This is a genomic window from Marichromatium gracile (genome assembly GCF_004343155.1).
GTDB lineage: Bacteria > Pseudomonadota > Gammaproteobacteria > Chromatiales > Chromatiaceae > Marichromatium > Marichromatium gracile.
In genome coordinates, this window is sequence record NZ_SMDC01000005.1 from 169,592 (window position 1) to 227,262 (window position 57,671).

39 protein-coding genes (2 of these 39 running past the window's edge) are annotated in these 57,671 nt (G+C 67.6%); 20 read left to right on the forward strand and 19 right to left on the reverse strand.

What is annotated here, in order from left to right; genetic code table 11:
* The 4 genes from amrS to EDC29_RS09670 all read left to right on the forward strand — a co-directional run.
* Positions 1 to 938, forward strand: partial view of an AmmeMemoRadiSam system radical SAM enzyme gene (gene amrS, locus EDC29_RS09655; RefSeq protein ID WP_123140256.1) — the 3' portion only. 136 nt of this gene lie to the left of the window's left edge; the window shows 938 of its 1,074 coding nt (coding positions 137-1,074); the start codon falls outside the window, past its left edge; the stop codon is at positions 936 to 938.
* A 92-nt stretch (positions 939 to 1,030) separates the two neighbouring features.
* On the forward strand, positions 1,031 to 4,894 hold the full coding sequence (locus tag EDC29_RS09660; protein WP_165913481.1) for a PAS domain S-box protein: 3,864 nt from the start codon (positions 1,031 to 1,033) through the stop codon (positions 4,892 to 4,894).
* A 30-nt stretch (positions 4,895 to 4,924) separates the two neighbouring features.
* A complete protein-coding gene (locus tag EDC29_RS09665) occupies positions 4,925 to 5,839 on the forward strand; it encodes a response regulator (protein WP_123142432.1) in 915 nt (304 codons plus the stop codon).
* Positions 5,840 to 5,851: 12 nt separating this feature from the next.
* On the forward strand, positions 5,852 to 7,030 hold the full coding sequence (locus EDC29_RS09670; RefSeq protein ID WP_132229613.1) for a response regulator: 1,179 nt from the start codon (positions 5,852 to 5,854) through the stop codon (positions 7,028 to 7,030).
* Between the two features lie 10 nt (positions 7,031 to 7,040).
* Here EDC29_RS09670 and EDC29_RS09675 read toward each other — a convergent pair whose 3' ends face one another.
* The 4 genes from EDC29_RS09675 to recC are packed head-to-tail and all read right to left on the reverse strand — an operon-like array spanning position 7,041 to position 18,631.
* Positions 7,041 to 9,410 (reverse strand): Lon protease family protein, encoded by a 2,370-nt coding sequence (locus EDC29_RS09675; protein WP_132229615.1) that lies wholly within the window; start codon positions 9,408 to 9,410, stop codon positions 7,041 to 7,043.
* A complete protein-coding gene (recD, locus tag EDC29_RS09680; protein ID WP_132229616.1) occupies positions 9,407 to 11,437 on the reverse strand; it encodes an exodeoxyribonuclease V subunit alpha in 2,031 nt (676 codons plus the stop codon). The genes EDC29_RS09675 and recD overlap by 4 nt, the downstream gene beginning before the upstream one ends.
* On the reverse strand, positions 11,434 to 15,150 hold the full coding sequence (recB, locus tag EDC29_RS09685; protein WP_132229618.1) for an exodeoxyribonuclease V subunit beta: 3,717 nt from the start codon (positions 15,148 to 15,150) through the stop codon (positions 11,434 to 11,436). Before recB ends, recD begins: the two co-directional genes overlap by 4 nt.
* Positions 15,140 to 18,631, reverse strand: a complete 3,492-nt coding sequence (recC, locus tag EDC29_RS09690) for an exodeoxyribonuclease V subunit gamma (protein ID WP_132229620.1) — start codon at positions 18,629 to 18,631, stop codon at positions 15,140 to 15,142. Before recC ends, recB begins: the two co-directional genes overlap by 11 nt.
* A gap of 293 nt (positions 18,632 to 18,924) precedes the next feature.
* Here recC and EDC29_RS09695 point away from each other — a divergent pair, with 293 nt between their 5' ends.
* From EDC29_RS09695 to EDC29_RS09720, 6 genes are all read left to right on the forward strand, one after another.
* Positions 18,925 to 20,583, forward strand: a complete 1,659-nt coding sequence (locus EDC29_RS09695; RefSeq protein ID WP_132229623.1) for an acyl-CoA synthetase — start codon at positions 18,925 to 18,927, stop codon at positions 20,581 to 20,583.
* 97 nt (positions 20,584 to 20,680) lie between these two features.
* Entirely contained in the window at positions 20,681 to 21,433 is a 753-nt protein-coding gene (locus EDC29_RS09700) for an electron transfer flavoprotein subunit beta/FixA family protein (RefSeq protein WP_123140265.1), read from the forward strand.
* A 15-nt stretch (positions 21,434 to 21,448) separates the two neighbouring features.
* A complete protein-coding gene (locus EDC29_RS09705; protein ID WP_132229684.1) occupies positions 21,449 to 22,378 on the forward strand; it encodes an electron transfer flavoprotein subunit alpha/FixB family protein in 930 nt (309 codons plus the stop codon).
* Positions 22,379 to 22,394: 16 nt separating this feature from the next.
* Positions 22,395 to 24,170: an acyl-CoA dehydrogenase family protein gene (locus tag EDC29_RS09710; RefSeq protein WP_132229625.1), complete on the forward strand. Its 1,776-nt coding sequence runs from the start codon at positions 22,395 to 22,397 to the stop codon at positions 24,168 to 24,170.
* A gap of 10 nt (positions 24,171 to 24,180) precedes the next feature.
* Positions 24,181 to 25,827 carry an electron transfer flavoprotein-ubiquinone oxidoreductase gene (locus EDC29_RS09715; protein ID WP_132229627.1) on the forward strand — a complete coding sequence of 549 codons (1,647 nt, stop codon included), beginning with the start codon at positions 24,181 to 24,183 and terminating at the stop codon, positions 25,825 to 25,827.
* A 14-nt stretch (positions 25,828 to 25,841) separates the two neighbouring features.
* Entirely contained in the window at positions 25,842 to 26,255 is a 414-nt protein-coding gene (locus EDC29_RS09720; protein WP_132229629.1) for a MaoC family dehydratase, read from the forward strand.
* 39 nt (positions 26,256 to 26,294) lie between these two features.
* Here the strand turns inward: EDC29_RS09720 and EDC29_RS09725 are convergent, their stop codons facing one another.
* Positions 26,295 to 26,969 (reverse strand): TetR/AcrR family transcriptional regulator, encoded by a 675-nt coding sequence (locus tag EDC29_RS09725; protein ID WP_242465988.1) that lies wholly within the window; start codon positions 26,967 to 26,969, stop codon positions 26,295 to 26,297.
* A 613-nt stretch (positions 26,970 to 27,582) separates the two neighbouring features.
* Between EDC29_RS09725 and EDC29_RS09730 the strand changes: the two genes are divergently transcribed.
* Both EDC29_RS09730 and EDC29_RS09735 read left to right on the forward strand, forming a co-directional pair.
* Positions 27,583 to 28,983, forward strand: coding sequence for an ABC transporter ATP-binding protein (locus EDC29_RS09730; RefSeq protein WP_223806075.1), 1,401 nt, complete (start codon positions 27,583 to 27,585; stop codon positions 28,981 to 28,983).
* Between the two features lie 52 nt (positions 28,984 to 29,035).
* Complete coding sequence (locus EDC29_RS09735) at positions 29,036 to 29,848, forward strand: polysaccharide pyruvyl transferase family protein (protein ID WP_243695642.1); 813 nt, start codon at positions 29,036 to 29,038, stop codon at positions 29,846 to 29,848.
* 8 nt (positions 29,849 to 29,856) lie between these two features.
* Here the strand turns inward: EDC29_RS09735 and EDC29_RS09740 are convergent, their stop codons facing one another.
* Together EDC29_RS09740 and EDC29_RS09745 are read right to left on the reverse strand one after the other, a co-directional pair.
* Complete coding sequence (locus EDC29_RS09740) at positions 29,857 to 33,357, reverse strand: ATP-binding protein (RefSeq protein WP_132229635.1); 3,501 nt, start codon at positions 33,355 to 33,357, stop codon at positions 29,857 to 29,859.
* Positions 33,354 to 34,595, reverse strand: a complete 1,242-nt coding sequence (locus EDC29_RS09745) for a metallophosphoesterase family protein (protein WP_132229637.1) — start codon at positions 34,593 to 34,595, stop codon at positions 33,354 to 33,356. The genes EDC29_RS09740 and EDC29_RS09745 overlap by 4 nt, the downstream gene beginning before the upstream one ends.
* Before the next feature lie 390 nt (positions 34,596 to 34,985).
* On the opposite strand from EDC29_RS09745, the gene EDC29_RS09750 reads away from it, so the two are divergent.
* The 4 genes from EDC29_RS09750 to EDC29_RS09765 all read left to right on the forward strand — a co-directional run bounded on the left by EDC29_RS09750 (position 34,986) and on the right by EDC29_RS09765 (position 39,672).
* On the forward strand, positions 34,986 to 35,870 hold the full coding sequence (locus tag EDC29_RS09750) for a L,D-transpeptidase (protein WP_165913483.1): 885 nt from the start codon (positions 34,986 to 34,988) through the stop codon (positions 35,868 to 35,870).
* Positions 35,867 to 37,015, forward strand: a complete 1,149-nt coding sequence (locus tag EDC29_RS09755) for an aminotransferase class V-fold PLP-dependent enzyme (RefSeq protein ID WP_132229639.1) — start codon at positions 35,867 to 35,869, stop codon at positions 37,013 to 37,015. The genes EDC29_RS09750 and EDC29_RS09755 overlap by 4 nt, the downstream gene beginning before the upstream one ends.
* Positions 37,016 to 37,369: 354 nt before the next feature.
* Positions 37,370 to 39,019, forward strand: coding sequence for a tetrathionate reductase family octaheme c-type cytochrome (locus tag EDC29_RS09760; RefSeq protein ID WP_123140276.1), 1,650 nt, complete (start codon positions 37,370 to 37,372; stop codon positions 39,017 to 39,019).
* Entirely contained in the window at positions 39,019 to 39,672 is a 654-nt protein-coding gene (locus EDC29_RS09765) for a cytochrome b/b6 domain-containing protein (protein WP_062276155.1), read from the forward strand. Before EDC29_RS09760 ends, EDC29_RS09765 begins: the two co-directional genes overlap by 1 nt.
* Here EDC29_RS09765 and EDC29_RS09770 read toward each other — a convergent pair.
* From EDC29_RS09770 to hisC, 7 genes are all read right to left on the reverse strand, one after another.
* Positions 39,617 to 40,546 carry a DMT family transporter gene (locus EDC29_RS09770; protein WP_132229642.1) on the reverse strand — a complete coding sequence of 310 codons (930 nt, stop codon included), beginning with the start codon at positions 40,544 to 40,546 and terminating at the stop codon, positions 39,617 to 39,619. The two genes, EDC29_RS09765 and EDC29_RS09770, sit on opposite strands and share 56 nt — an antisense overlap.
* A 95-nt stretch (positions 40,547 to 40,641) precedes the next feature.
* Complete coding sequence (locus tag EDC29_RS09775) at positions 40,642 to 41,403, reverse strand: helix-turn-helix transcriptional regulator (RefSeq protein ID WP_132229644.1); 762 nt, start codon at positions 41,401 to 41,403, stop codon at positions 40,642 to 40,644.
* Between the two features lie 70 nt (positions 41,404 to 41,473).
* Positions 41,474 to 41,839: an integration host factor subunit beta gene (gene ihfB, locus EDC29_RS09780; RefSeq protein WP_005223924.1), complete on the reverse strand. Its 366-nt coding sequence runs from the start codon at positions 41,837 to 41,839 to the stop codon at positions 41,474 to 41,476.
* Positions 41,840 to 41,916: 77 nt separating this feature from the next.
* A complete protein-coding gene (gene rpsA / locus EDC29_RS09785; protein ID WP_062276163.1) occupies positions 41,917 to 43,599 on the reverse strand; it encodes a 30S ribosomal protein S1 in 1,683 nt (560 codons plus the stop codon).
* A gap of 135 nt (positions 43,600 to 43,734) precedes the next feature.
* Positions 43,735 to 44,403, reverse strand: coding sequence for a (d)CMP kinase (gene cmk, locus EDC29_RS09790; RefSeq protein WP_123140279.1), 669 nt, complete (start codon positions 44,401 to 44,403; stop codon positions 43,735 to 43,737).
* Entirely contained in the window at positions 44,400 to 45,737 is a 1,338-nt protein-coding gene (aroA, locus tag EDC29_RS09795) for a 3-phosphoshikimate 1-carboxyvinyltransferase (protein WP_132229646.1), read from the reverse strand. Before aroA ends, cmk begins: the two co-directional genes overlap by 4 nt.
* Before the next feature lie 115 nt (positions 45,738 to 45,852).
* Positions 45,853 to 46,911, reverse strand: coding sequence for a histidinol-phosphate transaminase (gene hisC / locus EDC29_RS09800; RefSeq protein WP_132229648.1), 1,059 nt, complete (start codon positions 46,909 to 46,911; stop codon positions 45,853 to 45,855).
* 133 nt (positions 46,912 to 47,044) lie between these two features.
* On the opposite strand from hisC, the gene EDC29_RS09805 reads away from it, so the two are divergent.
* Together EDC29_RS09805 and yhbY are read left to right on the forward strand one after the other, a co-directional pair.
* Positions 47,045 to 47,713: an SOUL family heme-binding protein gene (locus EDC29_RS09805; protein WP_132229650.1), complete on the forward strand. Its 669-nt coding sequence runs from the start codon at positions 47,045 to 47,047 to the stop codon at positions 47,711 to 47,713.
* A 107-nt stretch (positions 47,714 to 47,820) separates the two neighbouring features.
* Entirely contained in the window at positions 47,821 to 48,123 is a 303-nt protein-coding gene (yhbY, locus tag EDC29_RS09810; RefSeq protein ID WP_062276170.1) for a ribosome assembly RNA-binding protein YhbY, read from the forward strand.
* Here yhbY and EDC29_RS09815 read toward each other — a convergent pair whose 3' ends face one another.
* From EDC29_RS09815 to EDC29_RS09825, 3 genes are read right to left on the reverse strand one after another with little or no spacing between them, the layout of a single operon-like run.
* Positions 48,124 to 48,963, reverse strand: coding sequence for a hypothetical protein (locus EDC29_RS09815; RefSeq protein WP_132229652.1), 840 nt, complete (start codon positions 48,961 to 48,963; stop codon positions 48,124 to 48,126).
* A gap of 9 nt (positions 48,964 to 48,972) precedes the next feature.
* Complete coding sequence (locus EDC29_RS09820) at positions 48,973 to 51,051, reverse strand: molybdopterin-containing oxidoreductase family protein (RefSeq protein WP_132229654.1); 2,079 nt, start codon at positions 51,049 to 51,051, stop codon at positions 48,973 to 48,975.
* A gap of 58 nt (positions 51,052 to 51,109) precedes the next feature.
* Positions 51,110 to 52,051, reverse strand: a complete 942-nt coding sequence (locus EDC29_RS09825) for a site-specific integrase (RefSeq protein WP_132229656.1) — start codon at positions 52,049 to 52,051, stop codon at positions 51,110 to 51,112.
* 239 nt (positions 52,052 to 52,290) lie between these two features.
* Here EDC29_RS09825 and EDC29_RS09830 point away from each other — a divergent pair, with 239 nt between their 5' ends.
* On the forward strand, positions 52,291 to 53,406 hold the full coding sequence (locus EDC29_RS09830) for a DNA-binding protein (RefSeq protein ID WP_132229658.1): 1,116 nt from the start codon (positions 52,291 to 52,293) through the stop codon (positions 53,404 to 53,406).
* Between the two features lie 154 nt (positions 53,407 to 53,560).
* Here EDC29_RS09830 and EDC29_RS09835 read toward each other — a convergent pair whose 3' ends face one another.
* Entirely contained in the window at positions 53,561 to 54,877 is a 1,317-nt protein-coding gene (locus tag EDC29_RS09835) for a homoserine dehydrogenase (RefSeq protein WP_123140303.1), read from the reverse strand.
* Between the two features lie 102 nt (positions 54,878 to 54,979).
* On the reverse strand, positions 54,980 to 56,182 hold the full coding sequence (gene alaC / locus EDC29_RS09840) for an alanine transaminase (RefSeq protein ID WP_123140288.1): 1,203 nt from the start codon (positions 56,180 to 56,182) through the stop codon (positions 54,980 to 54,982).
* 177 nt (positions 56,183 to 56,359) lie between these two features.
* Here alaC and EDC29_RS09845 point away from each other — a divergent pair, with 177 nt between their 5' ends.
* Positions 56,360 to 57,671, forward strand: partial view of a putative bifunctional diguanylate cyclase/phosphodiesterase gene (locus EDC29_RS09845; protein WP_165913484.1) — the 5' portion only. Its footprint extends 476 nt past the window's final position; only the first 1,312 of its 1,788 coding nucleotides appear in the window; its start codon is at positions 56,360 to 56,362; its stop codon lies off the right edge, out of view.

Sequence of the window (57,671 nt, forward strand, 5' to 3'; positions counted from 1 at the left end):
CGCTGGTGCTCACCGAGGCGGCCCGCCCGCTCGGTTGCCATCCCGACCCGATCGAGAAGAAGCCGCTCTACCACTTCCTGCCGGGGTCGCTGACCTATTCCTTCGGCACCGCCGGTTGCAACCTCGCCTGTCGCTACTGCCAGAACTGGGAGATGAGCCGGGCGCGTGTCGCCGCCACGGGTGGCGGCGCGCCGACCGATCCGGCGCGGATCGTCGCCGCGGCGAGGACGAGCGGCTGTCGCTCGCTGGCCTTCACCTACAACGATCCGGTGGTGTTCCACGAGTACGCGCTCGATTGCGCCGCGGCGGCGCACGCCGCGGGGCTGTATACGGTGGCGGTGAGCGCCGGTTATGTGCAGCCTGCGCCGCGCGCCGAGTTCTATGCCGCGATCGATGCGGCCAACATCGACCTCAAGGCCTTCGACGACCGCTTCTATCGTCGGCTCTGTGGCGCCCGGCTGGCGCCGGTGCTCGAGACCCTGGAGTCTCTGGTGCACGAGACCGCCGTCTGGGTCGAGATCACCACCCTGGTGATCCCCGGCGAGAACGACGATCCGCGTCGATTGCACGCGCTGAGTGCCTGGATCGCCGGGCATCTCGGCTGCGAGGTCCCGCTGCACCTCAGCGCCTTCCATCCCGCCCACCGCATGCGTGACCACGCCGCCACCCCGATCGCGACCCTGATGCGTGCCCGCGAGATCGCTCGCGCCAACGGGCTGCGTCACGTCTATCTCGGCAACCTGGGAGCGGAAATCGGCGGGGAGACGCGGTGCGTGAGCTGCGGGGCACGGTTGATCGCGCGCGTCGGCTACCGGGTGGTGGCGCGCGCGCTGGACGAGACCGGACGCTGTCTGGTCTGTGGCGCCCGCTGTCACGGTGTGTTCACGACGACTGCCCGCGACACCGCCTTGGATCATCCCGCTCGCGGGCCTACCTAGTCAGTTGCGCCGGCGTTGTCCCCATGGTCGGTGTGTCGATATCCTTACCTCTTGGGAGACGCGGGCCCCGAGGCCCCACGGCGGATGAACCCATGGAGCAGCCCCGTTTGCACATCCTCCTGCTGGAGGATGCCTCCAGTGCGCCACTTGCGCTCGATGCCATGCTCGATGGCGCGGCACATGTGCTCGAGCGTCATCGTCTCGACCAACCCGGTCTGGCTGAGCTGATCGCCAGCCGTGTCGACGACTGGGATCTGGTTCTCTGCGATGGTCGCGCCGCGAGTGCCGACCTGGAGCGGGTGCTGACGGGGAGCGGCGCGTTGCCGGTGCTGCTGCTCTCGCCGCTCGACGATGGCGGCGCAGGTGCCTGTCGCGTCTGGGAGGCCCTGTCAGGCCCCCTCGTCGAGCATCTTGCCAGGCTGGCCGTGCCGCGTTCGGCGGGGGTGGGTGACGATGACTCGATCCGGCTGGAACGGATCGTCGCCAGTGTACCCGGCATGATCTACGCCTATCGGCTCGATGCCGAGGGCGCGCCGCAGCTCCAGTTCATCACCTCGACGGTCGAGCCGATCCTCGGGATCCGTGCGAAGGAGCTGTTCAGCGACAGTCATCGCTTCATCGCCAACATCCACCCCCAGGACCTGCCGCGCGTGCTCGCGCATCATCGTCAGTGCGAGCGCGAACTCTGCCATCGTCACGATCAGTATCGCTATCTCCATCCCGGACGGGGTGAGCGCTGGCTGGAGGCCTGGTCGGTGCCGGGGCGTGAGCGCGACGGCACCATCCTCTGGTACGGCTATCTGCACGACATCACCGAACGCAAGCACGCGGAGATCGCGCTCGAGGAGGAGCGTCGCCGACTGAGCACGCTGATCGAGACCATCCCCGATCAGATCTGGCTGAAGGATCCCAGGGGACAGTATCTCGCCTGTAACCTGTCGTTCGCCCGCTGTATCGGGCTCGACAAGCGACGCATCCTCGGGCGCAATGACCGCGAGATCTTCCCCGAGACGCTCGCCGAGCGGGTGGAACGGCGTGATCGCGAGGCGGTCGAGCACGGCGGCGCGATCCGCTACGAGGTGTGGTTCGACTGCGCCGACGGTAAGCGGATTCGGATGCAGACGATCAACACCCCGATGTTCGATGCCGCTGGGGCGCTGGTCGGGGTGCTCGGCGTGGGGCGCGACATCACCGTCGCGCACGAGGCCCAGCGGGCTCGGTTCGAGAGCGAGAAGCGCTATCGCGATCTGATCGAGCACGCCAACAGCGCCATCATCCGGCTCGGGCGTGATGCGCGGATCGAGTTCGTCAACCCCTATGCCGAGCGCTTCTTCGGTTACCGCGCCGCCGAGTTGATCGGGATGCCCTTCACGGTGCTGCTGGCGTCTGCCTCGTGCGCCGCGCAGACCCTGCTGCCGGGGTTGATCGGGGATGCCGACGGCCACTCCAGCCGGGTCGAGCGCAATCGGTGTCGCGATGGGCGCGAGATGTGGATGAACTGGACCAACAAGCCGGTGTTCGATGCCGCCGGCGAGTTGGTCGAGGTGCTCGCCATCGGCAACGACATCACCGAACTCAAGCGTACCGAGTCGGCGTTGCGCGAGAGCGAGGAGCGCTTCCGCGCCCTGTTCGAGAACATGCACGTCGGTTTCGCGCTGCACGAGGTCGTCACCGATGCCCAGGGGCATGCGATCGACTACCGCTTCCTGGCCGTCAACCCCGCCTACACCCGGATGACCGGCCTCGCCCAAGAGCAGGTCATTGGTCGTCGTGTCGGGGAGGTGATCCCCGGCATCGAGGACGATCCGGTCGACTGGATCGGGCGTTACGGGCGGGTGGCGCTCTCCGGTGAACCGATCCGCTTCGAGGCCTATGCGGCCTATTTCGAGCGCTGGTTCAATCTGCTCGCCTATTCGCCTGCGCCCGGACAGTTCGCGGTGCTGGTCGAGGATATCAGCGAGCGCAAGCGGATCGAGACCGAACTCGAGAGCCGGCGGCGCGATCTCGAGGCGCAGGTGCGCGCGCGCACCGCCGAGCTGGAGACGGCCAAGCGCGCCGCCGAATCGGCCAGCGAGGCCAAGAGTCTGTTTCTGGCCAACATGAGCCACGAGATCCGCACCCCGATGAACGCCATCATCGGATTGACCGAGCTGCTGCGCCGCGAGCAGACCGATCCGGGTCTGACCGAACGGGTCGAGCGCATCAACGAGGCGGCCCATCATCTGATGGGGTTGATCGACGACATCCTCGACCTGTCGCGGATCGAGGCGGGCAAGCTGGTGATCAACCGCGAACCCTTCGCCATGGCCGATCTCTTCGATCAGTCGATCGCCCTGCTCGAGAACCGCGCCGAGGAGAAGGGATTGAGGGTTCGGCGCGAGATCGCGTCGGACATCCCGGCGGTGCTGGTCGGCGACGTGTTGCGTCTGCGCCAGATCCTGCTCAACTTCCTCGGTAACGCGGTGAAGTTCACCGAGCAGGGCGAGGTGGTGGTCTCGGCCGGGCTGATCGAGCGCGATGCTGCACGGGTGCGGCTGCGCATCGCGGTGCGCGACACCGGCATCGGTCTCGACACCACCCAGCAGGAGCGTATCTTCGAGCTGTTCGAGCAGGTCGACGGCTCGCCCACCCGGCGCTATGGCGGTGTCGGTCTGGGGTTGGCGATCAGTCGTCGACTGAGTCTGCTGCTCGGTGGCGAGATCGGTGTCGAGAGCCGTCTCGGGGTCGGCAGTACCTTCTGGGTGGAGCTGCCCTTCGAGATCGCCGAAGAGGGCCAGCACGCGCCAGCCGCGCAACCCTTGCAACGCCCCGCGACCGAGCGTCTGCGCGGGGCGAGGGTGCTGCTGGTGGAGGACAACCGGGTCAACCAGGACGTGGCGCGCGAGATCCTCGAGTGGGTCGGGGTGCGGGTCGAGGTCGCCGGAGATGGCGCAGAGGCGCTGGCGCGGGCCCGCGAGTCGGTGTTCGATCTGGTGTTGATGGACATCCAGATGCCGGTGCTCGACGGTTTCGAGGCGACCCGGCGCTTGCGCCGGCTGCCCGGCTATGCCGAGACCCCGATCCTGGCGATGACCGCGAACGTCTTCGAGGAGGTCGAGCGTCGTTGTCTGGCGGCGGGCATGAACGGTCATCTCGCCAAGCCGATCGATCCCGAGCGGCTCTACGGGGTCATCGCCGACTGGCTGCAGCGCTCATCGGCGCCGATGTCGCGCGATCAGGGTTTCGAGGAGCGGATGCGTGCGCTCTCCGGGGTGGACCTCGAGCAGGGGATGATCAGGGCCGGGGGACGCGTCGAGAGCCTGGCGCTGCTGCTCGCGCACTTCATCGAGGCGCATGGCGCCGATCCCGCGCGGTTGCGCGCGCTGCTCGCTACCGGGCGACCCGACGATCTCGAGCTGGTGGTGCGCCGTGCCCACGAGCTCGGGGAGGGGGCCGGCGCGCTGGGACTGACAGGCGTGATGGCAGGCGCCGCCGGGTTCGAGCAGGCGGTGCGCGAGGGGACCGGTCACCGGGCGGCCTTGGCGCTGCTCGAGCTGGCGCTGACCGAGACCTGTGACGGTGTGCGTCGGGCCCTGGCCGCAGTCGCTCGCCCTGACGCCTCGCCGCGGCAGGACTCGGGCGAGGAGGAGACGTTGATCGACTGGAAGGCGCTGCGCGACAAGTTCGGTGGTCGGGATGCGTTTATCCAGCGTCTGCTCGCCTCCATGTGTGATTCACATACAGGGACTCCGGCACTGCTGCGTGCAGCTGCCGAGAGTGAGGATCATCAACGGATCGCCTCCATGGCGCACACCCTGGCCGGCAGCGCGGGGAATCTCGAGGTCCCGTCGGTGGCGCGCCTGGCGCGCGAGGTCGAGCGTGCGGCGCGCGACCGCGATGCGCAGGCTGGCGCATTGGCCGGTCGGCTGGCCGACAGACTCGTGCGCCTGCTCGAGGAGATCGCCCGCCCGCGCTGATGCTGGAGGATTTCTCGTGGAGAAGGACAGATGACAGAGTTGCTGGTGGTCGATGACGAACCCTTGAATCTGGAGATCATCGCCGACTTCCTCCAGGCGCCCGAACGGATCTTCACCTTCGCGCAGGATGGCCAGGAGGCCTGGGACAGGCTGCAGGCCGAGCCCTCGCGCTTCGACCTGCTGATCCTCGATCGACGGATGCCGCGGATGGACGGCATCGAGCTGCTCGAGCTGGTGGTCAGGGATCCGCGCTTCGAGGATCTGCCGGTGATCATGCAGACGGTGGCCAGCTCGCCCGAGGAGGTCGCTCAGGGGTTATCGGCGGGTGCCTGGTACTACCTGGCCAAACCCTACCAGGCCGAGGCGTTGCAACGGATCGTCAACGCTGCGCTGCTCGATCGGCGCAACCGTCATGCCTTGCGCCAGCTCCAGCGCGAGATCTCCAGTACCTGGGGACTCCTCCAGGAGGGGCGCTTCCGTTTCCGCGAGCCGCGCCATGCCTCGCTGCTGGCGGTACAGCTCGCCGATCTCTGTCCGCGCGCCTCGCTGGTGGCCATGGGGCTCTCCGAGCTGATGATCAACGCCATCGAGCACGGTCTGCTCGGGATCGGCTATGAGGAGAAGGGGCGGTTGCTGGCGCAGGATGCCCTGACCGACGAGATCGCGCGCCGCCTGGCCCGCCCCGAACAGGCCTCGCGCTGGGCCGAGTTGTGGCTGCGGCGCGAGGCCGAGCGGATCTGTTTCACCGTCTGCGATCATGGTCCCGGATTCGACTGGGCGCCCTATCTGGAGCTGGCGCCGGAACGCGCCTTCCATCATCACGGTCGCGGGATCGCCATGGCCCGTCAGCTCGCCTTCAGTGCGCTCGACTATCAAGGACGGGGGAACGTCGTGCAGGCGTGGGTGAGCCTGAACGAGTCGACGCCGGAGTCCAACGATGACTGAGTCGAGGCCTGCATGCGTCGGGCATTGATCGTCGAGGATGACCTGTCCATCGGCCCCTTGCTGGTCCAGCTGGTACGCCGCCTCTGGCCCCAGGCCGCGGTCGAGCACTGTGTCGACGGGCGCTCGGCGCTCGATGCCTGGCAACGTCACGGCGGGGCCGATCTGGTGCTGCTCGACTGGGGCCTGCCGGATACCACCGGGACAGCGCTGTTGAAGACGATTCGCGCCACCGGCCACAAGGTGGTGTGCGTGATGGTCTCGGGACATGCCGATCGTGATCGCATCATCGAGGCGCGGCGTTTCCAGGCCGATGCCTATATCGTCAAGCCGTTCCGTGCCGCCGAGGTGATGGCGCGGTTGCGCGAGGTCGTCGAGGAATCGGGCGCGGTGACGGCGGCGAACGACGATCTCGACGCCCTGCCCGAGTTCGTGACGTGGATGCTCGAGCACGAGTCGCTGGGGGTACCGCTCGATCCGGCGCTGGCCGAGGCGCTGGAGGGGATGGCCGATCTCGATGCCGAGGCCCGTCTCAAGCTGATGCGTCGCTGCCAGTTCGAACCGGCGTTGGTCGGTCCCTTGCTGGGGCTGGCCAACAGCAGCCCCTACAATGACGGCTCGGTGCTGATCGAGACCCCGGCGAGGGCGCTCGAACGGGTCGGTTCGGCGGTGCTGGTCAATATCGCGGTGACCGCTGCGCTCCATTCCGGCAGCGCGCTCGTCGCCGAGGTGCTGGTGGCGCAGGAACGCCGTCTGCGCCAGGAGGCGCTGGCGCTGATGCGGCTGCTCAATGTCCTCGGACGCGTGCTGCGCGTGGATGTCGCCGGGTGCCGTGCCGCGGCCATGCTCACGCGTCTCGGTGAGCTGGCGCTGCTGGTGCTCCAGCAACGCTGGGTCGATCTGGGCGGACGACTCGATCCGAGTGAATGCGAGCGACTGCTTGTCGCACGCGCCGCCGAGACCGGTCATCAGCTCAAGGTGCAGTGGGGGATACCGACCGCGCTCCAGATGCGGATCGGCGCGGTCTATCAGCTACCGAGTGGAACCGTCCATCGCGATGCCATCCTGATGCGGATCGCCGGCCTGGTGCATGGCGAGCGTGACGGTGATGAGCTCAACCGGCTGCTCTCGCGCCTCGGTATCGAGCAGTCGCCGCAATGGTTGCGCGCACAGGCGGCTGAACTCGGCGACTGAGGCCTCGATCTCAGTCCCGTCGGGCGGCTGCGATCGCCCGAGCATGCTCGATCAATGTCTGCTCGACACGCTGGTTGACGCTGCCCTCGGGGTAGCGACCGGCGCCGTCGCGCTCCCCGGCAGGGGTCGCGGTGAGCAGGGCGATGGCCTCGTCGATGTCCGCGACGGCGTGGATGTGGAACTCGCCGGCGGCGACCGCCGCGACCAGCTCGTTCGAGAGCATCAGCGTCCTGACGTTGGCCGTCGGGATCAACACCCCCTGCTCGCCGTCGAGCCCTCGCGCCCGGCAGAGCGCGAAGAAGCCCTCGATCTTCTCGTTCACCCCGCCGATGGCCTGGATGGCGCCGTGCTGATCGATTGCGCCGGTGATCGCCAGCGACTGACGCAGTGGCAGCCCGGAGAGCGCCGAGAGCAGGGCGCAGAGTTCGGCGGCCGAGGCGCTGTCGCCGTCGATCGGGCCGTGGGACTGCTCGAACACCAGGCTGGCGGCGAGCGAGAGCGGCTGGTGGCGGGCATAGCGCCCGGCGATGAAGCCCGAGAGGATCAGCACGCCCTTGGAGTGGAGCGGCCCGCCGAGCGCGACCTCGCGCTCGATGTCGATCAGTTCGCCCTCGCCGGCGCGCGCGCTGGCGCTGATCCGCACCGGGTGGCCGAAGCCGCTGGCGCCGAGTTCGACCACCGCCAGGCCGTTGACCTGGCCCGGCAGGTGCCCGGTGGTGGCGATGCGCAGGGTGTCCTCGAGGATCGCCTCCTGGATGCGGCGGCTGATGCGGTCGCAGCGGCGCCGGCGCGCAGCGAGCGCCCGATCGACGTCTTCGGCCTCGACCAGCTCGGTGCCGCGGACCCCGGCATGATGGTCGGCCTCGTGGACCAGATCGGCGAGCGCGCGCATCTGGCCGCTGAGATGCGTGCGCTCGCCGGCGAGCCGGGCGCTGTGCTCGATCACCCGGGCGACGGCGGTACGCGAGAAGTGACGTAGCCGCGAATCCCGGACCCAGCTGGCGACCAGTCGCGCCAGGGCGTGTTCGTGCTCGGGGTCGCGCGGCAGCCGCTCCTCGAACTCGGCGCTGACCTTGAACAACTCCTCGAACTCCGGGTCGGCCTCGGCGAGCAGGGCATAGAGCATGTGCTCGCCGAGCAACACCACCTTGACCCGGAGCGGGATCGGTTCGGGTTCCAGCGAGACGGTGGTCAGCGGGCCGTTGCCGCCCTCGGGCGAGTCGAAGCGGATCTCGTCGTTGTGCAGCGCGCGTTTGAGCGTCTCCCAGGCGAGGGGCTGGGCGAGCAGCTTGCGCGCCTCGATCACCAGATAGCCGCCGTTGGCGCGATGCAGCGCGCCGGGACGGATCATGGTGAAGTCGGTCTCGAGCGCGCCGAGCACGGCGCGGTGCTCGATGCGCCCGACCAGCTCGCGGGGGCTGGGCAGGTCGCATTGCACCACCGGCGCGCCGGCATCGTCCTGGTGCGAGAGCAGCGGATTGACCCGGTAGCGATGCATCCAGGGGGTGCCGTCCTGGGGGCTTTGCGGCTCCTCGTCGGTGACGAGGAACTGGTCGAAGTGTGCGATCACGTCGTCCTCGACCGCATGCAGATAGGCCAGGGTGTCGGGTTGGCCGTGGTGACGGCGCTCGATCTCCTCGAAGAGATGACGCACCGCGCCGCGCGCCTGATCGCTGTTGAGCCGGTCGATCTCCTCCTCGCAATGGCGCTTCCAGCGCGCCACCTGATCCATCACCGCGTGCAACGCCTCGCGCAGCTGCTCGATCTCGGTCTCGATGCTTGCGCGCTGCTCGGGTTCGAGCGCGGCGAAGGCCTCGGGCGCCATCGCCTTGCCCTCTTGCAGTGGCGCCAGACTCAGGCCCTCCTGGGTACGCAGCAGTGCCACACCACGCGCGCGGGCGCGCTGCCCGATCTTCTCGAAGGCCCGCTCCCGACGTTGTTCGAGACCGTGTTCGATGGCGCGGGCGCGGTTGCGGTAGTCGTCGCTCTCGAAGGCGCGTCGCAGTGCCCGTTGCAGGTCCCTCACCAGCCGCTCCATGTCGCGGGCCAGTCCGGGGCCCTGACCCGGCGACAGGCGTAGCGCCCTGGGGTGGTGTGGATGGCTGAAGTCGTGCACATAACACCAGTCGTCCGGGAGCGGGTCGCGTCGAGCGCGCCGTCGCAGCGCGTCGAGCACCAGCGCCGACTTGCCGCTGCCGGCGGGACCGATGGCAAAGAGGTTGTAGCCGCGATGACGGATGTCGATGGCCAGGCCGATCGCCTCGAGCGCGCGATCCTGACCGATGAAGCCCGTCAGCGGCTGCAGCTCGGCGGTGGTGGTGAAGGCCAGTCGCTCGGGGTCGCAGCAGAGCCGCAGCGCAGAGGCAGGCAGGGCGGTCATGATCTCTGCTCCTCGTCTTCGGCGCCCAGCCGTAGCCCGCTGACGCGCCTGACGCGGCGCCGCAGCGCGGCCTCGAGCACCCGTGGGCTCTGATGGACCAGGGTGAAACGCTCGCGGGCACGGGTGATGCCGGTATAGATCAGCTCGCGGGTGAGCACCGGGGTGGGGTGGTCGGGCAGGGCGAGGGCGGTATGGGTGAACTCCGAGCCCTGGGACTTGTGCACCGTCATCGCGAACACCGTCTCCACCGCCTGCAACCGGCTCGGCAGCACCCAGCGGATGGCGTCGCCGCCGTCGGGGTGCGGGAAGGCGACACGCAGCACCCGCCGCTGTCCACCGTCGGCGTCGCGCAGCGGCGTCTCCAGAGCGATACCGATGTCGCCGTTCATCAGCCGCAGCCCGTAGTCGTTGCGGGTGATCAGCACCGGTCGCCCGGCGAACCAGGCGTGATCGGTGCCGTCGAGCAGCCCGGCGCGGGTGAGCCAGTCAGCGATCCTGGCGTTGAGTCCGGCCACGCCCCAGGGGCCGTGGCGCAGCGCGGCGAGGAGCTGGAACTCGCCGTGGGCGGCGAGCACGGCGCGTGCCCAGTCGTCGATCTCGGTGTTGTCGGCCTCCGCGGCGGGGGCCTGCGCTCGCATCAGGCGGAGATAGCCGTGGTAGCCGGAGACCACCAGGTCGATCAGCGCGGGATCGTCGGGGGTCCGGACCGTCAGTTCGGCGATCACCCCGAGCGCCTCTTGCTGGGGGGCGGTGAAGAGCGCCTGGATCTCGGTGCGGGTGGGCGCGGGCTCGGTGTTGATGCGCTGGGCCAGCGCGCCGATCCCGCCCTCGGCGCGGAAGCGATAGCTGTGCCTGAGCATGGCGATGGCCTGGTCGAGCGGTGTGCCGGCATCGTCGAGGGTCTCGGGCGGGAGTGACTGACCACAGGCGGCGCCGACCCAGGCGGCGGTCGCCTCGGTGTAGTGTCCGGCGCTGGCGCGGCGGCAGAGATCGCCGAGCACCGCCCCGGCCTCGACCGAGGCGAGCTGGTCCTTGTCGCCGAGCAGCACCAGCGCGGTCTCGGGGCGCAGCGCCTCGATCAGCGCGGCCATCAGCTCGACATCGACCATCGAGGCCTCGTCGACCACCACCAGGTCGGCGTCGAGCGGGTTGCGGGCGTGGTGGCGGAAGGCGCGACTGTCGGGGATAGGGCCGAGCAGCCGATGCAGGGTCGAGACCGCGGTGGGGATGGTCGCGCGCAGCGACTCGGCCACCGGCAGGTCGGCTACCCGAGGGGCGATCGAGGCGTTGAGCCGGGCGGCGGCCTTGCCGGTGGGGGCGGCCAGACGGATGCGCAGCGGCGCCCGGTCGGCGTCGAGCGCGAGCCCCTGGAGCAGTGCGAGCAGACGCACCACGGTGGTGGTCTTGCCGGTGCCGGGACCGCCGGTGATCACCGCGAAGGGACTGCGCGCGGCGAGCACGCAGGCGATCCGCTGCCAGGGATCGCCGTGCTCGGCGGGGAAGAGATCGGCGAGCAGCGGGCGCAGCCGTGCCGGGTCGAGAGGCTGAGGGCGCGCCAGACGCTGCGCGATGCCCTGTTCGATGATCCGCTCGTAGCGCCAGTAGCGGCGCAGATAGAGCAGCGGGCGTCGGGGCGTGCCGGCGAGCACCAGCGGCGCGCCGCCGTCGTCGTCGCTGCCGGCGAGATCGCAGACGGCGCTGCTGGCGCCGAGTCGCGCCGCCCAGGCGGCGGGGTCGAGCCCGGCGAGTCGGGCGGTGAGCGCGTCGTGGATGCCGGGCTCGGGCGGGCGCTCGGTGTCGCTGGCGAGCAGGGTCTCGGGGTGGGCGAGCGCATCGCCGAGGTCGAGACAGACGTGACCGTGCGCATTGCGCTCGCTGACCAGAGCGACGGCGAGCAGCACCGCCGGGTCCTGCTCGCCCGCTTCGCGCTGGACGAAGCGGGCGAGCGCGAGATCGAGTGCGCGCAGTACACCCTGTTCGACCCACAGGGCCAGCTCGTCGAAGAGTATCCGGTTGGTCTCGTTCATGCCGCCGCCTCCCGTTCGCCGGCGAAGAGCCGGTCGAGCGCCTCGACGAAGGCCACCGGCGGGCGGTCGAGATGGAGTCCCTGGGAGCTTGCCGCGGCTCCGCGCAGGAAGGCGTAGATGGCGCCGCCGAGGTGACGCTCGGGGTCATAGTCGGGCAGGCGCGCGCGCAACAGACGATGGAGCGCGAGCAGATAGAGCGCGTACTGCAGGTCGTAGCGCGCGGCGAGCACCGCCTCGCGCATCGCCGTCTGAGCGTAGGCGGCATCGTCCGGGCCGAGCCAGTTGGACTTCCAGTCGAGCAGGTAGAAGCGTCCCTGGTGCTCGAAGACCAGGTCGATGAAGCCCTTGAGCATGCCCTCGAGGCGCTGGCGCTCGAGCGCCGGGCGCGCCGCGCCGGGGGCGATGTGGCCGCGCACCAGGGCATCGAGCGCGGCGGTGTCGACGGCGCGGGTCTGGATCCAGAACTCGAGCTCGACCTGGAGGCGCTCGGGGTCGAGTGCGGTGAGCCGGAGATCGGCGCCGTCGATCGCGGCGAGCGACCAGGTGCGCGTCAGATAGCCGGCGAGCCACTGATCGAGTGTGTCGATCCAGTCGGTCAGCCCGCGTCTGTTGCAGCGGCGCGCGATGGTCTCGCGGCGCAGCGCGGTGGCGGCGAGCGCGGCGCGGTAGCCGCGCAGGGTCTCGCCCTCGGGGGCGCGCCATTCGAGGGTCGCGGCCCATTCGAGCAGGCCGTGGAGGAAGGTGCCGTAGCGACTGCCGCGCGGGAAGGCGTGCAGCCCGGTGAGGCGCGTCGGCTCGACCGGTCTCGCCCTCGGGGCCTCGGCCAGCGCTTCCTCGAAAGCGGTCTCCTGGGCGGCGGTCTCGCGCTCGCCCGGCGTGTCGTCGGGCTCCTCGCTGGCGCTGTGGCGGGCGAGCGCCGAGTAACTGGTGATCCACCAGGGGCGTGGTGGCCGGTGTGGTGGTGGCCGGGCGCTGTCGAGCGAGACCTCTGCCGCGGTCTGCGCGAGCGGCGTGGTCGCTCTCGGCTCGTCGAGCGTGGTGAGTGCCGGCCAGTGCGCGAGTCTCTCTCGGAGCGCAGAGGGTTCGTCGATCCCGAGCAGATGACCGAGCGCGGTGACCGGCAGCTCCTTGGTGGCGCCGAGTCCGAGCCAGAGTGCGTCGCGCGCCCGGGTGAGGGCTACATAGAGCTTGCGCAGGTCCTCGCCGAGGCGCTCGCCATCGGCCTGCTCGACCAGCGTCGGCGCGGCATGGAGATGGAGCCGCAGTCGGCCCTCGGCATCATGGGTCTTGAGCGGGAGGTCGTCGCTGCGTACCTGACGGGTGGTGGCGACGAAGGGGACGAACACCAACGGATACTCCAGCCCCTTGGATTTGTGGATGGTGATCACCTGCACCAGGTCGGCGTCGCTCTCCAGTCGCAGCTGCTGGGTCTCGGCATCTTCGCCGCTCTCGCCCTGGATACGCGCCTCGAGCGCGCGCACCAGGGCCTGCTCGCCGTCGAGTTGCTGGCTGGCGCGGGCGAGCAGCTCGCCGAGATGGAGCAGGTCGGTGAGCGCACGCTCACCATCGGCGCGGGCGAGCAGCCGGGGTGCGATGGCGAAGTCGGCGATGACGCGATAGAGCAGCGGCAACACCCCCTGGGTGCGCCACAGCTGGTGATAGCGCCTGAGCCGTTCGCCGCAGTCGTCCCAGTAGAGTTCGTCGTGGTTGAGCTGGTCGAGCTGGTCGAGCGGCAGGCCGATGAGGTCGCAGGCCAGCGCCTGACGCATCAGCCGCTCGTCGAAGGGATCGGCGACGGCGCGCAGCAGCAGGAGCAGGTCGTGGGCCTGGCGGCTCTGATAGACGCTGTTGCGCTCGGAGAGATAGACGCTCGCCACGCCGAGCTGGTGCAGTTCGGCGCGGACCTGTGCGGCCTCCTGATGGCGATTGACCAGGACCGCGATGTCGCCGGCGCGCAACGGGCGGTGTCCGCCCCGTCCATCGGGGAGGGTGGCACGCCCGCTGGCACCCTGTTCGAGCAGCGAGACGATGGTACGCGCGGTGCAGGCGGCCATCCGCTGGGCATAGTCCCCCTTGCCGAGCGGTTTGCCCTCATCGCCGTCGAGCACCCAGGCTTGGAGCACCGGGGCGGGTTCGCCGTCGATCCTGAGGCGGTCGTCCTCGGCGCGGCTCGGATTGGGCGAGACGGCGAGGAAGGGGACCGGGTCGGCGGTCTGGTCGCGGAACAGGAAGGCGCCGCCGGGGCGTTGCTCGGCCTGGGCGAAGAGCGCGTTGATGCCGGCGATCAGCGCCGGGCAGGAGCGATAGTTGGTGTCGAGGCTGTAGTGCCGGGGCGCGGTGGCGGCGCGGGCGCGCAGATAGGTGTGGATGTCGGCGCCGCGGAAGGCATAGATCGACTGCTTGGGGTCGCCGATCATGAACAGTCCGGTCTCGGGGGCGTTCTCCTCGGGGCGGTAGACGGTGGCGAAGATGCGGTACTGCAGCGGGTCGGTGTCCTGGAACTCGTCGACCAGGGCGAAGGGGAACTGACGGCGGATGGTGGCCGCCAGGCGCGCGCCCTGCGGACCTTGCAGCGCTTGGTCGAGTCGTTCAAGCAGATCGTGCTGGGTGAGCAGGGCGCGCGCGCGCTTCTCCTCCTCGATGCGTTCGGCAACCCGGTGCAGGGCGTGGGCGAGCAGCGGCGGTTGGAGTTCCGGGAGGTCGGCGAGCTGCTCGAAGAGCGTCTCGAGCGCACGGCAGGCGGGATGATCGACGGGTGGGGCGTCATCCTTCCAGATCTCGGCGACGGCCCGTGATGACATGCGCTGCCAGGAGCGGCTGTCGGCCTTCAGTGCGGGGTGTTCGGCCTCGGGGTCGAGGATCCAGGCGCGCAGTCGCGCGATGACCTCGGCGCGGTGCTTGCTGTTGAGCTGGCGCTGGTTGAATGCCTTGCGCGCGGCGGCCTCCTCGAAGAGGGTCTCGAGCTGGCCGCACCAATCCCGCTCCGACCACGCCCGCTTGAGCGCATCGATCCGTCGGCGACGCGTCTCGAGCACGTCGGCGATGATCGTCTCGGGCGGTTGTTCGGGCGCCCTCGGGGCGTGCTCGCGCAGCCCGAGCAGTCGGGCGAGTCGCTGCTCGAGCGCGGCCGGGGACGACCAATGCACGTGGACCCGGGCGAGGGTGGCGCGATCGAGGTCGCCGTAGCAGCTGCGCCAATAGTCCTCGACGGCCTGACGCAGTAGCGGGGCGGCATCGTTCTCCAGTTCCAGCTCGAACATGTTGCCGCTGTCGAAGGCGTGCTCGCGCAGCATCCGGTGACACCAGGCATGGATGGTCGAGATCGCCGCCTCGTCCATCCACTCGGCGGCCTGTTCGAGATGACGGGCGCAGAGGTTGGGGTCGGTGTGCGCGCTCATCTCCGTACGCAGCCGGGCGAGCAACGGATCGCCGCTGTCAGTCTCCGGACAGCGGAAGGCGGCGGCGGCCTCGACCAGTCGTGCGCGGATGCGCCCGCGCAGCTCGTCGGTGGCGGCGTTGGTGAAGGTCACCACCAGGATCTCGGGTGGCTGCAGCCGGGTGCGTGCGCCGAGCGCGACACCGTGACCGAGCACCAGACGGAGATAGAGCATCGCCAGGGTGAAGGTCTTGCCGGTGCCGGCGCTGGCCTCGATCAGACGGGCGCCGCAGAGCGGGATGGCGAGTGGGTCGAGACGATTGGGTTCAGCTGTCATCCCAGGTGGCCTGGTCGGGGTTCTTGATGTCGGTGTGCAGGTCGGTATAGAGCCGCTCGGCCCAGTCGGTGAACTCGGGATGTCGCTGGAGGCTTGAGGCGTCGGGATAGCAGCGAGCGAGATAACCGCTGTGCTCCAGGGCCGCGGTGAAAGACGGTTCGAGGTCCGGGGCGTCGTTGCGGCGTCCGAGCCAGGCGATGCCGGTCTCCAGGGTCGCCGGCAGCGGCGCGCGCATCCCCGCCCACCAGGCCGCGAGCAGTCGTTGGAGACGGGTACGCGAGAGTTCGGGATCGAGCGGACGCAGGTGCAGCCGACCCGCCGGGGTGAGCACCCAGGTGGCGACCGGCTCACCGTTGAGCTGGGCGGCGAGATGGTGCAACCAGTGCTCGACGATCTGGTGCCAGCGGTAGTGCTTGTCCTTGACGATGCTGCTGGCGCTGAGCCGGAGCTGGATGCGTGTGTCCTGGTGCTCGGCGCCGAGCCGGGGGGCGAGCTGGTCCTCGAGACGCAGCGCCACATCGCCGTCGGTGCGGTGTTCGAGGCTGAGCGGTGAGGGGTGCCCGAGATCGCGTGGATACTCGCGACGCAGTGTCTGCCAGCGCTGGTGGAGCGGCAGCAGTCGCTCGCCGATGCCGGCGGCGAGCAACTCGCCCTGGGCGCCCGCAGGCAGTTCGCCACGGGCCTGCAGCCGTTCGAGCGCGGCCTCCAGCCGGGGGGCGAGTGCGAGTTCGACGTCGGCGGGATCGAACAGTTCGGTGATCAGCTGGTCGCTGAGCTGCCAGTTGAGCAGGCCGTCGAGGGCGAAGGTCTCGACATCGGATGGCCGCTCGCTGGCGCGCGGGCGGTCGACCTGGAGACGCTGACGGAACAGCGCATCGACCGGGGCGCGGAGGAACTGGGCGAGTCGACGCAGGTCGAGCGGTCCTTCCGGGCTCCAGGGGGGGAGATCGCTGTCGTCGTCGGTGCCGGGTGTGTCGTGGATTGCGCGCCACTCGCTGGCATAGGTGAACAGCCGGGGGTCGCGACCGGGGCGGAAGTAGGCGCGACTGAAGGGCTGCAGCGGGTGCTCGGTGGTGAGCGCGGCGAGCAGCGTCTGACCGTCGCCGTCGGGGTTGGCGCAGCGCCAACCGGCGGCGAGGTGGTCGCGCAGCTGACCGACCAGGACCGAGGGGGTCTTGGGGGTGTTGTCGCGGATGTCGCGCCCGATCCAGCTGATCGACAGCCGCTCGCGTGCCGAGAGCAGCGCCTCGAGGAAGAGATAGCGGTCGTCCTCGCGGCGCGAGCGATCGCCCGGGCGGTAGTCGTCGGCCATCAGGTCGAAGTCGGGGGGGCGATGGTTGCGCGGATAGTCGCCGTCGTTCATCCCCAGCAGCCAGATCTGGCGGAAGGGGATGGCGCGCATCGGCATCAGCGTGGCGAAGTTGATCGCGCCGCCGAGAAAGCGCTGGGTGAGGCTGGGTGCGTCGAGCCCGCGCAGCAGGGTGTCGCGCAGCACCTCCAGCGGCAGGGGCTCGGCGCCGGCGTCGGCCTGACGACAGTCCTCGTCCCACTGCTCGAGGCTCTCGCGTACGCGCGCCAGGGCCAGCTCGTCGCTCTCGCCGCAGGGGCTGAAACAATCCTCGAGCAGTTGCTCGATGGTCGTGACCCAGTCGCCCGGGGTGCGCGGCTGGTCGAGTCGTTCCCAGTAGCGCTCCAGGGTCTCCAGCAGGTCGATCAACGGGCCGAGCAGTGTCGCCTCCAGGCCGCCGACCTCGGCGTGCGGCTCGATCCCGCGCCAGGCGCAGGTCGCGCCGGCGGCGAAGCCGAGCAGCATCCGCCGCAGTCCGAAGCGCCAGGTGTTGCGCTCGGCCGCGGCGGGCAGTCCGAGGTGTTCGCGCTGGCGCCCGTCGAGTCCCCAGCGCACGTTGGCGCCGATGATCCAGCTGCGTAGCCGGGGCAGCTCGCCCTCGGTGAGACCGAAACGCGCGCGCAGCGCGGCGATGTCGAGCAGATCGAGCAACTCGGTGACGGTGAAGCGCGCTCGCGGCAGGTCGAGCAGCGTGGCGACCCCGATCAGCAGCGGATTGCGGTGGCGCTCGCCCTGGTCGGCGATGTGGAAGGGCAGATGACGCGGATCCCGGCGCGGGATGCGGCCGAACACCGCAGCGATGTGCGGCGCATAGAGGTCGATGTCGGGGACCATCACCAGGATCTCGCGCGGGGCGAGTGGGCGGCCCTCGGCCTCGGCAGTGACGAAGGCGGCGAGCAGCTGGTCGTGGAGGATCTCGACCTCACGCTGGGCGCTGTGGGCGATGGTGAAGCCCAGGCTGTGGTCGTCGGTGGGATCGATCGCCGTGTTCTGCTGCTGGCGCTCGCCGAGCGGTCGCAGGTCGAGGATGTCGTCCTGGAGCTGGGCGAGCAGATGGTGCTCGGTGGCGGACTCGAACAGGTCGATGTCGAGCGACTGCTGGCGGAACACGCCTTCGTAGTGCTCGCGCCGGTCGTGCTCGTCGAGCAGACGGATGTAGTCGCGCCCCTGCCGCCCCCAGGCGGCGAGCAGCGGGTGACCGTGGAGATGGAGGGCGGTCTCGTCGATGTCCTCGGGGACCTTGCGCGCGTGGTTGCGCCCATAGGCGCGGGCGAAGAGTGCGCGACCCTCGATGATGTCGCCCCAGTAGTGTCGGCTGGGATTGTGGACGAAGAGCATCACCTGACTGTGGGCGGCGATGCCCTCGAGTACCTCGAGGGTCTGGCGCGGTAGCGAGGAGATGCCGAAGACGATCACCCGCCGCGGCAGCCGGGCCGGGGCGGCGTCCTCGACCGTGGCGAGGAAGCGACGGTGGATCTCGGCGCGGCTGGCCTGGGCGAGCGGGTCGTCGGTGGTCGTCCCGGCGAGGTCCTGGTGGAGCAGTCGCCACAGCAGCGGTTGCCAGCGCTGTTGCTCGGGCACGGGCTGTTGCGTGGCGTCGGCGCGGATCAGGACGTCCTTGCCGCGTCCCCAGGCCTCGAGCCAGTCGGCGCGATAGACCTGGTACTGGTCGAAGAGGTCGGCGAGTCGTTCGGCGAGTTGATGACGTCGGCGCGCGCTCTCCTCGCCGTGCATGAAGGCGTGTAGCGGCGCGAGCACCGGATCGGCGGGGCGTTGCAGCAGCTCGCCGAGCAGCCGGTGGATGCGCCAGGTGAGTGGCGCCTTGTCATAGGGGGAGCTTGGCGGCAATGCGCCGAGCACGCCGCGGTAGGCCTCCCAGACGAAGCGTCCCGGCAGCATTACCCGCAGCGCGGCGGAGATGCCGCAGCCGCCACCGAGTTCGCCCCCCGCCGGTTCGGCGAGGGCGAGTTTGATCCACTGGGCGATGCCGTTGCTCTGCACCAGCACCACCTCGTCCTCGAGCGGGTGGAGCGGGTAGCGTGCCACCCAGGTGGTCAGCAGGTCGCGCAGTGACTCCAGCCGGTTGCCCTGGATCAGCATGAACCCGGTGGGCCAGTCCCCAGATCTCGTCACCCCGTGCGACTCCTCTCGTGTATCCGCTCGCCCTCGTCGGGCTTCGATGTTCCCGTCCCATCCTGCATCAGGAGCCGGGGGCGATCAATCCGCGGCTGCCGAGTCGCCGTGATCGCGATGGGACGATGACCGGCCGGGAGGTCGTGGCAATCACGAAAAACTTTTCACACGATCGTTTGACAAGCTAGTTTTTAGGGTGATAGCGTCATTGCCGAATCGCAATCAGGCAGGCGCAGGCTTCCGGCTGAAAATCAGGGAAGCGGTTCTCAACACCATCGGAGTTACAGGAACGTATGTCCGAGCCAGTCGTTGATCTCTACGAGCAGGACCTCGAGCCGAGAGCGGCCAACCACGAGCCGCTCAGTCCGCTGAACTTCATCGAGCGCACCGCGGCGATCCATCCTCGCAAACTGGCCATGGTGCATGGCACGATCAGGCGCGACTGGGCCGAGACCTATCGTCGCTGTCGCCAGCTCGCCAGCGCGCTCGAACGGCGCGGGATCGGCCGCGGCGACACCGTCTCCATCGTCGCCCCCAATATTCCGGCACACTTCGAGGCGCATTTCGGCGTGCCCATGGCCGGGGCAGTGCTCAACTCCATCAATACCCGACTCGATGCCCCGGCGATCGCCTTCATCCTCGAACACGCCGAGGCGAGGGCGGTACTGGTCGACTGCGAGTGCGCCGATGTCGTCGGTCGGGCGCTGGCGCGCATCGAGCGCGAGATCCTGGTGATCGACATCGCCGACCCGGACTTCGCCGATGCCCAGGCGCCGATCGGCGAGATCGACTACGAGTCCTTCCTCGCCGAGGGCGATCCCGATCATCAGTGGTCGGTGCCCGACGACGAGTGGCGGGCGATCACCCTCAACTACACCTCGGGCACCACGGGTGATCCCAAGGGGGTGGTCTATCACCATCGCGGGGCCTATCTCGGCGCGATCAACAACGTGCTGAGCTGGGGACTGCCCAACCACGCGGTCTATCTCTGGACCCTGCCGATGTTCCACTGCAACGGCTGGTGCTTCCCCTGGACCATGGCGGCGATGGCCGGGGTCAATGTCTGTCTGCGTCATGTACGGGCACACACCATCGTCGAGACCATCGCCCGTGAGGGCGTGACCCATCTGTGCGGCGCGCCGATCGTGCTGAAGATGATCAACGAGGTGCCGGCCGAGGCGAAGGCCGCGATCACCCAGTCGGTGCGGGTGATGACCGCCGGTGCGCCGCCGCCCTCGTCGGTGATCGCCGGGATGGAGGCGATGGGCTTCGAGGTCACCCATGTCTACGGACTGACCGAGACCTATGGTCCCTGTGTGGCCTGTGCCTGGAACGACGAGTGGGACGGGCTGGCGCTGGAGGAGCGGGCACGGCTCAAGGCGCGCCAGGGGGTACGGATGCCGATGCAGGCGGCGATCATGGTCGCCGATCCCGCCACCCTGCAGCCGATCCGCCAGGACGGCGTGACCCTGGGCGAGATCATGATCCGCGGCAACCTGGTGATGAAGGGGTATCTGAAGAACCCGGACACCACCCGACGCGCCTTCGATCGCGGCTGGTTCCACAGTGGCGATCTCGCCGTCTGGCACCCGGACGGCTATGTCGAGATCAAGGACCGCTCCAAGGACATCATCATCTCGGGTGGCGAGAACATCTCCTCGATCGAGGTCGAGGAGGTGCTCTTCGGCCATCCGCTGGTGCAGGACGTCGCCGTGGTCGCCAAGCGCGACGAGAAGTGGGGCGAGGTGCCCTGTGCCTTCATCACCCTGGTCGCCGACGCCGAGCTTAGCGAGCAGGCGGTGATCGACTATTGCCGCGCCCGCATGGCCCATTTCAAGGCGCCCAAGCATGTGGTCTTCGCCACCCTGCCACGCACCCCCACCGGCAAGCTGCAGAAGTATCTCCTGCGCCAGTGGGCGAACGATGCCCAGAGCGAGGTCGCGACGGCCTGAACGCCGTATCGACCGAGATCGAGTGATGGAGAGAGACGAGGCGACGACCGTCGTCGTACCGGCCCCTGTCGATGACTGGGGCCCGAGGAGGAGCGTCATGAAGATACTGGTCCCGATCAAGCGGGTCATCGACTACAACGTCAGGGTCAGGGTCAAGTCCGATCACTCGGACGTCGACCTGGCCAACGTCAAGATGGCCATCAATCCCTTCTGCGAGATCGCCGTCGAGGCGGCCGTCCGGTTGCGCGAGGACGGCAAGGCCGATGAGGTGGTGGCCGTCTCGGTCGGTCCCAAGGCGGTGCAGGAACAGCTGCGGACCGCGTTGGCGATGGGGGCCGATCGCGCCATCTGGGTCGAGACGGCCGAGGATGCCGATCTCGGCCCGCTGGGGATCGCCCAGTTGCTCGCGGCGCTGGTGCGCGAGGAGCAGCCGGGGCTGGTGCTGCTCGGCAAGCAGTCGATCGACGGTGACAACAACCAGGTCGGGCAGATGCTCGCCGGTCTGCTCGGTTATCCCCAGGGCACCTTCGTCTCCGGACTCGAGGTGGTGGACGAGGGCATCGAGGTCGTCCGCGAGGTCGACGGTGGTCTGCAGACCCTGGCGTTGCGACTGCCGGCGGTGATCACCACCGACCTGCGACTCAACACCCCGCGTTTCATCCGTGCCCCCGACATCATGAAGTCCCGGCGCAAGCCGATCGCGCACACCGGAGCCGAGCAGCTCGGGGTCTCTCCGGCAGCGGGGCCGCGCCTGCTGGCGGTACATCCGCCCGAGCCGCGCGCCGGCGGGATCCGGGTCGAGTCGGTCGGCGAGCTGCTCGAGCGGCTAAGACAGGCACAGGTGATCTGAATGGAGGAGGGGATGATGCGCACTCTGGTGATCGCGGAACAGGACAGGGGCCGGCTGGCGCCGGCGACACTCAACGTCCTGGGCGCCGCCGGCGAACTCGATGGACCCTGCGACCTGCTGGTGGTCGGGCATGACTGTGCGGCGGCGATCGAGTCCGCCCGCGTGCTTCCTGGCGTCGAGCGCGTGCTGGTGGCCGATGCCCCGGTCTATGCCGATCGGCTCGCCGAGAATCTCGCCGAGCTGGTGGTGGCGGTCGCGCCCGGCTACAGCCATCTGCTGGCCGCGGCCAGCACCTCGGGCAAGGATCTGATGCCGCGGGCAGCGGCGCTGCTCGGGGTCAATCAGGTCTCCGAGGTGATTGCGGTCGAGTCCCCGGCGCGGTTTCGCCGACCGATCTATGCCGGTAACGCCATCGCCACGGTGGAGAGCGACGACCCGGTGAAGGTGCTGACGGTGCGTCAGACTGCCTTCGCCGCGGTCGAGCCCGCTGGCGGCACGGCCGAGGTGGTCGAGCTCGAGCAGGTGATCGAGGCGGTCGCGACCCGGCTGGTCGGCGAGCAGCTGGCCGAGTCCGAGCGCCCGGAGCTGACCAGCGCGCGGGTGGTGGTCAGCGGTGGTCGCGGACTCGGCAGTCGCGAGGGCTTCGAGCTGGTCTATCGGCTCGCCGATCGGCTCGACGCCGCCGTCGGCGCCTCGCGTGCGGCGGTGGACGCCGGCTTCGTCGCCAACGACCTGCAGGTCGGCCAGACCGGCAAGGTGGTCGCGCCCGAGCTCTATATCGCGCTCGGCGTCTCGGGGGCGATCCAGCACCTGGCGGGGATGAAGGATTCGAAGGTGGTGGTGGCGATCAACAAGGACCCGGACGCGCCGATCTTCGAGGTTGCCGACTACGGGCTGGTCGCCGATCTGTTCGAGGCCGTGCCCGAACTTATCGAAGCACTCTGACTCCCTTGGTATAACCATGAGCAGCTATCAGCATTGCTATCGCGAGAGTGATTTCGTCCTTCGCCATCTGATCGATTTCGACGGACTCTGTGTCGAGAACGGCTTCGAGGGCGTGGATCTGGACCTTGCCAACAGCCTGATCGACGAGGCCGCGCGCTTCGGCGCCGAGGTGTTGGCGCCACTCAATGTCGTCGGTGACCGTGAGGGTGCCCGGATGGGTGAGGGGGGCGTGGTGGAGACGCCCGGTTTCGCCGCTGCCTATCGGCAGTTCGCCGAGGGGGGCTGGCAGTCGCTCAAGGTCGACGAAGGCCATGGCGGACAGGGGTTGCCCGATGTGCTCAATGCCGCGGTCAGCGAGATCTGGCACGCGGCCAACCTGTCGCTGGCGCTCTGCCCGATGCTCACCGAAGGCGCGATCGAGGCCCTTGCCGAGCACGGCGACGAGACCCTGCGCGCGCGTTATCTGCCGCGTCTGAGCAGTGGCGAGTGGACCGGCACGATGAACCTCACCGAGCCCGACGCCGGCTCGGATCTGGCGGCGATCAAGACCCGCGCGGTGCCGGATGGAGAGGGTTACCGCATCAGCGGTCAGAAGATCTTCATCACCTGGGGCGATCACCGGATGACCGACAACATCGTCCACCTGGTGCTCGCGCGACTGCCCGATGCGCCGCCCGGGGTGAAGGGGATCTCGCTGTTCGTGGTCCCCAAGTATCGGCTGGACGCGCATGGCGATCCGGCCGAGGCCAATGGGGTGCGCTGTCTCTCACTCGAACACAAGCTCGGCATCCATGGCAGCCCGACCTGTGTGATGGCGTTCGACGACGCCTGGGGCGAGTTGGTCGGCGAGCCGCATCGCGGGCTCGCCTATATGTTCACCATGATGAACCGTGAGCGCCAGGTCGTCGGCCTGCAGGGCTTGGCGATTGCCGAGCGCGCCTATCAGCAGGCGCGTCTGTATGCGATGGAGCGGTTGCAGGGCACGCGTCGTGACGGCACGCGGGTGGCGATCATCGCACACCCGGACGTGCGGCGGATGCTGATGACGATGAAGAGTGGCATCGAGGCGATGCGCGCCCTGGTGCTGGAGACCGCGGCCGAAGCCGACCGGGCGCGGGGCGCGAATGAGGGTGCGCGTCGGGCGCATCATCAGGCCAGGCTCGAACTCTTCACCCCGATCGTCAAGGGCTGGATCACCGAGTTCGCCCAGGAACTGACCTCGCTGGCGATCCAGGTCCACGGCGGCATGGGCTTCGTCGAGGAGACCGGGGTAGCGCAGCACTATCGCGACGCACGTATCCTCACCATCTACGAGGGGACGACCGGGATCCAGGCGCTCGATCTGATCTCGCGCAAGCTGCTTGCCGACGAGGGGCGGGCGATCGGGGCGTTGTTCGACGAGATGGAGGAAACGCTCGGCGTGCTCCGGCAGGCCGAGGAGGCGTCTCTGGTCGTACTCGCCGACCCCTTCGCCGATGGGCTCGCCGCCGCCCGGCGGGCGTGCGACTGGGTGCTGCGCGAGGCGCCAGACGATCGCCAGTTGGCCGGTGCCGTCAGCGTCGAGTTGCTGATGCTGCTGGGCTATCTCTGTGGTGGCTGGATGCAGGTGCGCAGCGCACTGGCCGCGCATCGCGCGATCGAGGACGGGGAGGGCGATGCGCTCTTTCTCGATGCCAAGCTCAAGACGGCCCGTTTCTATTGCGAGCACGTGCTGGCACGGACCCAGGCGGCGCTGACCTCGGTGCTGTCCGGATCGACGAGCCTGATGGCGCTCGATGCAGGGCAATTCTGAGGAGTCGTCGATGAGCGAACGCGATCTGATGGAGTTCGACGTGGTGATCGTCGGCGCCGGTCCGGCCGGGCTGGCGACCGCGATCCGGCTGGCGCAGGCCGACCCGGCGCCGAGCGTGTGCGTGGTGGAGAAGGGGGCCGAGGTCGGTGCTCATATCCTCTCGGGCGCGGTGATCGAGACCCGGGGTCTTGATGAGCTGATCCCGGACTGGCGTGAACGCGGCGCGCCTTTGGAGACCCCGGTCGAGCGCGAGGAGCTGTATCTGCTGCGCGATGCGCAACGCAGCTGGCGGATCCCCGAGGCGATCTCGCCACCGAGTTTACATAATTCAGGCAATTATCTGGTCAGTCTCGGCAACCTGTGTCGCTGGTTGGCCGCTGAGGCCGAGAGTCTGGGCGTCGAGATCTTCCCTGGGTTCGCCGCCACCGAGGTGCTGTTCGGCGAGCACGGTGAGGTGATCGGTGTCGCCACCGGCGACATGGGGATCGGCGCCGATGGCCGTCCCAAGGACAATCATGCCCCCGGGGTCGAGTTGAGGGCGCGCCAGACCGTCTTCGCCGAGGGGTGTCGGGGCCATCTCGGCAAGCAACTCTACCAGCGCTTCGGCCTGGATGCCGAGTCGACTCCTCAGCATCATGCCTTGGGCATCAAGGAGTTGTGGGAGATCGCGGCGGATCGGCACGAGCTCGGGCTGGTGCAGCACGGTACCGGCTGGCCCTTGCCAGAGGGAACCCATGGTGGCTTCTTCCTCTATCACCTGAGCAGGTGTCAGGTCGCCGTCGGGTTGATCGTCGATCTCGATTATCCCAATCCCTGGCTCAGTCCCTTCGACGAGTTCCAGCGGATGAAGCACCACCCGCTGTTCGCCGCCACCCTTGAGGGGGGAAGACGGATCGCCTATGGCGCACGCGCGCTGGCCAAGGGTGGTTTCGATGCCTTGCCCAGACAGCACTTCCCCGGGGGCTGTCTGGCCGGGTGCGAGGGCGGTACGCTCGACAACGCCAAGCTCAAGGGGGTTCATACCGCGCTCAAGAGCGGGATGTTGGTCGCCGAGGAGATCCTTGCGGCCTTCGCCGTCGGTGATCCCGGTGGGCGCGAGCTGACGGGTCTCGAGGCGCGGCTGCGTGCATCCTGGCTGTACGAGGACCTGCGTGTCGGTCGCAACTTCGGCCGATCGCTGCACCGTTTCGGGACCCTGCTCGGTGGGGCTGTCAACAGCCTGGATCAGCGCCTGCTCGGCGGCAGACGACCGATCCGGCGTCCGGGCGATGCGCCGGACCATACCTGGCTGGAACCTGCCGCACTGAGCGAGCCGCTCAGCTATCCCGGGCCCGATGGGGTGCTCAGCTGCTTCGATCGGCTCTCCTCGGTCTATCTCGCCAATACGGCACACGAGGAGGATCAACCCTGTCATCTGCATCTGGCCGACCCGTCGATCCCGACCGGCTCGAATCTGGCCGAGTATGCGGAACCCGCGCAGCGCTACTGTCCGGCCGGGGTCTACGAGCTGGTGGGCGAGGGCGGTGATGACCCGCGTCTGCAGATCAATGCAGCCAACTGTGTGCACTGCAAGACCTGCGACATCAAGGACCCGGCGGCCAATATCACCTGGGTCGCCCCCGAGGGCGGTAGTGGCCCGAACTATCCGAACATGTGAATGAGGAACCAAGGATGCCGACCCTCGAAATCGGTCAGCGCGCAACCCTGACCCGGGCCTTCAGCGAGGCCGATGTGCGTTTCTTTGCCGAACTCTCGGGCGACTGTAATCCCGTGCATCTCGACCCCGTCTATGCGGCCGAGACTCGCTTCGGTGAGCGGATTGTTCACGGGATCCTGGTCTCGAGTCTGTTGTCGGCCTTGCTCGGCCATCATCTGCCGGGCGACGGTGCGATCTATCTCGGCCAGGAGCTCAATTTCAAGGCGCCGGTCTATCTCGACATGCCGGTCACCGCCTCGGTCGAGATCACCGCAATCCGTAGCGACAAGCCGATCGTCACCCTGGAGACGCGCTGCGTGGACGCCGAGACGGATCGGCTCCTGATCTCTGGTGAGGCGCGAATGTACGTACCCTGGTTGCAAGCCTGACCGCCCGATTGGAGCGATATCGAGTACGGGAGATGCCGGTCAGGTGTCTCCCGTACTCGTTTGTGTCAGATGATGTGTCGACTGCACGCCTTGACGTACCATATCGAGCATGATGTCGGCGATCTCCTCGGGGGAGCGGATGCCGCGACGGTACCACAGGCATGCCCAGTTCATCCCGCCGAGCAGGAACAGGCGCAACAGCGAACGATCGGTGTCCGGGGCGACCGGAAGATCCTCGATCAACTCCCTGAACAGATTCTCGTAGGTCTTGCGAAAGGGCGTGATGCGCTTGAGCAGGTTGTGCTTTCCCACCAGCGCCAGGTTGCGTCCGGTGATCCTGTCCACCGGTGATCCCTCGACGATTCCGGCGACATGGACCTCGCAAGCGACGCGCAATCGCTCCCAGGGGTCGTCTAGATCCGCGATGGCGGCCTTGATCCTGGCCTCGACCCTGGTGATTCCGGTGCGATGTACGGCGAGATAGAGTTCCTCCTTCGAAGGGAAATAGTGATAGACGGAGCCTGGCAACAGGCCCACCTTTCCGGCGATATCGCGGATGGAGGTGCCGTCGTAGCCGAGGTCGAAGAAGAGCTCTGCGGCCGCATCGAGGATACGGGTCTTGCGATCTCGTGGCGGAGCGTCCTCGGCGGGTTCGTCCTCGGACAGCGCGCCACGAGCGAGCAGGGCGCGTTGACGTTGGTCGAGTGATTCCATTCCTTTTGGTGAACTGCGTACCAGCGCCCTGAGACGCTTTACCTGGGTCTCGAGTCCGTGGCGTTGGAGGACATAGCGGACGCCGGATGGTGAAATTCTGAGCCCTGAGGCGCAGAGCAGACGTGAGATCGACGCCTGTCCGAGCTCAGGACGCTCGCGTGCCAACCTTAGGATTGCTTCTTCTCGAGCTGGGTCTGTTGGTGGGTTTGGTCTCATTCTGGATCGCTGCCGTTATGGGATGTTGATCGAGAGTAGCATGTTGCTTTTTACTTATAAACTATCTAAACGAATATTTGACAAGTCCAACTTTTATGACTGGGTTTCCTTCCTTTAGGTAGGCTTTTGAGGAAAGCCCAAAAAGAAACCAATGGGAATATCTTGCCCAAAAGTTAACATAATATACATTATGCGCAATCAAGGGTGAGGACCGTTCAGGCCCCACTCCGCGTGGCGACTGGGCCGAACACGAAGCCATCGTCTTCTGCCGCCAGCAGAATGCCCGGCGCGGCGAACCAGCCCCTCAGCGTCACGCCTGATCCACCTGCATGTAGCCCAACACGCATCAGCGCCAGCTCATCCAAGTCCGTAACCAGCGCCACATAGCAACCGAAGCGTGTTGCGTCTCCGTTTGCCCCGACGTTTGACAATCCTCTCACCCATGAAGAAGCTATCGAACGTTACCCGGACCAACCGGCCCCATGCTCCGCCCGCTGCCGGTTCGATCACTCACTCAGTCCATTATCGACTGCATTCATGGACGTACCTCAATATGTCGATCATCGAAGTCGAGCATCTGACCAAGGAGTTCAAGCTCGGTCAGCTACATAGTCTGAAGAGCTCACTCGTCAATCAGGCGCGCCGCATTCTTGGCCAAGCACCGACCGAGACCCCGCCCTTCAAGGCACTCGACGATGTCGGTTTCAGCATCGAGGAAGGTGAAGTCGTCGGTATCATCGGACACAACGGCGCCGGCAAGAGTACCTTGCTGAAGCTGCTTGCGAACATCACCAGCCCGACCTCGGGAACGATCAGAGTGGATGGCCGGATTGCGCCGCTGATCGAGGTCGGCGCCGGTTTCGTCCCGGACCTGACCGGACGCGAGAACGTCTATCTCAACGGCGCCATTCTGGGCATGTCGCGTCAGCGGATCGAGGAAAAATTCGACGAAATCGTCGATTTCGCCGAGATGTCGGCCTTCATCGACACCCCGGTCAAGCGTTACAGCTCGGGGATGAAGGTCAAGCTCGCCTTCGCCGTCGCCACCAGCATCGACTCGGAGATCCTCATCGTCGACGAGGTCCTCGCCGTCGGTGATCTCGCCTTCCAGCGCAAGTGTTTCGATCGTATGGAAGACCTGATCCGGCGGCGCGGCAAGACCGTCCTGCTGGTCAGTCACAACATTCGTCAGGTCTCGCGCATCTGCTCGCGGGTGATGCTGTTCGAACGCGGGCGCGTGCTGATGGATGATGCCCCTCAACCAGTCGTTGACCTTTACTACCAGAAGAGCAACGAGAAGGTCCTGGCCGATCACTCGGAAGCGATCCTCAAGCACGCCCGTATCGACACATCCGGCGAGGCGGAGGTCCTCAGCGTAACCCTGCTCGACGACCAGGACAGCCCGACCGATGCCGTCGAGTCCGGCGGGCCGCTCAAGGTCCGGGTGCGCTTCAAGCTCCATGTCGCGCTCGAACAACCCGAGATCGTGATCGGCACCCATACCACGGACTTCGTCTATCTCGACTCGGGTTCGACCGCCGGGATCGCCGAACGGCCCGACCTCGCAGCCGGCGAACACGAGGTCGAATACCGGATCGATACCTATCCCCTCGCCCCCGGGACCTACAACATCCGTTTTGCCCTGCTCGATCGCAACCGACGGATGGTCTACATCGGCGAGGCACTGAAGGTGTTCATGGTGAAGTCACAGGGTAACGAGGCCAATGAGGCCTCGGCGCGCATGCTCTCGTTGCCTGCTTCCTGGGTACTCGACGGTCGAGCCTATGCCGGCGCATAAGATGAGACGCATTATCAATTTTCATCGTGATGATCCGAATATCGGCGATCAGATGAGCGCGCCGACGCGCTATTTCGACTTCCCCGACCACGAGGTGGTGCGCGCGGATCTGATCGACGAGACGTCACTCGACCTCGACGAGGCCATCGTCATCCTCGGTGGCGGCGGTCTGCTCGACACCTTCTTCCTGCCCGCCATCGAGCGGATCAGGACCGCCAGCAGGACGGGGCGGCTCATCGCCTGGGGGGTCGGCCAGCAACTCGATACCGGCCCCTGGTGGCAACGTTATCCCGAGTTCCCCTACGCTCGCTTCCTCGAGGGGTTCGACCTCGTCGGAATCCGCGACGACGGCTTTGCCCACCCCTGGGTGCCTTGCGCCAGCTGCATGCACCCGATCTTCGACGCCCCGCCGGCGCCGCATCACGAATTCGTGGTCTTCTCTCACCGTTCACGCCCACTGCCGATCCTGGAGTGGCCCAACCTGCGCAACGATCAGGCCGATTTCGAGGAGACCATCGCCTTTCTCGCCTCGGGCGAGACCATCATCACCAGCTCCTACCACGGCCTGTACTGGGGCATGCTGCTCGGGCGGCGGGTGCTCGCCTTCCCGTTCAACTCCAAGTTTCTCACCCTGCGTCATCCCCCAACCCTGTACCCGGCGATCTGGGAGCGCCCGGGGCGACTGCAGCGACTGCTCGGGCGGCTGCGTGCACGCACCCCCTCCCCCTATGTCTGTCGCGATGTCGAGGGCTGGCGGCTACTTGCGGGCGCCAGCCGCGCCCAACCAGAGATGCTGGAGGCCTGTCGGGCAAGCAATCGCGCCTTCCATCAACGGGTTCTAGAGCTGATCGACCAGGGTGACTGACCCCCTGCTCAACCGCCTTGGTCCAGGGCATGGATGAAGATCCGCCGCCCCTCCGGATCGACCTCTCGCGCCAGCTCGAGCAGGTGTCGGTGATGGGTGAAGAGGATCACCTGGGTCTGTGCGGAGAAGACGGCCAGGGTCTCGAGGGTGGCGCGGGCACGGGCGTCATCGAATTGCACCAGGATGTCGTCGACCACGAAGGGCAAGGGCTCGGCCTGGCGCAGATGGTGCTCCAGCCCCGCCAGACGCAGTGCGAGATAGAGCTGATCGCGCGTCCCGGTGCTCATCGCCTCGACCCGCACGCGTTCACCGTTGGCGCGAACCCCCACCAGCACCGCTTGATCGTCCTCGCCGAAATCGCTCTCCACCCCGCTGAAGGCGCAACAGGTCAGCCGCGCGAAGGCCTCGGCGGTGCGCGCCAGGATCGGGTCGCGATGGCTGCGCCGAAAGCCCTCGATGGTCTCGCGCAGCACCATCGCCGCCAGTCGGTAGCGCAGATAGCGACCGCACTGATCGCGCAGCTGCGCATCGATGCGCTCGATCTCCTCGGCCTCGGTGGCGGCGGCATCGGCGCCATTCATGGTCGCCAGACGATGCTCGGCCTCGACCCGTACGGCAAGCAGACGTTCGCGCTCGGGATCGAGCGTCTCGTCGAGATGGCGCTCGAGCCGGGCGAGCGCCTCGAGCAGCGCCTCCCCGGCGATCTCGGCGGCATCGGCCTCGGTCTCGAGCTGCTCGAGCGCGAGACCGTCGCCCGTCTCCATCAATCTCCCCTCGACGGCGATCAGCTGCTGCTCGAGCTCGCGTTGCAGTCGCGCACGTTCCTCGATCCCGGCCAGGGCATCGAGGCCCTCACAGCCGGCCAGGCGACAGAGTTCGGCGATCCTGGTCTCGGCGCTACTCGAGGCGCTACCGGCCTCCTCGAGTTGACGCCGCGCCTCGTCACGCTGGCGCAACAGCTCGTCGCGCCGCTCCTGCCGGGCGCGCATCCCCTCGAGCCGAGCATCCAGGGTATGGAGCGCCAGCTCCGCTGGCTCCTCGGCGAGATCCGGGGCGATCCGCGCGATCCGCTCGCGCAGCTGCGCGAGAAAGCCCCGGGCATCGGCATCGATATCATCGATGCGGGTCTGAAAACCGGCCGCTTCGCGAGCATCCTGCAACGCCTCGGCCAGTTCGGCGAGATGCTCCTGGGCCTCGCTCGGCAGGCTGTGGACGGCGAGGCCGACCCGCGCCATCGCCTCACCCCAGTCGCGTTCCCAGGCCGACCAGTCACGTTCGGCCTGCTCACAGGCGCTCCCAGCCCGCTCACGGCGCTGCCGGGCCCGCTCCAGCTCGGCGAGCAGGGTCTCATGCGTCCGGGCATGTCGTTGCAAGGCATCGAGCACGGACGCCGCCTCACTCATCCAGACATCCATGCCCTCCTCATCCGGCCCCTGTCGATCGAGCGCCAGCAACGCCCTGCGCAAGGCATCGACACCGTGCATCTGACGCTGCTCGAGCAGCTGACGTTGCTCGCGCACCGCGGTGAGCCGCTCGCCCTGCTCGCGCAGCCGCCGCGCCTGTCCCAGCCAGCCGCGCATCTGTCGCGGCGAGCGCGGCTCCTGCATCGAGCAGGCTTGCCAGAGCGCGCGCCAGGCGGCGTCGAACTCGCACTCGGCGCTCTCCAGCTCACGCCAGGCCAGATCGCAGGCCGCGCGCTCGCGCTCGCACGCCTCGCGCCGTATGCACAACGACTGATAACGCTGTACCCGGTCACTCTCGCGCCTGAGCCGGTCGGCCAGGACATCGGCCTCGTGCAGCGCCGTCTCGAATCGTCGCGCCAGCGCCGCCCCGGCCTCCAGTCGCAGTGATGCATCGTGCGCCTTGAGTGCTTGCCAGTGACGCTCACGCGTCTCACGCGCGGCGGTCAATGCCGTTTCGCTGGGAACCTCTCCAGCGATCCCGAGGGTGCGCGCCTCGGTGTCGATCTCGACCATCTCCCGTTCGCAGCCTTGCCGCCGCTCGCGCAGACGTTGGCGCTCCAGCGCCAAGGCATCGGCGCGCAGCATCCAGTGCTCCAGGGCGTCGAACTCCGGCAGCGGCGCACACAGCAAGGACTCCAGCCCCTGACTCCAGCCACTCAAGCGAGAGAGTTCGGCCGCGCACTGTTGCCCGAGGGCACGTTCCTGCGCCTCGAGCTCGGCCAGATCGGCGTCCAGCGCGCCGGCGCCACGCGCCTGCTCGAGCGCCAGCTCCAGGGCCGCGACCGAACGTGGCGGTGTACGCGCGGCAAGTTGACGCTCGCAATCCTCCACCGCCCGTGCGGCCTCGTCGCGCGCCAGCCGGGCGCGTTGCAACTCGCTCCACAGCGCCTCGCGCCGCTCCCCCAGGGCGTTGATCCGACGACGCGCATCGAGCCAGTCACGCAATGCCTCGGTCGGTGCCTGCGCAGCCCCGGCATCGACTCGGGCGACCCGTTCGACGACCCGGGCGTGCAGGGCGTCGCGTCTGGCGATCAGCATGGGGCGATCCGCCGCGGCCTTGCGATGGCTGCCGAGTCGTTCACGCAGCTCGACCAGTTCGGCGCCAGCGGCAAGCAACCGGGGTTCGATGACGATACCCGCCAGCTCTTGTTCGAGCGCAGTGAGCCGCGTCGAGACCAGTTCGCCCAACTCGATGGCGCGGATACGCTGGGCCTCGGCCTGCTGGCGACGCGCGCCGAAGTCCTCCGGCAGATGCAACCGCTCGCCCAACCCGTCCAATCGCGCCAGCAACCCCCGGCGCACCTCCAAGTCGGCGCGGGTGCGACGGATGCGCTCGAGCCGGGCCCGCTCGCGCAATACCCGGTCACGTTCGGCATCGAGTTCGGCGAGCGCCCGGCAAGCCGTCTCATGAGCGGCACGCGCCCGTTCCCAGTCCACTGCGCCGAGTTCGAGGTCGCGCTGACGACGCTGTCGCTCGGCCCGCTCGGCGAGCGCCATGTTGATCTGCTGCTTGCGCCCGCGGGGACGAAACAGCGCATCGGCCGAGGCGTCCAACCCCTCGAGCACGCGATGGACCGCCACCCGGCCGAGCCCGGAGCCGAACAATGCCTCGGCCTCGCGCCCCCGTTCCTCGAGCAGGGTACGCCCCCCGCTGACCAGGGTCTCGTGATCGATCCCGAACAGCCGCTCGAACAACGCCGCATCGACCCCGCCGAGCAGACGTTGCAAGCGCTGTTCGTCGAGTGCTTCGCCAGCGGCATCGAGCAGGGTGTGCTTGCGTCCCTTGCGGCGGACACAGTGGAGTTGCTCACCCGTGGCGCCGAGCAACAGCGCACCGACCCTCAGCTCGCGCGCAGGATGGAGAAAATCGTCACTGGTGCGTTCGGGGATACCGTAGAAGAGTCCGTGCAACGCACGCAGCGCCGAACTCTTGCCCGCCTCGTTGGGACCATGGATCAGGTGCACGCCGGCATCACCCGCGCTGAGATCCAGCACCCGATCGGTGAAGGGACCGAATGCGCGCAACTCCAGTCTCAGCACCCTCATCGCGGATCGCTCTCGAGCAGGCGTGCGCGTAACAGTGCGCGCACATCATCGAGACAGGCGCGCAGCACCGCCGGGTCGGTGGGGTCGTCCTCGCCTCGCCGGAGACCGGCCGGGAGACGTGCGGCGAGCGGTTCGAAGCCCTCGGCCAGACGCGCCAGCGCCTCGGGGTCGAGTTCGAGCGTCTCGATCGCCGCGAGCAGACCACCGAGGGTCTCGTCGGCCTCGCCCCTCCTCACCTGCGGACGGGTCTGCAGACGAACCTGCTCGAGCCAGAGCCGGTCGCCGTGGACGCTGGCGAGCCCGCGACAATCGTTGACCAGCTGTTCGTGTTCGGCACGCAGCCAGGCATCGAGCGCAGTCGCACCACTCAGCGCCAGCCGCACGGCAAGCAGCCGTCCCTCGGCCTGGTCGATGACACGCTCCAGCGCACACCCGATGCGGGCATGGACGGCATCGAGATCGGTACAGCCCTCGATCTCGACAGCGAGCAGGTGCCAGCGCACCACGTCCAGCGCACGATGCTCCAGACAGACCCCTCCTGCGCGATCGATCTCCACCAGGGTCGCACCCTTGGCGCCGCACTCGCGGATATGGCGCCCCTGCAGATTGCCGGGAAAGACGATCCAGGGGGATTCGGCGAGGACCTCGCGAGCATGGACGTGTCCCAGGGCCCAGTAGTCATAGCCGTGACTGCGCAGCGCCTCGAGCCTGCAGGGCGCATAGGGGGCATGACCGGGACGCCCGTCGAGCGAGGTGTGCAGCAGACCGATGTTGAACAGACCGGAGACCGGCGGTGGATAGGCCCGACTGAGATCGGTGGTGACCGCCCGGGAGGCGAACCCCTGACCGTGCACGGCCACGCCAAGCGTCTCGAAGAGCCGGGTCTCGGGGCGCTCGGTGGCGAAGACATGGACGTTGTCGGGCAGACGCAGGGTCCGGGTGATCTGGCTGGCGGCATCGTGATTGCCAGCGATCAGACAGACCGGAATGCCGGCGGCATGCAGGCGCTGTATCTGAGCGATGAAGAACAGCCCGGTGTTGTAGTCCTTCCAATCGCCGTCGTAGAGATCGCCGGCGAGCAGCAGCAGGTCAACCGACTCGGCAAGCGCCAGCTCCACCAGGTTGACGAAGGCGCGTCGGGTAGCGCCGCGCAGCGCCTCGAGCGGTGCGCCGGGATAACGCTCGAGCCCCTGTAACGGGCTGTCGAGATGAATATCGGCGGCGTGCAGGAATCTCACGCGTCCATCCCCTCCATGCGGGTACGAGTCCATCGATTTCGGGGCATTCTCGCCCTGCTCCGCGAGCAGTGTCCAACACCGTTGTCATGTTCCCCGCGATCGCGCCGTTATTCGAGGTCGGCGGATGCCCTCGAAACTTCGCCACGTTATCCTAACCATATTGAGAAAGCGCAACAGCACCGACACAACCACCCGGGGAATCCCATGATGAGCAATCCCACGCCCACCCTTCGCACCCTGGCACGCCCCCGGACCCTCTGGTTATGCGCCCTGGCCCTGACTACCCTGAGCGGTTGCACCGAATGGCCACGACTTGCCGCCAAGCCGGAACCACAGCCGGCCCCGCCTGAGCCGGCGGAGCAACAGCCGCCACAGCCACAATCGACGCCCGTGATCCCCAAGGAACCCTCGCTCTACGAGTGGCGTGGCGAGGGACGACGGGTCTCGCACATCGTCGTCGACACCGACGACCAGAAGGCCAGGTTCTATGACGGCGACGTGGAGGTCGGCTGGGCGACCGTGGCCACCGGGGTGTCGCGTCACCCCACACCGACCGGCAGCTTCACGGTGATGGAGAAGGTCGAGAACAAGCGCTCCAACCTCTACGGTCGCTACTACGGCTCCGGGGGCAAGTTGATCCAGTCGAACGTCAAGGTCGGGCGCGACCCACTGCCCGACGGCGCCCGCTTCGTCGGCGCCAAGATGCCCTATTTCATGCGTCTGACCTATGACGGCATCGGCCTGCACGCCGGCCCCATCCCGCGTCCGGGCAGACCCGCCTCGCACGGCTGTATCCGCATGCCCGCCGAGGTTGCACCCTTGCTGTTCGCCAAGGTCGACCAGGGCACGGCGGTGACCATCGTCGGGCGAGGCCCCAGCTACGGCAACTATGCCAAGCGCCAGCGTCAACTCGCCGCAGAGCGCGCGGCCAGCGCACGGCGCGAACAGGCCGCCCGGGCGCAGAGCGCACCCGAGCCGTCGCCGCCGCAACCGGCACCGATCACCACGACGACGCCCAGGGTCACGGACACCACCGCGCCGACACCGCTCGCCCCCGCCCAGCAGCAGCCGGACCAGCCGACCGCACCCGACGACGCCCCGGCGACGGTGGCGGACACGCCACAGACCGTCGCTCGTGACGAGCCTGCCCCCGCCACCGTGCAGGACATCCGTCAACCGCTCGGTAGCTCGGCGTTGCGTCTGCCCGAATCGGGCATGGTCCAGCGCCTCTCGCCCGAACCCACGACACCGACGCCGGAGGCCAACGAGGGATGAGCCTGCGCCAGCACCCACTCGCCGAGGAGTTCCCACTGGCCCCCGAGCTGTGTCACCTCAATCACGCCGCCGTCGGCCCCTGGCCGCGACGCAGCGTCGAGGTGGTGCGCCGCTTCGCCGAGGACAATGCCGCGCACGGCTCGCTGGCCTATCTCGACTGGCTGCAGGTCGAGACACGTCTGCGCGAGCGGCTCGCGCGACTCGTCGGCAGCGCCGACACGGGCAGCATCGCACTGCTCAAGAACACCTCCGAGGCGCTCTCGGTGATCGCCCACGGCCTGCCCTGGAGCGCCGGGGACAATATCGTCGGAATCGCTCAGGAGTTTCCCTCCAACCGGATCGTCTGGGAGTCACTGGCACCACGCGGGGTGGATTGGCGGGCGCTCGATCTGGAGCAGAGCAGCGATCCGGAGAGCGATCTCTGCGCCCTGTGCGACGAGCGCACCCGTCTGATCGCGGTGAGCTGGGTACAGTACGCCCGCGGCCTGCGGCTCGACCTGGCACGGATCGGTGCCTTCTGTCGCGAGCGTGACATCCTCTTCTGTGTCGATGCCATCCAGGGACTCGGCGCGCTGCCCTTCTCGCTCGCTGATAGTGGCGCCGATTTCGTCGTCGCCGACGGCCACAAGTGGATGCTCGGCCCGGAGGGGCTGGCGCTGCTCCATATCGCCCCGACCCAACTCGAGCGCCTCGCGCTGCACCAGTTCGGCTGGCACATGGTCGCCAACCCGGGGGACTTCGAACAGCGCGACTGGAGTCCGGCGCCCGACGCCAGACGCTTCGAATGCGGCAGCCCCAACCTGCTCGCCGCGCACGCGCTGGAGTCGAGTCTGTCGCTGCTCGAGGAGGTCGGCACGACAACGGTCGAGACCCTGATCAGACAGCGGACCGATTGGCTGATCGCGGCGATCGATCGTCACGGCCTCGAACTCTTGACCCCCCGCCCCCCCGAACGGCGCGCCGGGATCGTCACCTTCCGGGTCCCCGGCGTGGCGAGCGAGCATCTCTACCCGGCACTGATGCGCCATCAGGTGCTCTGTGCCCAGCGCGGCGGCGGGATCCGCTTCTCGCCACACTTCCACACCACCGAGGAGACGCTCGAGCGCGCCATCGACGCGGTCATACGGCTCTCGAGCACCCTGTAATCGCCATCGCCCTTGCCCGCTCCGGCGGGCTCGGCGCACAATGTCGCGCATTCGGTCCAACCCCGCTCAACCCCAGGAGTCGCAACGGCGTGAAGTGGTACGGAATCCTGCTGGGCGCCCTGCTCGGAACCCTCTTCGGGACCATCATCGGCTATCTGCTCGTGCCCGCCATGCTGCCCTGACTCGCCCCCGGCGTGCTGCCGTCCCCGGCGAGCGGCAACAAAGCGTGATCGACTTGCGCTTGCTCAAGGCGCAGGGTTCGGCTTTCGTGTTTATTTACCAGCCCTAAGCGGGCAATCCTCATCGGCTCGATCAGGTCCGCGAACGCCTTCCCCATCCAATCCGAGGTGCGAGATGTTCATCACCACCACACGACTGGTCGCCGTGGGCCTGATGCTGGTCGCCTGCTCGTCGTCGGCATCGCCCCACACGACGCCGCAGGAGACGACAGCGCAGGACACGCCGAGTCAGCAACGCCCCCAACGCTCCGGTCCACTCACCGGCGGCACTGCCGATCATGCCAAGTTCGAGGTGCTGCAGCAGGCCTTTGAGTCCGGCCCCGAGGTCACCGAAGCGTGTCTGAGCTGTCACACCGAGACCGGTGAGCACTTCATGCGCAACGTCCACTGGACCTGGGACTATGTCGACCCGGATACCGGTCAGCAGCTCGGCAAGCGTCACCTGATCAACAACTTCTGCACCAACGCCCGTGGCAACGAGGGGATGTGCGCCCAGTGTCACGCCGGCTACGGCTGGAAGGACGAGGATTTCGACTTCACCGACGAGACCAGGATCGACTGTCTGGTCTGTCACGACGGCACCGGTACCTATTACAAGACCCCGAACAACGAGGGCCACTCGGCCTGTTCGGTGATGTTCGAGGACATGGCCCCGCTCGATCTCGGCGAGATCGCGCGCAACGTCGCGCTACCGAGTCGGGAGAACTGCGGGACCTGTCACTTCAACGGCGGTGGCGGCGACAACGTCAAGCACGGCGATCTCTCCACCGCACTGATCGATCCTCCCCACGATCTCGATGTGCATATGGACGCTGCGGGACTCAACTTCTCCTGCACCGCCTGTCACATCACCAAGCAGCACGTCTGGGCGGGCAGCCGCTACAAGGTCGTCTCGCGCGACACCGAGGGCACCGGCCAGCCCGGCGAGCGCCGCGACGTCGCCACCTGCGAGTCCTGCCACGGCCTCTCGCCCCACCCGATCGACTCGATCCGCGCCTTCAAGCTCAACGACCATGTCTCGAGCGTGGCCTGTCAGACCTGCCACATCCCCGAGTTCGCCCGCGGCGGCGTGGCCACCATCACCGATTGGGACTGGCGCACCGCCGGCAGGACGCGCGACGGCGAGGGCTATCACGAGCACGGCTATACCCAGGGCAACGGCGAGCATCGCTACACCTACAAGTCGATCAAGGGCGATTTCGTCTATGACGAGGACATCGTGCCCGAGTACGCCTGGTTCGATGGCCAGATGCACTACACCACCATCGATACCAAGTTCGACGACAGCCAGCAGCCGATCGAGATCAACGGTTTCGACGGCTCGCGCGAGGACGCCGATTCACGCATCTGGCCGTTCAAGCGGATGCGCACCTGGATGCCCTACGACGCCGGCAACGCCACCCTGGTCTACACCCATCTCTGGGGCGTCGATGACGCCGCCTACTGGGGCAATTACGACATGGGACGGGCCATCGCCCGCGGCATGGCCGATTTCGGGCTCGACTACTCGGGCGAGTTCGGCTTCGTCGAGACCCTCTCCTGGTGGCCGATCACCCACATGGTCGCCCCCAAGGAAGATGCACTCGCCTGTCGCGACTGCCATGCCGCCGAGGGCCGGCTCGCCGGACTCGAAGGGGTCTATCTGCCCGGCCGCGACCACAGCCGCTGGCTCGACATCATCGGCATCATCGCCGTCGGCGCAACCCTGCTCGGCATCCTCATCCACGCCCTGATCCGGCTCTTCTCGAAGGGGGAACAACACTGATGGCCATGCGCAAGGTTCTGATCTTCGGACGCTTCGAGCGCTTCTGGCACTGGAGCCAGATGGCGCTGATCGTGATCCTGATGCTCACCGGCTTCGGTCTGCACGGTTTCCACGACCTGTTCGACTTCGAGGTCGCGGTGACCATCCACATGTATGCCGCGAGCGCCCTGCTGATCCTCTGGATGTTCAGCGTGTTCTGGCTCTTCACCACCGAGACCTGGCGCCACTTCCTGCCGACCGGACACGGGCTCTGGCAGGTGCTGCGCTTCTACAGCTTCGGCATCTTCAGGGGGGAGCGCCACCCCTACCGCAAGGCTTTCTGGCGCAAGCACAACCCCCTGCAGGCGCTGGCCTATCTGATGCTCAAGGTGGTGCTCTTCCCGCTGATCTGGGTCACCGGGCTGCTCTATATCTTCTACTTCCTGTGGCGCGACATCCCCCACGCCACCGGCTGGCTGGAGGCCGTGGCGATGATCCACACCGGCGCGGCCTTCGCGATCCTCGCCTTCGCCTTCATCCATGTCTACATGCTCACCACCGGACATTCCTTCCGCGAGCATGTCACCCCAATGATCACCGGCTTCGACCTGGTCGAACTCACCCCCGAGGAAGAGGCCTATCTGGAGAAGGATCAGCCGGCGATGATCCGCTGACCCGATGACGGCCAGGGATGGCCACCAATAACGCACTGATGAGGATCAGCACGACACCGCCCCACTGCGTCGGCGAGAACCGCTCGCCGAGACAGAGCACGGCACCGAGCACCGCCACCACCGGCTCGACGGTAGCCAACACCGCCGCGCGCGAGGCGTTGACCCGTCTCAGTCCACGGGTGAACAGGGCATAGGCGAGCAGGGTCCCGAGCAGGCCCATCGCCAGCAAGGCGCCCCAGATCGCCCACTCCCCCCGGTGAACAGCCACTCCTCCGAGCGCCTGCCAGGTCACGGGCAACAGGATCAGGATCAGGGCGCTGAGGATGAATCCACTGGCCATCACCGGATCCGGCCCGAGCCGTGCAATCAGGCCGCGTCCGAGCACCGGATAGAGCGCATAGCACAGGCCCGCGGCGAGCCCGAACAACACCCCGGAGAGCGCCCCCGTTCCGGTCGACAGGGTCTGGCCGAGCAACACCACCACCCCGCACAGGGCGCCGAGCGCGGCGGCGACCCCGCGTACCGTCACCGACTCGCCATCGAACAACACCGCAAAGACCAGCGCCCAGAGCGGTGCGGTATAGAGCAGCACCACCGCCACACCGACCCCGACCTTATCGATCGCCTGGAAGTAGCAGAGGTTGTAGCCGAGCACCCCGATCAGGCCATGGACCACCAACCGCGGGGACTGCGCTGCCAACACCCGCAGATCGACGCCACGCAGCAGCCAGCGCGCGCCGACGGCGAGCAGCAGTGCGGCACAGAGGATCCTCAGGATGGCGACCTGCTGACCGTCGAACCCGGCGGCATTGAGGGTCACGGCGAACAGGCCGAGGAGGCCCCAGAGCGCCGCGGCGGCAAGGATCATCGACATCGCGAATCCTGGTCGTTGACGATAAAGCGCGACAGCCTAGTGCAGCAGCGCCTGCGGTGTCGTTCGGCAAACCGCGCAAAGGATTCGGAAATCGCTCACCCTGCTCCAGCCGCTGCGCGTCGGTAATCGCTCGGGGTCATCCCGAGATGCTCTTTGAACAGGCTGCAGAAGGAAGACGGATTGCGATAGCCGAGCAGGTGGGCGATGGTCGCGACCGAGTGATCGGTCTCGCGCAGCAGCCGAGTGGCGCGTGCGAGTCGCTCGGCGATCTGAGCCTGCTTGGGAGAGCGTCCATGACGGGCCCGATACAGCCGATTGAGCTGACTGACCGAGAGTCCGACGCTGGCTGCAATCTCGGCCACATTCGGCCCATCGGCACCCTCTCCGGCGAGCAGGCGTTCAGCACGCAGCAAGCGCGAGGGCGGCCTGATCTCGCCGTCGATGGCCTCGGCAGCAGGCTCGGCGAGCAATTCGCACGCCGTAGTGATCGCCGCGCGCGAGCAGAGGCGCCGTCCGCCCTGTTCCAGCTCACCGGCGAGCAGGGCGAGATAACGCGAAGCCGTGGAGCCCAGGGTTCGCACCGGCGCCGCATCATCGTCCAGACAGCGTTCGATCAACAGCGGATCGGCGAGGTCGAACACCAGGAATCGATTGCGTGCGCTGCCGCTGAAATCATGCCGGGTGCCGGGCGCGAGCACCGCGACCATACCGACGGCGAGCCGGGTCTCACGGCTGGCGATGGCGAGATCCATGGTGCCCTGCAACGGGATCACCACCTGGGCATGGGGATGGTGGTGGCGTGTCTGGCAGGGGGCGTAGTGGCGCAGCTCGATCAGATAGGGTTGATCATCGCGCATGGTGTCGGGACACACCGGAGGGTCGATGAGAAACGGGCACCGTGAGGATCACGATGCCCGTCGAGCGGTCTCAGCTGGAGACTGCGACCTGCAGGGAGGGCGCGCTGGCATCGTCGTCATCGACGACGTCGGCCTGCGCAGCCCGGTCCCGCTGAAATGCCTGGTTGACGCGATCCCGGAGTTCCTTGCCTGGCTTGAAGTGCGGGACGTGCTTGCCGGCCAGGGCCACCGATTCCCCGGTCTTCGGGTTGCGACCGATACGGGGTGGACGGTAATGGAGCGAAAAGCTTCCGAAGCCACGAATCTCGATTCGTTCACCGGAGGCGAGCGCGCTGCTCATGCGCTCGAGGATCTTTCGAACCGCCTCTTCGACATCTTTGTAGGGAAGATGATCCTGCTCGGCGGCCAGAACGTCGATCAGCTCGGATTTCGTCATGGTATCGACTCCTGGAAAAGCATGCGGGGCCCGCCAGACGACGGGCCCCGGAGGGTCATGGAAGCGTCAAGCCGGCATTAATTGCCGCGCTGGGCCTCTTCCATCTGCTCCTTGAGGATGTCGCCGAGGGTGGCGGTGCCACTGGAGGACTCGCGGGCATAACCCTTGATTGCCGCCTGCTCTTCTTCGACGTCCTTCGCCTTCATCGACAGCGACAGGGTGCGGTTCTTGCGATCGACACCGAGGAACTTGGCCTCGATCTCCTCGCCGGCCTTGAGCACGGTGCGCGCATCCTCGACGCGGTCACGCGAGATCTCGGAGGCGCGGAGGTAGCCCTCGACACCGTCGGCCAGCGCGATGGTCGCGCCCTTGGGGTCGACCTCGGTGATCACGCCGGTGACGATGCTGCCCTTGTCGTGCAGCGCCACGAAGCTGGAGAAGGGATCCTTGTCGAGCTGCTTGACGCCGAGCGAGATGCGCTCGCGCTCGGGGTCGACCGAGAGCACCACGGTCTCGAGCTCGTCGCCCTTCTTGTAGCGACGCAGGGCCTGCTCGCCGGACTCGTCCCAGGAGATGTCGGAGAGGTGCACCAGACCGTCGATGCCACCCTCGAGACCGATGAAGATACCGAAGTCGGTGATCGACTTGATCTTGCCGGTGACGTGGTCGCCCTTCTTGTGGGTCGCGGCGAACTCGTCCCAGGGGTTGAGCGCGCACTGCTTGATGCCGAGCGAGATGCGACGACGCTCCTCGTCGATGTCGAGCACCATGACCTCGACCTCGTCGCCGAGCGCGACGACCTTGCTCGGGTGGATGTTCTTGTTGGTCCAGTCCATCTCGGAGACGTGGACCAGACCCTCGACGCCCTCTTCGATCTCGACGAAGCAGCCGTAGTCGGCGATGTTGGTCACCTTACCGAAGACGCGGGTGCTCTCGGGGTAGCGACGCGAGATGTTGACCCACGGATCCTCGCCCATCTGCTTGAGGCCGAGGGAGACGCGCTGACGCTCACGATCGAACTTGAGCACCTTGACGCTGATCTCGTCACCGATCTCGACCACCTCGGAGGGGTGCTTGACGCGACGCCAGGCCATGTCGGTGATGTGCAGCAGGCCGTCGATACCGCCGAGATCCAGGAACGCACCGTAATCGGTGAGGTTCTTGACGATACCCTTGATCTCCATGCCCTCTTCGAGGTTCTTGAGCAGCGCCTCGCGCTCGGCGCTGTACTCTTCCTCGACCACCGCACGGCGCGACACCACGACGTTGTTGCGCTTGCGGTCGAGCTTGATGACCTTGAATTCCTGCTCCTTGCCTTCGAGGTAGGTGGTGTCACGCACCGGACGCACGTCGACCAGGGAGCCCGGCAGGAAGGCACGCACGGTACCGAGGTCGACGGTGAAGCCGCCCTTGACCTTGCCGTTGATCATGCCCTTGACGGTCTCGGCGGCCTCGAAGGCCTTCTCCAGGTGATCCCAGGCCGCGAAACGCTTGGCCTTCTCGCGCGACAGACGAGTGACGCCGAAACCGTCCTCGACCGCGTCCAGGGCGACCTCGACCTCGTCGCCGACGGCGACCTCGAGCTCGCCTTCGGCGCTGATGAACTGGCTGCGCGGGATCACGCCCTCGGACTTCAGCCCGGCGTTCACCATCACGTTGTCGGACGTGATTTCGATCACGGTACCAATGACGATGGTGCCCGGCTGGAGCTGGGTGGTGTTCAGACTCTGTTCAAAAAGTTCGGCAAAGCTTTCGGTCATGAGATCCAATTATCCTGAAGAACGGCGCGCGTTCCACTCCGTCCGGAGCGGTGGGTGATGAATTAAACGACAAGGCCGATGCAGCGCGCACCGACCCGACCAAATATCGACCCGTCCCGAGAGACGGGATCGACGTCAAGAGACCAGCTCCGGGAAGACGCGCCTTACCTCTTCCAAGACCCGATCGAGCACTTCCTGAATGGACATCGCGGTCGAATCCAGCGTCACGGCGTCCGTTGCCGGACGCAGCGGCGCGACCGCGCGGTTGCGGTCGCGCTGATCGCGCTCGCGAATATCCTTTATGAGGTCCGGGAGACTAGCATCCAACCCCTTTTCTTTCAACTGTTTATAACGCCGTTCGGCGCGCACCTCGGGGCTGGCATCGAGAAAGACTTTCAATGGAGCCTGAGGGAAGACCACGGTGCCCATGTCGCGACCATCGGCGATCAGCCCGGGCTCGCGCGCCATGCGTCGCTGCCATTCGAGCAACGCCTCACGCACCGGGGCGTGCGCGGCGGCGCGTGAGGCGGCCATGCCGGCCTGCTCGGTGCGGATCAGGTCACTGACGTCCTCGTCGGCGAGCAGCACCCGGCGCTCGACGAAGCGTAGCTCGAGCCCGGCGGCGAGCGCCGCCAGTCCCTCTGCATCCTCGAGGTCCACCCCGGCGCGCCCGGCGGCGAGCCCCAGCACCCGGTAGAGCGCCCCGCTGTCGAGACAGTGCCAGCCGAGCCGTTCGCCGAGCAGCGCGGTCAGGGTCCCCTTGCCGGTCCCCGAGGGACCATCGACGGTAATTACCGGAATCATGCGCGTTGTTGCTCCTCGATCTGCAACCCGGCGCTCGCCGCCAGCCGTGGGAAGCCGGGGAAGGAGGTCTCGACGTTGGCGCAGTCGTGGATCTCCACCGGCCCGGCGGCGCGCAGTGCGGCGATGGCGAAGGACATGGCGATGCGGTGATCGCCGTGGGCCTGGATCGGTGCACGCCCGAGGTTCGAGCCGAGCGCGCCGCCACGGATGCGGATGCCGTCGGGCAGCGGCTCGGCCTCGATGCCGAGCGTGGCCAGACCATCGGCCATCACCTGGATGCGATCGCTCTCCTTGACCCGCAGCTCCTCGGCGCCGCCGAGCCGGGTCTCGCCCTCGGCACAGGCGGCGGCGATGAACAGCGCCGGGAACTCGTCGATGGCCAGGGGGACCTGGTCGCGCGGGATCTCGATCCCGTGGAGCGGCGCATGACGCACGCGGATATCGGCCACCGGCTCGCCGCCGGCCATGCGCTCGTCGCGCAGCTCGATGTCGCCGCCCATGGCGCGCAGGATGTTGATCACGCCGATCCGGGTGGGGTTGATACCGACCCCCTCGAGCAGCAGATCCGAGCCCGGCGCGATGCTCGCGCCGACGAGGAAGAAGGCCGCCGAGGAGATATCGGCCGGCACCACCAGCTCACAGCCCCGCAGCCGTCCGCCACCGCTCAGACAGACCCGAGCGCCGTCGCGACGCAGCCGATAGCCGAAGGCGCTGAGCATGCGCTCGGTGTGATCGCGCGTTGGCGCAGGCTCGGTCACACAGGTCTCGCCCTCGGCAAAGAGCCCGGCGAGCAGCAGGCTCGACTTGATCTGGGCGCTGGCCACCGGCAGTGCGTAATCGATCCCGGCGAGTGTCTCGACCGGGGTGATGCGCAACGGCGCGGTGCCGGTCTCCGAGGTCTCGATCCGCGCGCCCATCCGCGCCAGCGGTTCGGTCACCCGACGCATCGGACGCCGCGTCAGCGAGGCGTCGCCGACCAGGGTGGTGGCGAAACGCTGACCGGCGAGCAAACCGGCGAGCAACCGCATCGAGGTCCCTGAGTTGCCCATGTCGAGCACCGCGCCCGCGGCCTCGAGCCCATGCAGACCGACCCCGCGCACCCGGACCCTGCCCGCCTCCGGGCCTTCGATCTCGACGCCCATGCGGCGAAAGGCCGCGAGCGTGGCGAGGGCATCGGCGCCCTCGAGAAAACCGCTGATCCGGGTCTCGCCCTCGGCCAGCGCCGCGAGCATGATCGAGCGATGCGAGATCGACTTGTCGCCCGGTACGCGCAACCGCCCGGTGAGCGCCCCGCCGGGGCCGACCAGATAACGGATATCCTCAAGCTCTGCCAAGTGTCCCTCCGCGTCGTGTCGACCGGGTTTTTATGGATAAACGGTTAATTTTACGCGCTCGAGCACAACCGGGTAAACCGCCATGTCGGGTTGAACGCGTCCCGAATCACCACTCTCAGTCGAGCAGGCGGTCGATCTCCTCGACCAGACGACGCATCTCGGCATCGGTACCGATCGAGATGCGCAGGTGCTCATGCAGACGTGGCCGATCGAAATAACGCACCAGCACCCCGACCTCGCGCAGCTGCTCGAAGAGTGCGCGGGCCCGCCCATTCGGCACCCGCGCCAGCACGAAGTTGGTCTGCGAGGGCAGCACCGCAAAGCCGCGCCGGGTGAGTTCGGCGACCGTCCACTCGCGCGTGGCCATCACTCGCGCGATGCAGTCGCGGAAGTAGTCCTCGTCCTCCAGCGCGGCGAGCGCGCCGGCCTGCGCCAGCCGATCGAGCGGATAGGAGTTGAAGGAGTCCTTGACCCGCTCCAGACCCGCGATCAGCTCGGCCGAGCCATAGGCGAAGCCGACCCGCAGCCCGGCCAGCGAGCGCGACTTGGAGAAGGTCTGCACCACCAAGAGCTGCGGGTGCTCGGCGAGCAGCGCCACCGCGCTCGCGGCGCCGAAGTCGACATAGGCCTCGTCGATCAGCACCACCCGCTCGCGGTTGGCCGCGAGCAGGCGCTCGAGCTGTTCGAGCGGCAGCGCCCGACCGGTCGGGGCATTGGGGTTGGGGAGCACGATCGGACCGCTCTCGGCGACATAGTCGGCCGGGTCGACCTCGAAGGCGGCATTGAGCGGGACGATCCGCGAGGCGATCCCAAAAAGCTTGCAATAGACCGGATAGAAACCGTAGGTCAGATCCGGGAAGCGTAGCGGCTCGGGCTGTTTGAAGAAGGCCATGAAGGCGAGCGCCAACACGTCATCCGAACCGTTGCCGATGAAGACGTTCTCCGGCGCCAGCCCCGCACGCGCGGCGAGGGCCGCCTTGAGCGCGCCGCTGTCGGGATCGGGATAGAGTCGGAGCGCGTCGACCGCCGCGTCATCGAGCACCGCACGCACCCGCGGCGAGGGCGGATAGGGGTTCTCGTTGGTGTTGAGCTTGGTCAGCTCGACATGCCTGGGCTGCTCACCGGGGACATAGGGCTGCAGGGTGTGGACCAGGTCGCTCCAGTATTGACTCATGTTCGGCGGATCGCGGAATTGGATGGACAATCGCTCAGTTTATCCGCTGGGCCGGCTCACTGTCAGGCTCACCCTGTCAATCACCGACCAACGCCCATAGCCTGGGGACCAGGGACGTCACGAGGAGAGGACCATGCCGAGATCGAACATCCGGCGCGCGACGCTCGCCGCCCTGGCGCTCGCGCTGATCCTGGGCAGCATCGGAGGAGTGCTGATGGCCACCGAACAACCCGCCTATACCCTGATCGAACAACACCGCGGCTTCGAGCTGCGCCGCTATCCGCCATTGCTGGTCGCCGAGGTCGAGGTCGAGGGCACCTTCGATGCCGTCGGCGGTCGCGCCTTTCGCGTGCTCGCCGACTACATCTTCGGTAACAACCAGGGGTCACGGAAGATCGCCATGACCGCACCGGTCAACCAGCAACCGCTGGGGCGCGGCGAGCGCATCGCCATGACCGCGCCGGTGACCCAGCAGCCGAGCGGTGAAGCACGCTATCGCATCAGCTTCATCATGCCCGCACACTTCACCCGCGACACCCTGCCCCGCCCCAACGACGGGCGCGTCCACATCCGCGAGATCCCGGCGCGACTGCTCGCCGCGCACCGTTACTCCGGCGGCTGGGGCGAGGGACGCTATCGCGAGCATGAGTCGCAGCTGCTCGCCGCCGTGCAGGGCGCCGGCCTGAGCCCGGTCGGCACGCCGATCTATGCCCGCTACAACTCGCCCTTCTCGCTGCCGTTCCTGCGTCGCAACGAGGTGCTGGTCGAGGTCGAGCGCGCACCGACAGCGCTCGGGGACTGAGCCGATCCGAGGCGGCAGAGCGCCGCCGGGACTGCTATCATCGCCCCCCATCGGGGCCGGTCCTGCACCGGCCCCGACCCGTTTCGCACAACACAGCCAAGGCCTTCATGAGCATCACCGAAAAACAGAAACGCTGGCTCAAGCAGCAAGCGCATCATCTCAAGCCCGTCGTCATCGTCGGTCAGCACGGCATCACCGATGGGGTGATCGCCGAGCTCGAGATCGCGCTCGATCATCACGAGCTGCTCAAGACCAAGATCAGCGCCGGCGATCGTGAGCTGCGCGACGCGGCCATCGCCGAGCTCATCGAGCGCACCGGGGCGATGCTGGTCAATCGCATCGGCAACATCGCCATCCTCTATCGCGCCAACCCGCGCAAGCGCGACCCGCTCGCCCTGCCCCGGATCTGATCAGCCGCGCCGGCGCTCGAGCAGCGCCAGCGCCGCGCGGCCGACCGCGCGATCGGTCGCGCGCAGGATTGCCACCCGATCCGGGGTGTGCCGATCCTCGCTCACGCTGACCCCGAGCGCGGCCAGCGCCTCGCTCTCCTCCCCGCTCAGCGCTCGCCGACCGAACACCGAGATCACCATGCCACCGGGGACCGGCGGTGGCGGCACGAAGGGCGCGCCGTCGACCAGCGTCACCCAGGCGGGGACGAACCCCGGGCCATAGAGATCGAAGAAGCCGTTGGAGCCGCGCAGATGGATCTCCACCGGCCGCCCCCCGATCAGCTCGATGTTGCACAGCCCGGTGTAGTCGGCGAGATGGCGATCGACCAGTTGCGCCAGCTCCGGCTCGATCTCCGGGATCGCGACCCCGACCTCCCAGACACAGGGGCGCCCCTGATCACGCCACTGGCCGGCACGGGTGTGCGCCTGCCAGCGGATGTGTCCGGACTCGAGCAGCAGATCGCTGCTGGTCTGCTCGCCCTCCAGCCGCTCGCACCAGAAGCTCCCGGGACGCACCGGCACGGCATCGGCGCGAGACACCCCGGCCTCGAGCGCCATCCCGGCGAGGTTGACGATCGGCTTGACGAACACCGGCGTCTCCGGCGCGAGCCCGAACGCCAGCGGCGACACCCCGCAGGGCGCGGCCAGCAGGCCCTCGGTCAGCGCCAGGGCGAGCTTGTCGTAGACCCCGCGATGCACCGGGTTGAGTCGCCAGGCGGCGGCATCGCTCACCGCCACCGCCCGGCGCGGCTGGGGCCGGAACAGTGATTCGCGCTCGGGGAGAACACCGATAAAGGGCACGGCCCGACCTCAATCGAGCGGTCGGATCTCACACAGCCCCGACTTGAACGGCGGGAAACCGCTGATCGGGTCGAGGTGCACATCATCGGTGAGCAGATTGACGTTGGCCTCGTTCCAGCCGTGCACACAGTGCACCACGCCCGGCTTGATGCGCTCGGTCACCTGGGCATAGAAGCGCACCTCGCCACGGGGCGAGCCGACCATCACCGCATCGCCATCGTCGATGCCGCGCACCATGGCATCCTCGGGGTGGATCTCGACCAGCGGACGGGGAATGGCCCGACGCATCCGCGCGCTGTGCTGGTGTTGCGAGTGGGTGTCGAACTTGGTGCGCGCGCCGCTGGTCAGCACCAGCGGGAAACGGCGGGCCAGCGCCGGGGTGGAGACCGGCCCCTCGGCCGGTTCGCGATAGACCGGGAGACCGTCGTGACCGGCAGCGCGCAGCGCGTCCGAGTCGAACTCCACCTTGCCGCTGTCGGTGGGGAAGCCACGCAGCCGATAGAGCCGATCGGCGTCCATGAAACCATGATCGACCAGGTCGTCGATCGCATCGGCATAGACGGTCACCCCCTCGGGGCTGGCATAGATCGCCTCGCGTACCGCCTCCGGCAACCCCTCGGCGGCCTCCGCCCAGGAGGCCTCGAGGTCCCCGTCCCAGAACAGCGCCCCCATCCCCAGCCGCACCCCGAGCTGGAGGAAGATCTCGCCGTCCGCACGGGCCTCGCCCCGCGGGGCGAGCAACGCGCGCCGATAGCGCACCTCGCCCTGATAGGCGCAGCCGGGATAGGCGATCAGCGCCGGGCGTTCCAGGTTGGTCGCCGCCGGCAACACGATATCGGCCTGACGGGTCGCGGGGTTGTGGAAGAAGTCGCTGGCGGCGAAGAAATCGAGCGCGCCGAGCGCCCGCTCCATCCGCGCCGAGTTCGGCCACATCGCGGTATTGATCCCCATCGCCAGCAGCGCGCGGATCGGCTGCGGATCGCCCTCGAGGATGCAGTCGGGCAGCAGCATGCTCTGCGCCGCCGGCCAGTAGCGGGTCCAGATCGGGAAGCGCTCGCTGCCGACACGCGGCGGCAAGGCCGCCAGACAGTGATCGAAGCGCTCGATCGGCCGGGGCAGCGCCTTGTCGTTGAAGAAGCGGTTGCCGCCCTCGCGATCGAGGTTGCCGGTCACCGCGCTGAGCAGGATCAGCGCACGATGGTTCTGGAAGCCGTTGCTGTGCTGCACGGTGGCGGTCGGCGACAGGGTGATCTGCGCCGGGGCGGTGGTGGCGTAGCACTCGGCGGCGCGCTCGATATCGGCGGCCGCCACCCCGCAGATCGCCGCCACCCGACGCGGGTCGAAGTCGCGGACATAGTCGCGGAAGGCATCCACGCCCTGCCCCCACTGATCGAGAAAGACCTGATCCTGCCAGCCGTTGGCGAAGATCAGATGATGGAAGCCGAGGGCGAGCGCCCCATCGGTACCGGGGCGGATCTGCAGATGGACATCGGCGCGCTCGGCCAGCGGCGTGCGCCTGGGATCGACCACGATCAGCGCCCGCTCGGGGCGTGGACTGGCCAGCGGGTGCTGGTCGAAGGGCGGGATCGAGCCGCGCGGATTGGTCGACCAGATGAGATGACAGCGCGTCTTCGGCGAGACCACAGTCGAGGTGGTCTTGATCTTGTAGCCGAGGGTGAGCTTCTCGGCGACCATGGTGGCCGAGAAACAGCAGCCGCTCTCGGTCATGTAATTGGGTGAGCCGAAGCTGTGGGCGAGTCGCTGCAGCTGCGGTCGCGCCTCCTTGGTATAGCCGGCGAAGAAGCCCACCGCCGGCGCACCGTGACGTTCACGGGCACGCGTCAGCTCGGCGGCGATGGTGTCGAGCGCCTCGTCCCAGCCGATCCGCTCGAAGCGTCCACTGCCTCGTGGACCGATCCGGCGCAGCGGATGGAGCAGTCGTTCGGGGTGATCGCGCCGTTCGAGCTGGACATAACAGCGCGGGCAGTCGGGCCCGCGGACCTTTACCGGCTCGCCGGCGGTATCGAGCTCGATCTCGATCGGACAGTTGGCGTCACACTCGTAACAGGTCGTCTGCGCGCTCGGCATCTCCTTCGTCCCCGCTCGGGCTGGCATGATCCGGGGATGTGCGCCGGGCGCGGCGAATTCAACCCGAGGCCTCCTCCGGCGCGGCCAGCGCGCGCTCGATACGCCCGCCCAGCCGGGGCGCGGCGCGCTCGATATAGCGCAGCGCCGAGCGCGCGTCACGCCAGCCGACATAGTCCATCAGCTCGCGCAGCTGCCACTGACTGGCGCTCGCCCAGGAGGCGAAGCCCCGCCTGAGCGAGTGGGCGCTGTAGCTCGCCGCATCCGTCACCCCGGCCTCCTCGAGCAACCGGCGCAGCAGCGGGATCAGGCTGTTGGGGTGCAGCCCCTGCTCGCGCACCCGCCCCCAGCGATCGATGCCACGGAACACCGCGCCGCGCTCGATCCCGGCACAGCCGACCCAATCGGCATAGGCCGCGACCGGACACAGCCTGGAGAGCCGGGGCAGCGGATAGTCGCGGGTCTCGCCGCGCGAGGTCTTGGTGCGCGCGAGCCGGATCAACAACCCGCCGTCGTGTTCCTGGCGAACGTCCTCGACCGCAAGCCTCAGCAGCTCATCGCCACGGAAGGCCCGCCAGAAGCCGACCAGCAGCAGCGCCCGATCGCGCCGCGCGCGCAATGCCTCACTGATCCCAGCCTCGCGGATCCGCGCCTCCAGCATGGCGTCGACCCGCACCAGGTCCTCCAGCCGCAATGCCCGCGCCTGGTGCTCGCGTGCCGGGTGCAGCTCACTGATACCGCGCATCACCTGACGCACCACCGGCGCCTTGGTCGGGTCGGGGAAGCCCTGGTCACGATGCCAGCGCGCCAGTGCCGCCAGGTGCAGACGCAGGGTATTGAGCGCGAGCTGCTCGGCGTGATCAGCGAGATAGCGGGCGACGGACTCGGCAGTCGCCGGCAACAACCCGCCCCAGGTCTCCTCGTAATGGCGGATCGCCGCGCGATACCCGCGTCTGGTGTTGTCGCGGGTGGCCGCCTCGATATAGCGCTCGATCCGCTGCATGCCCGTTGTGCTCCTTTTCTCTCCATCGTCTCTGACGGCCCGTCTTCGCTACCGGGTCCGTACCGCTTGTACCCAGCCTGTTCAGACCGGGCCTGATTGCGGCTCTCATCCCGGTCTGACATGGGATAAGTCATATTATCCCGCCTTTTATTTTTCCTGAACACAAAAATTGACGCTCAAAAATAATACGTATATACATACTACGTAATACAGTACAAAATAAACCGGAGAACAACCCCATGGCACGCGGCGGCATCACCAAGGCGCTGGTCAAACAGGCGCGCGACACCCTGCTCGCACAGGACCGACACCCCTCGATCGACGCCGTCCGCGTCGCCCTCGGCAACACCGGCTCAAAGAGCACGATTCATCGTTATCTCAAGGAGTTGGAAGAAGAAGAGGCACGCCGGATCGGCGACACCAAGGGCCTGAGCGAGCCGATCCAACAGCTCGTCGCCGAGCTCGCCCGCACCCTCGAGGGCGAGGCCGAAGAGATCGTCGCCGCCGCCGAACGCCGTCATCAGGCGCAGATACAGACTCAGCGTCAGCAGCTCGAAGAGATCGAGACAGCCCGCGATGGACTCGCGACAGAGGTCGAGGGATTGCGCCAGGGAATCGCCGCGCGCGAGACGACCCTCGCCGAGCAGGCCGCGCGCATCATTGAACTGGAGCAACGGGGTCAGGGACAGGCGATCGCCTTGGCGACCCTGGAGCAGGAAAAACTGGGACTACAGGAACGGCTCGAGGTCCAGGCGCAGCATCTCGCCTCGATCGAGGAGAAGCACCGTCATGCCCGCGAGGCGCTCGAACACTATCGCGAGGCCAGTCGCCTTCAGCGCGAACAGGATCAACGCCGCCACGACCAACAGGTTCAGCAATTACAGGCGGAACTACGCCAGCAGGCGCAGACCCTGATCGTCAAGCAGGACGAGATCACCCGGCTCAACCGTGACAACGCCGCCCTCGCCGGCGAGCTGCGCGAGCGCGAACGGGACAATCAACAACAAGCGCAGGCGTTGGCGAAGCTGCACGAGACGCAGCAGAGGGGCGAACGGATACGTAATCAGCTGGAGACACAACTCGCACACAGCGAGGAGACGCGCGCAGCGCTCGACGCGCAGCACCGTCAGCTCACCGAGGCGCACGCCCAGCTCGAGGCACGACTAGGGCGCAGCGAACGGGGACGCGAACGACTCCAGACCCGACTGCTCGCCGAGCACGCGCGACGTCGCACCCTCGAGCAGCAGCTCGAGCGCTTGGTTGCGCGCACGACGACCTCGGGCCAGGACGCTGAGACATCCGATCAACCCGTGTCGGACGCCGATTCACCGAGCAGGCAAAAAACGGATGAATGATGATGAAGGATGCGCCTGAATCAGCAGGCAGCGGGAGGAGTCGTCAGGGAGAGGGATCTTGCTGGACGAGACGACACCAGCGAGAGGGTCGACCGGCGGCGTCTCTTCGCACGGCGATCGGGGCCGGGGCCGTTCGGCCCCGGCGCCCCCATGCTCAGCCCGAGAGCATCTCGACACGAATGCGGATGATCTCGCCCTGCACCGAGTCGAGCGCCTCGATCTGGGCGAGCGCGGCGTTCATCTGGCGTTCGAGCACCCGGTGGGTGAGCATCACCAGCGGCACATGGGTCTCGCCCTCGCCCGGCTCCTGCTGCTTGATCGCCTCGATGCTGATGCCGTGCTCGCCGAGGATGCTGGCGATGCGCGCCATCACCCCGGGCTGGTCGAGCGCCGAGAGACGCAGGTAGTAGGCGGTCTCGACCGCCTCCATCTCGAGCACCGGCGTATCGGCCAGCTCGTCGGGTTGGAAGGCGAGATGCGGCACCCGGTTGCTCGGGTCGGTGGTCAGCGTGCGCACCACGTCGACCAGATCGGCGACCACCGCCGAGGCCGTCGGCAGGGCGCCGGCGCCAGCACCGTAATAGAGCGTCGGGCCGACCGCATCGCCCTTGACCAGCACCGCGTTCATCACCCCGTCGACATTGGCCAGCAGGCGACGCTCGGGGATCAGCGTCGGGTGGACGCGCAGCTCGATGCCCTGCTCGCCGCGACGCGCGATCCCCAGGTGCTTGATGCGATAGCCGAGCTCGGCGGCATAGGCGACGTCGAGCGCGCCGATCTTCGAGATCCCCTCGGTGAAGCAGCGATCGAACTGCAGCGGGATGCCGAAGGCGAGCGAGCCGAGGATGGTGAGCTTGTGCGCCGCGTCGATCCCCTCGACATCGAAGGTCGGATCGGCCTCGGCATAGCCGAGCGCCTGTGCCTCGGCGAGCACGTCGGCGAAGTCGCGACCCTTGTCGCGCATCTCGGTGAGGATGAAGTTTCCGGTGCCGTTGATGATGCCGGCCACCCACTCGATGTGGTTCGCGGCCAGCCCCTCGCGCACCGCCTTGATGATCGGGATGCCGCCGGCCACCGCCGCCTCGAAACCGACCGTCACCCCGTGTTCGCGGGCGGCGGCGAAGATCTCGTTGCCGTGCAGTGCGATCAGCGCCTTGTTGGCGGTGACCACGTGCTTGCCGTTCTCGATCGCGCGCAGCACCAGCTCGCGGGCCGGCGAATAGCCGCCGATCAGCTCGATGACCACCTCGACCTCGGGGTCCTCGACCACCGCGAAGGCATCGTCGCCGATGCGTCCGACCCGCTCCAGCCCATCGATGGCATCGGCGTCATAGGCACGCGCTGCGGCATGCGCGATCTGGATCTCGCGACCGGCGCGGCGCGCAATCTCCGCGGCATTGTTGGCCAGCACGCTGACCGTGCCGCCACCGACGGTTCCCAAGCCCAAGAGTCCGATTTTCACCGGTTTCATCATAGTACCTCTTCGTCGCCCGCCCGCCGGACGGGGCGCTGTGTCCTGGTTGGAATCGGTCCGGACGCGCCCATCCATGATGGGCGCGTCACCGTGAACGGCTCAGGCGCCGGCCTGGGCGTCGTGGCGGAACATCTCCTTGATGCCACGGATCGCCTGACGAGTGCGATGCTCGTTCTCGATCAGGCCGAAGCGGACATGGGTGTCGCCGTACTCGCCGAAGCCGATACCGGGGGCCACGGCCACCTTGGCCTCGCGCAGGAGCTTTTTCGAGAACTCCAGCGACCCCATCTCGCGATAAGGCTCGGGGATCGGCGCCCACACGAACATCGTCGCCTTGGGCGGCTCGACCGCCCAGCCGGCGGCGTTGAGACCGCTGCAGAGCACGTCGCGCCGACTCTGATACATGTCGCTGATCTCGCGCACGCACTCCTGGGGCCCCTCCAGCGCGGCGATCGCCGCGACCTGGATCGGGGTGAAGGTGCCATAGTCGAGATAGGACTTGATCCGCGCCAGCGCGGAGACCAGAGTCGGGTTGCCGCACATGAAGCCGACGCGCCAGCCGGGCATGTTGTAGCTCTTGGACATCGAGAAGAACTCGACGGCGATGTCCTTGGCACCGGGTACCTGGAGGATCGAGGGGGCCTTGTAGCCGTCGAAGACGATGTCGGCATAGGCGATGTCGTGCACCACCCAGATGCCGTGCTCGCGGGCGATCTCGATGACCTTTTCGAAGAACTCGAGATCGACACACTGCCCGGTGGGGTTGCCGGGGAAGTTGAGCACCAGCATCTTGGGCTTGGGCCAGGACTCCTGGATACCGCGCCGCAGCTCCTCGAAGAAGTCCACGTCCGGGGTCAGGCGCACATGGCGCACGTCGGCACCGGCGATGATGAAGCCATAGGGATGGATCGGATAGGCCGGGTTGGGCACCAGCACCGTATCACCGGCATCCATGGTCGCCAGCGCGAGGTGGGCGAGCCCCTCCTTGGAACCGATGGTGACGATGGCCTCGGTCTCGGGATCGAGATGGACGTCGAAGCGATCGCGATACCAGTGACAGATGGCGCGACGCAGCCGCGGGATGCCGCGCGAGACCGAATAACGGTGGGTGTTGCCGCGCTCCGAGACCTCGATCAGCTTGTCGACGATGTGCTGCGGCGTCGGCTGATCGGGGTTGCCCATGCCGAAATCGATGATGTCCTCGCCCCGCGCTCGCGCCGCGGCCTTCAACTCGTTGACGATGTTGAAGACATAGGGCGGCAAGCGCTTGATGCGATGGAAATCTGACTCGGGGGCGACCACGGGGGGACCTCGTTGAAGATGAAGTTGGAAAAAGGTTCAGAGTGTACAGCCAGCGGGGAAAGAAGCAAGCCAAACGGCGCAGCCCCCCTCTGGACACCCGGCACATCGACACCGCCCTCCCCCTCGACCGACGGGCAGGATGCGGCGCTCGACAGTGCCAGCGCGATCTTCAAGGCCGTGGGTCTCGCCGCCGAGTACTTCGGTTGCGCGAACTGGGGGGAATACGTACCACGGATGCTCGAACACCTGGCGCGAGCGGCCCATGCCAGCCGCGCCTATGTCTTCGAGAACCATCTCGGTATCGACGGGATACTCTACACCAGTCAGCGTCACGAGTTCTCGGCACCCGGCGTCGCGAGCCAGATCAGCAACAGCCAACTGCAGAGCTTCCCCATCGAGACCGGCTTCGGCCGCTGGTGCCAGACCCTGCGTGGCGGCGGCGTGGTGCAGGGCTGTGTCGAGAGCCTCCCCGAGGGTGAGCGCGAGATCCTCCAGGCCCAGGGGATCAGCTCATTGGTCGTGGTGCCGGTCTTCGTCGCCAAGCACTGGTGGGGGTTCATCGGTTTCGACGACTGCACTCGCAGGCGCCACTGGAGCGAGGTCGAGATCCAGGCGCTGCGCGCGGCGGCCAACGTCCTCGGCGCCTCGGTCCAGAGCGAGCGGCTGAGTCGGCTCGAACAGCGCATGTTCCAGATGGCCACCCATGACGAACTCACCGGCCTGCCCAACCGACGCGCGCTCAACGGCTATCTGCGACTCGAGCAGGCGCGCAGCGAACGCTCGGGCAGCCCCTACTGTCTCGCGCTGTTCGACATCGACCGCTTCAAGCTGATCAACGACATCCACGGTCACAGCGCCGGCGACCACATCCTCAAGCAGGTCGCCATCGCGCTCAGACGCAGCATCCGTCAGGGCGACTGGGTGGGCCGCTGGGGCGGCGAGGAGTTCCTGGTGGTGCTGCCTGCCACCCGCATCGAGCAGGCCTACCAGGGTATCGAACGGATGCGCCAGGCCGTCGAGCGCGCGCGCCCCGAGTTCGCCGAGCGCCGCTTCGAGGTGACGGTGAGCGCCGGGGTGGCCGAGTGCACCGCCGGCCACGACAGCCTCGACGACGTCCTCGCCCGCGCCGACGCGGGTCTCTACGAAGCCAAGCTGCGCGGACGCAACCGCACCTGTGTCACCAACGCCGAACAGGCCCACAACCTCTCCACCGCGGCCCTGGTGCAACGGGCCATCCGCGATGGCCAGCTCCACCCGGCCTATCAGAGCATCGTCGATCTCGCCAGTCGCACCCAGGTCGCCGAAGAAGCACTCGCCCGCATCGTTGCCGGCACCGAGCAGGTACTCTGCGCCCAGGAGTTCGTCGAGATCGCCGATCGACTCAACCTGCTCCACCGTATCGACGACATCCTCGGACGCCGCGCCATCGCCCGCTGCGCCGTCGAGGGCGGTCAGCGCCCCGCCATCAAGCGCTTCATCAACCTCTCCG

What these genes read in the sequence shown, in the direction of transcription:
- EDC29_RS09660 (WP_165913481.1), top strand. Translation starts at nt 1,031, where the DNA reads ATGGAGCAGCCCCGTTTGCACATCCTCCTGCTGGAGGATGCCTCCAGT.
- EDC29_RS09665 (WP_123142432.1), top strand. Translation starts at nt 4,925, where the DNA reads ATGACAGAGTTGCTGGTGGTCGATGACGAACCCTTGAATCTGGAGATC.
- EDC29_RS09670 (WP_132229613.1), top strand. Translation starts at nt 5,852, where the DNA reads ATGCGTCGGGCATTGATCGTCGAGGATGACCTGTCCATCGGCCCCTTG.
- EDC29_RS09675 (WP_132229615.1), bottom strand. Translation starts at nt 9,410, where the DNA reads ATGACCGCCCTGCCTGCCTCTGCGCTGCGGCTCTGCTGCGACCCCGAG.
- recD (WP_132229616.1), bottom strand. Translation starts at nt 11,437, where the DNA reads ATGAACGAGACCAACCGGATACTCTTCGACGAGCTGGCCCTGTGGGTC.
- recB (WP_132229618.1), bottom strand. Translation starts at nt 15,150, where the DNA reads ATGACAGCTGAACCCAATCGTCTCGACCCACTCGCCATCCCGCTCTGC.
- EDC29_RS09695 (WP_132229623.1), top strand. Translation starts at nt 18,925, where the DNA reads ATGTCCGAGCCAGTCGTTGATCTCTACGAGCAGGACCTCGAGCCGAGA.
- EDC29_RS09700 (WP_123140265.1), top strand. Translation starts at nt 20,681, where the DNA reads ATGAAGATACTGGTCCCGATCAAGCGGGTCATCGACTACAACGTCAGG.
- EDC29_RS09705 (WP_132229684.1), top strand. Translation starts at nt 21,449, where the DNA reads ATGCGCACTCTGGTGATCGCGGAACAGGACAGGGGCCGGCTGGCGCCG.
- EDC29_RS09710 (WP_132229625.1), top strand. Translation starts at nt 22,395, where the DNA reads ATGAGCAGCTATCAGCATTGCTATCGCGAGAGTGATTTCGTCCTTCGC.
- EDC29_RS09715 (WP_132229627.1), top strand. Translation starts at nt 24,181, where the DNA reads ATGAGCGAACGCGATCTGATGGAGTTCGACGTGGTGATCGTCGGCGCC.
- EDC29_RS09720 (WP_132229629.1), top strand. Translation starts at nt 25,842, where the DNA reads ATGCCGACCCTCGAAATCGGTCAGCGCGCAACCCTGACCCGGGCCTTC.
- EDC29_RS09725 (WP_242465988.1), bottom strand. Translation starts at nt 26,969, where the DNA reads ATGGAATCACTCGACCAACGTCAACGCGCCCTGCTCGCTCGTGGCGCG.
- EDC29_RS09735 (WP_243695642.1), top strand. Translation starts at nt 29,036, where the DNA reads ATGAGCGCGCCGACGCGCTATTTCGACTTCCCCGACCACGAGGTGGTG.
- EDC29_RS09740 (WP_132229635.1), bottom strand. Translation starts at nt 33,357, where the DNA reads ATGAGGGTGCTGAGACTGGAGTTGCGCGCATTCGGTCCCTTCACCGAT.
- EDC29_RS09755 (WP_132229639.1), top strand. Translation starts at nt 35,867, where the DNA reads ATGAGCCTGCGCCAGCACCCACTCGCCGAGGAGTTCCCACTGGCCCCC.
- EDC29_RS09760 (WP_123140276.1), top strand. Translation starts at nt 37,370, where the DNA reads ATGTTCATCACCACCACACGACTGGTCGCCGTGGGCCTGATGCTGGTC.
- EDC29_RS09765 (WP_062276155.1), top strand. Translation starts at nt 39,019, where the DNA reads ATGGCCATGCGCAAGGTTCTGATCTTCGGACGCTTCGAGCGCTTCTGG.
- EDC29_RS09770 (WP_132229642.1), bottom strand. Translation starts at nt 40,546, where the DNA reads ATGTCGATGATCCTTGCCGCCGCGGCGCTCTGGGGCCTCCTCGGCCTG.
- EDC29_RS09775 (WP_132229644.1), bottom strand. Translation starts at nt 41,403, where the DNA reads ATGCGCGATGATCAACCCTATCTGATCGAGCTGCGCCACTACGCCCCC.
- ihfB (WP_005223924.1), bottom strand. Translation starts at nt 41,839, where the DNA reads ATGACGAAATCCGAGCTGATCGACGTTCTGGCCGCCGAGCAGGATCAT.
- rpsA (WP_062276163.1), bottom strand. Translation starts at nt 43,599, where the DNA reads ATGACCGAAAGCTTTGCCGAACTTTTTGAACAGAGTCTGAACACCACC.
- cmk (WP_123140279.1), bottom strand. Translation starts at nt 44,403, where the DNA reads ATGATTCCGGTAATTACCGTCGATGGTCCCTCGGGGACCGGCAAGGGG.
- hisC (WP_132229648.1), bottom strand. Translation starts at nt 46,911, where the DNA reads ATGAGTCAATACTGGAGCGACCTGGTCCACACCCTGCAGCCCTATGTC.
- EDC29_RS09805 (WP_132229650.1), top strand. Translation starts at nt 47,045, where the DNA reads ATGCCGAGATCGAACATCCGGCGCGCGACGCTCGCCGCCCTGGCGCTC.
- yhbY (WP_062276170.1), top strand. Translation starts at nt 47,821, where the DNA reads ATGAGCATCACCGAAAAACAGAAACGCTGGCTCAAGCAGCAAGCGCAT.
- EDC29_RS09820 (WP_132229654.1), bottom strand. Translation starts at nt 51,051, where the DNA reads ATGCCGAGCGCGCAGACGACCTGTTACGAGTGTGACGCCAACTGTCCG.
- EDC29_RS09825 (WP_132229656.1), bottom strand. Translation starts at nt 52,051, where the DNA reads ATGCAGCGGATCGAGCGCTATATCGAGGCGGCCACCCGCGACAACACC.
- EDC29_RS09830 (WP_132229658.1), top strand. Translation starts at nt 52,291, where the DNA reads ATGGCACGCGGCGGCATCACCAAGGCGCTGGTCAAACAGGCGCGCGAC.
- EDC29_RS09835 (WP_123140303.1), bottom strand. Translation starts at nt 54,877, where the DNA reads ATGAAACCGGTGAAAATCGGACTCTTGGGCTTGGGAACCGTCGGTGGC.